The sequence below is a fragment of the Mycobacterium sp. SMC-14 genome (assembly GCF_046250075.1).
Taxonomy (GTDB): domain Bacteria; phylum Actinomycetota; class Actinomycetes; order Mycobacteriales; family Mycobacteriaceae; genus Mycobacterium.
This window is the reverse complement of record NZ_CP176429.1, coordinates 454,330-509,570: the sequence shown is the minus strand read 5'-3', so window position 1 is coordinate 509,570 and position 55,241 is coordinate 454,330. Positions and strand designations below refer to the sequence as shown.

54 protein-coding genes and 2 pseudogenes (2 of these 56 only partly in view) are annotated in these 55,241 nt (G+C 68.5%); 28 read left to right on the top strand and 28 right to left on the bottom strand.

Features of this window, described 5'->3' with window-relative positions:
- The 3 genes in view from ACKY0W_RS02435 to ACKY0W_RS02425 are tightly spaced (at most 54 nt apart) and all read left to right on the top strand, a layout consistent with a single transcriptional unit that may run on beyond the window.
- A protein-coding gene (locus tag ACKY0W_RS02435) for a carboxymuconolactone decarboxylase family protein (protein WP_409436247.1) crosses the window boundary here: on the top strand, positions 1 to 252 show its final stretch. Its footprint begins 288 nt before the window's first position; the window shows 252 of its 540 coding nt (coding positions 289–540); its start codon lies off the left edge, out of view; it ends in the stop codon at positions 250 to 252.
- Positions 253 to 258: 6 nt separating this feature from the next.
- A complete protein-coding gene (locus tag ACKY0W_RS02430) occupies positions 259 to 1,713 on the top strand; it encodes a DUF92 domain-containing protein (RefSeq protein WP_409436246.1) in 1,455 nt (484 codons plus the stop codon).
- A 54-nt stretch (positions 1,714 to 1,767) separates the two neighbouring features.
- On the top strand, positions 1,768 to 2,151 hold the full coding sequence (locus ACKY0W_RS02425; protein ID WP_409436245.1) for a VOC family protein: 384 nt from the start codon (positions 1,768 to 1,770) through the stop codon (positions 2,149 to 2,151).
- 20 nt (positions 2,152 to 2,171) lie between these two features.
- On the opposite strand, the gene lpdA is transcribed toward ACKY0W_RS02425, so the two are convergent.
- Positions 2,172 to 3,572 (bottom strand): dihydrolipoyl dehydrogenase, encoded by a 1,401-nt coding sequence (gene lpdA, locus ACKY0W_RS02420; protein WP_409436244.1) that lies wholly within the window; start codon positions 3,570 to 3,572, stop codon positions 2,172 to 2,174.
- Between the two features lie 185 nt (positions 3,573 to 3,757).
- Between lpdA and ACKY0W_RS02415 the strand changes: the two genes are divergently transcribed.
- Positions 3,758 to 4,933, top strand: coding sequence for an NAD(P)/FAD-dependent oxidoreductase (locus tag ACKY0W_RS02415; RefSeq protein WP_409436243.1), 1,176 nt, complete (start codon positions 3,758 to 3,760; stop codon positions 4,931 to 4,933).
- A 6-nt stretch (positions 4,934 to 4,939) separates the two neighbouring features.
- Here ACKY0W_RS02415 and ACKY0W_RS02410 read toward each other — a convergent pair whose 3' ends face one another.
- The 4 genes and pseudogenes from ACKY0W_RS02410 to ACKY0W_RS02395 form a co-directional block, all read right to left on the bottom strand.
- A complete protein-coding gene (locus ACKY0W_RS02410; RefSeq protein WP_409436242.1) occupies positions 4,940 to 5,488 on the bottom strand; it encodes a hypothetical protein in 549 nt (182 codons plus the stop codon).
- Positions 5,481 to 5,759: a putative holin gene (locus ACKY0W_RS02405; protein WP_409436241.1), complete on the bottom strand. Its 279-nt coding sequence runs from the start codon at positions 5,757 to 5,759 to the stop codon at positions 5,481 to 5,483. Before ACKY0W_RS02405 ends, ACKY0W_RS02410 begins: the two co-directional genes overlap by 8 nt.
- 41 nt (positions 5,760 to 5,800) lie before the next feature.
- Positions 5,801 to 6,193: pseudogene (locus tag ACKY0W_RS02400) on the bottom strand (DUF779 domain-containing protein); the annotation flags it as partial.
- A gap of 13 nt (positions 6,194 to 6,206) precedes the next feature.
- Positions 6,207 to 7,730, bottom strand: coding sequence for an aldehyde dehydrogenase family protein (locus tag ACKY0W_RS02395; protein ID WP_409436240.1), 1,524 nt, complete (start codon positions 7,728 to 7,730; stop codon positions 6,207 to 6,209).
- 65 nt (positions 7,731 to 7,795) lie between these two features.
- Between ACKY0W_RS02395 and ACKY0W_RS02390 the strand changes: the two genes are divergently transcribed.
- The gene (locus tag ACKY0W_RS02390) at positions 7,796 to 9,826 is read left to right on the top strand and encodes a prolyl oligopeptidase family serine peptidase (protein ID WP_409436239.1); all 2,031 of its coding nucleotides are present in this window, start codon (positions 7,796 to 7,798) and stop codon (positions 9,824 to 9,826) included.
- 34 nt (positions 9,827 to 9,860) lie between these two features.
- On the opposite strand, the gene ACKY0W_RS02385 is transcribed toward ACKY0W_RS02390, so the two are convergent.
- The 4 genes from ACKY0W_RS02385 to ACKY0W_RS02370 all read right to left on the bottom strand — a co-directional run bounded on the left by ACKY0W_RS02385 (position 9,861) and on the right by ACKY0W_RS02370 (position 13,191).
- Positions 9,861 to 10,691 (bottom strand): hypothetical protein, encoded by an 831-nt coding sequence (locus tag ACKY0W_RS02385; protein ID WP_406756481.1) that lies wholly within the window; start codon positions 10,689 to 10,691, stop codon positions 9,861 to 9,863.
- Positions 10,691 to 12,211 (bottom strand): aldehyde dehydrogenase family protein, encoded by a 1,521-nt coding sequence (locus ACKY0W_RS02380; protein ID WP_409436238.1) that lies wholly within the window; start codon positions 12,209 to 12,211, stop codon positions 10,691 to 10,693. The genes ACKY0W_RS02385 and ACKY0W_RS02380 overlap by 1 nt, the downstream gene beginning before the upstream one ends.
- A gap of 69 nt (positions 12,212 to 12,280) precedes the next feature.
- Positions 12,281 to 12,802, bottom strand: coding sequence for a mycothiol transferase (locus tag ACKY0W_RS02375; RefSeq protein ID WP_409436237.1), 522 nt, complete (start codon positions 12,800 to 12,802; stop codon positions 12,281 to 12,283).
- Between the two features lie 11 nt (positions 12,803 to 12,813).
- On the bottom strand, positions 12,814 to 13,191 hold the full coding sequence (locus ACKY0W_RS02370; RefSeq protein ID WP_409436236.1) for a VOC family protein: 378 nt from the start codon (positions 13,189 to 13,191) through the stop codon (positions 12,814 to 12,816).
- A gap of 46 nt (positions 13,192 to 13,237) precedes the next feature.
- Here ACKY0W_RS02370 and ACKY0W_RS02365 point away from each other — a divergent pair, with 46 nt between their 5' ends.
- Positions 13,238 to 14,971 (top strand): N-acyl-D-amino-acid deacylase family protein, encoded by a 1,734-nt coding sequence (locus tag ACKY0W_RS02365; RefSeq protein ID WP_409436235.1) that lies wholly within the window; start codon positions 13,238 to 13,240, stop codon positions 14,969 to 14,971.
- A 36-nt stretch (positions 14,972 to 15,007) separates the two neighbouring features.
- The gene (locus ACKY0W_RS02360) at positions 15,008 to 15,820 is read left to right on the top strand and encodes a class I SAM-dependent methyltransferase (RefSeq protein ID WP_409436234.1); all 813 of its coding nucleotides are present in this window, start codon (positions 15,008 to 15,010) and stop codon (positions 15,818 to 15,820) included.
- Between the two features lie 4 nt (positions 15,821 to 15,824).
- Here the strand turns inward: ACKY0W_RS02360 and ACKY0W_RS02355 are convergent, their stop codons facing one another.
- Positions 15,825 to 16,841 carry an aldo/keto reductase family protein gene (locus tag ACKY0W_RS02355; RefSeq protein ID WP_409436233.1) on the bottom strand — a complete coding sequence of 339 codons (1,017 nt, stop codon included), beginning with the start codon at positions 16,839 to 16,841 and terminating at the stop codon, positions 15,825 to 15,827.
- Between the two features lie 61 nt (positions 16,842 to 16,902).
- Here ACKY0W_RS02355 and ACKY0W_RS02350 point away from each other — a divergent pair, with 61 nt between their 5' ends.
- Together ACKY0W_RS02350 and ACKY0W_RS02345 are read left to right on the top strand one after the other, a co-directional pair.
- Positions 16,903 to 17,289 (top strand): hypothetical protein, encoded by a 387-nt coding sequence (locus ACKY0W_RS02350; protein WP_409436232.1) that lies wholly within the window; start codon positions 16,903 to 16,905, stop codon positions 17,287 to 17,289.
- A gap of 26 nt (positions 17,290 to 17,315) precedes the next feature.
- Positions 17,316 to 17,717, top strand: coding sequence for a pyridoxamine 5'-phosphate oxidase family protein (locus ACKY0W_RS02345; RefSeq protein ID WP_409436231.1), 402 nt, complete (start codon positions 17,316 to 17,318; stop codon positions 17,715 to 17,717).
- On the opposite strand, the gene ACKY0W_RS02340 is transcribed toward ACKY0W_RS02345, so the two are convergent.
- The 3 genes from ACKY0W_RS02340 to ACKY0W_RS02330 all read right to left on the bottom strand — a co-directional run bounded on the left by ACKY0W_RS02340 (position 17,698) and on the right by ACKY0W_RS02330 (position 21,547).
- A complete protein-coding gene (locus ACKY0W_RS02340) occupies positions 17,698 to 19,035 on the bottom strand; it encodes a bifunctional adenosylcobinamide kinase/adenosylcobinamide-phosphate guanylyltransferase (protein WP_409436230.1) in 1,338 nt (445 codons plus the stop codon). The two genes, ACKY0W_RS02345 and ACKY0W_RS02340, sit on opposite strands and share 20 nt — an antisense overlap.
- 132 nt (positions 19,036 to 19,167) lie before the next feature.
- The gene (groL, locus tag ACKY0W_RS02335) at positions 19,168 to 20,793 is read right to left on the bottom strand and encodes a chaperonin GroEL (protein ID WP_406756491.1); all 1,626 of its coding nucleotides are present in this window, start codon (positions 20,791 to 20,793) and stop codon (positions 19,168 to 19,170) included.
- A gap of 199 nt (positions 20,794 to 20,992) precedes the next feature.
- A complete protein-coding gene (locus ACKY0W_RS02330) occupies positions 20,993 to 21,547 on the bottom strand; it encodes a TetR/AcrR family transcriptional regulator (protein WP_409436229.1) in 555 nt (184 codons plus the stop codon).
- A 99-nt stretch (positions 21,548 to 21,646) separates the two neighbouring features.
- Between ACKY0W_RS02330 and ACKY0W_RS02325 the strand changes: the two genes are divergently transcribed.
- Positions 21,647 to 22,558 carry an SDR family NAD(P)-dependent oxidoreductase gene (locus ACKY0W_RS02325; protein ID WP_409436228.1) on the top strand — a complete coding sequence of 304 codons (912 nt, stop codon included), beginning with the start codon at positions 21,647 to 21,649 and terminating at the stop codon, positions 22,556 to 22,558.
- 7 nt (positions 22,559 to 22,565) lie between these two features.
- On the opposite strand, the gene ACKY0W_RS02320 is transcribed toward ACKY0W_RS02325, so the two are convergent.
- Positions 22,566 to 23,267, bottom strand: coding sequence for a M24 family metallopeptidase (locus ACKY0W_RS02320; protein ID WP_409436227.1), 702 nt, complete (start codon positions 23,265 to 23,267; stop codon positions 22,566 to 22,568).
- A 55-nt stretch (positions 23,268 to 23,322) separates the two neighbouring features.
- Between ACKY0W_RS02320 and ACKY0W_RS02315 the strand changes: the two genes are divergently transcribed.
- Entirely contained in the window at positions 23,323 to 25,026 is a 1,704-nt protein-coding gene (locus ACKY0W_RS02315; protein ID WP_409436226.1) for a DEAD/DEAH box helicase, read from the top strand.
- A gap of 179 nt (positions 25,027 to 25,205) precedes the next feature.
- On the opposite strand, the gene ACKY0W_RS02310 is transcribed toward ACKY0W_RS02315, so the two are convergent.
- The 3 genes from ACKY0W_RS02310 to ACKY0W_RS02300 all read right to left on the bottom strand — a co-directional run bounded on the left by ACKY0W_RS02310 (position 25,206) and on the right by ACKY0W_RS02300 (position 30,647).
- Complete coding sequence (locus tag ACKY0W_RS02310; protein ID WP_409436225.1) at positions 25,206 to 28,142, bottom strand: PGRS repeat-containing protein; 2,937 nt, start codon at positions 28,140 to 28,142, stop codon at positions 25,206 to 25,208.
- 387 nt (positions 28,143 to 28,529) lie between these two features.
- A complete protein-coding gene (locus tag ACKY0W_RS02305; protein WP_409436224.1) occupies positions 28,530 to 30,029 on the bottom strand; it encodes a PH domain-containing protein in 1,500 nt (499 codons plus the stop codon).
- A gap of 138 nt (positions 30,030 to 30,167) precedes the next feature.
- Complete coding sequence (locus tag ACKY0W_RS02300) at positions 30,168 to 30,647, bottom strand: MarR family winged helix-turn-helix transcriptional regulator (protein WP_409437620.1); 480 nt, start codon at positions 30,645 to 30,647, stop codon at positions 30,168 to 30,170.
- Between the two features lie 97 nt (positions 30,648 to 30,744).
- On the opposite strand from ACKY0W_RS02300, the gene ACKY0W_RS02295 reads away from it, so the two are divergent.
- Both ACKY0W_RS02295 and ACKY0W_RS02290 read left to right on the top strand, forming a co-directional pair.
- Complete coding sequence (locus tag ACKY0W_RS02295) at positions 30,745 to 31,368, top strand: NADPH-dependent F420 reductase (protein WP_409436223.1); 624 nt, start codon at positions 30,745 to 30,747, stop codon at positions 31,366 to 31,368.
- 85 nt (positions 31,369 to 31,453) lie between these two features.
- Complete coding sequence (locus ACKY0W_RS02290) at positions 31,454 to 32,353, top strand: TIGR03619 family F420-dependent LLM class oxidoreductase (protein WP_409436222.1); 900 nt, start codon at positions 31,454 to 31,456, stop codon at positions 32,351 to 32,353.
- Between the two features lie 35 nt (positions 32,354 to 32,388).
- On the opposite strand, the gene ACKY0W_RS02285 is transcribed toward ACKY0W_RS02290, so the two are convergent.
- Positions 32,389 to 32,901, bottom strand: a complete 513-nt coding sequence (locus tag ACKY0W_RS02285; protein WP_409436221.1) for a PH domain-containing protein — start codon at positions 32,899 to 32,901, stop codon at positions 32,389 to 32,391.
- Between the two features lie 102 nt (positions 32,902 to 33,003).
- Between ACKY0W_RS02285 and ACKY0W_RS02280 the strand changes: the two genes are divergently transcribed.
- Genes ACKY0W_RS02280 through pssA form a run of 4 tightly spaced genes read left to right on the top strand, consistent with a single transcriptional unit; the run spans position 33,004 to position 36,803 of the window.
- Complete coding sequence (locus tag ACKY0W_RS02280) at positions 33,004 to 33,927, top strand: SDR family NAD(P)-dependent oxidoreductase (protein WP_409436220.1); 924 nt, start codon at positions 33,004 to 33,006, stop codon at positions 33,925 to 33,927.
- A 14-nt stretch (positions 33,928 to 33,941) separates the two neighbouring features.
- Positions 33,942 to 35,171, top strand: coding sequence for a gephyrin-like molybdotransferase Glp (gene glp, locus ACKY0W_RS02275; RefSeq protein WP_409436219.1), 1,230 nt, complete (start codon positions 33,942 to 33,944; stop codon positions 35,169 to 35,171).
- A 25-nt stretch (positions 35,172 to 35,196) separates the two neighbouring features.
- Positions 35,197 to 35,904, top strand: a complete 708-nt coding sequence (locus ACKY0W_RS02270) for a phosphatidylserine decarboxylase (RefSeq protein ID WP_409436218.1) — start codon at positions 35,197 to 35,199, stop codon at positions 35,902 to 35,904.
- Positions 35,901 to 36,803 carry a CDP-diacylglycerol--serine O-phosphatidyltransferase gene (gene pssA, locus ACKY0W_RS02265; protein ID WP_406756504.1) on the top strand — a complete coding sequence of 301 codons (903 nt, stop codon included), beginning with the start codon at positions 35,901 to 35,903 and terminating at the stop codon, positions 36,801 to 36,803. Before ACKY0W_RS02270 ends, pssA begins: the two co-directional genes overlap by 4 nt.
- Before the next feature lie 8 nt (positions 36,804 to 36,811).
- On the opposite strand, the gene ACKY0W_RS02260 is transcribed toward pssA, so the two are convergent.
- Positions 36,812 to 37,372 carry a chorismate mutase gene (locus ACKY0W_RS02260; RefSeq protein ID WP_409436217.1) on the bottom strand — a complete coding sequence of 187 codons (561 nt, stop codon included), beginning with the start codon at positions 37,370 to 37,372 and terminating at the stop codon, positions 36,812 to 36,814.
- A gap of 74 nt (positions 37,373 to 37,446) precedes the next feature.
- Between ACKY0W_RS02260 and ACKY0W_RS02255 the strand changes: the two genes are divergently transcribed.
- Positions 37,447 to 39,639 (top strand): AAA family ATPase, encoded by a 2,193-nt coding sequence (locus ACKY0W_RS02255; RefSeq protein WP_409436216.1) that lies wholly within the window; start codon positions 37,447 to 37,449, stop codon positions 39,637 to 39,639.
- A 17-nt stretch (positions 39,640 to 39,656) separates the two neighbouring features.
- Here ACKY0W_RS02255 and ACKY0W_RS02250 read toward each other — a convergent pair whose 3' ends face one another.
- The 3 genes and pseudogenes from ACKY0W_RS02250 to ACKY0W_RS02240 all read right to left on the bottom strand — a co-directional run bounded on the left by ACKY0W_RS02250 (position 39,657) and on the right by ACKY0W_RS02240 (position 41,053).
- Positions 39,657 to 40,100: an SRPBCC family protein gene (locus ACKY0W_RS02250; RefSeq protein ID WP_409437619.1), complete on the bottom strand. Its 444-nt coding sequence runs from the start codon at positions 40,098 to 40,100 to the stop codon at positions 39,657 to 39,659.
- Positions 40,101 to 40,448, bottom strand: a pseudogene (locus ACKY0W_RS02245) (bleomycin resistance protein); the annotation flags it as partial.
- 38 nt (positions 40,449 to 40,486) lie between these two features.
- Positions 40,487 to 41,053, bottom strand: coding sequence for a TetR family transcriptional regulator (locus ACKY0W_RS02240; protein ID WP_409436215.1), 567 nt, complete (start codon positions 41,051 to 41,053; stop codon positions 40,487 to 40,489).
- A gap of 45 nt (positions 41,054 to 41,098) precedes the next feature.
- Here ACKY0W_RS02240 and ACKY0W_RS02235 point away from each other — a divergent pair, with 45 nt between their 5' ends.
- The 3 genes from ACKY0W_RS02235 to ACKY0W_RS02225 are packed head-to-tail and all read left to right on the top strand — an operon-like array spanning position 41,099 to position 43,507.
- Positions 41,099 to 41,929, top strand: coding sequence for a mycofactocin-coupled SDR family oxidoreductase (locus ACKY0W_RS02235; protein WP_409436214.1), 831 nt, complete (start codon positions 41,099 to 41,101; stop codon positions 41,927 to 41,929).
- On the top strand, positions 41,926 to 42,729 hold the full coding sequence (locus tag ACKY0W_RS02230) for a mycofactocin-coupled SDR family oxidoreductase (protein ID WP_409436213.1): 804 nt from the start codon (positions 41,926 to 41,928) through the stop codon (positions 42,727 to 42,729). Before ACKY0W_RS02235 ends, ACKY0W_RS02230 begins: the two co-directional genes overlap by 4 nt.
- Positions 42,707 to 43,507, top strand: coding sequence for a carboxymuconolactone decarboxylase family protein (locus ACKY0W_RS02225; RefSeq protein ID WP_409436212.1), 801 nt, complete (start codon positions 42,707 to 42,709; stop codon positions 43,505 to 43,507). The genes ACKY0W_RS02230 and ACKY0W_RS02225 overlap by 23 nt, the downstream gene beginning before the upstream one ends.
- Here ACKY0W_RS02225 and ACKY0W_RS02220 read toward each other — a convergent pair.
- Complete coding sequence (locus tag ACKY0W_RS02220; protein ID WP_409437618.1) at positions 43,504 to 44,784, bottom strand: cytochrome P450; 1,281 nt, start codon at positions 44,782 to 44,784, stop codon at positions 43,504 to 43,506. The two genes, ACKY0W_RS02225 and ACKY0W_RS02220, sit on opposite strands and share 4 nt — an antisense overlap.
- Positions 44,785 to 44,913: 129 nt before the next feature.
- On the opposite strand from ACKY0W_RS02220, the gene ACKY0W_RS02215 reads away from it, so the two are divergent.
- Positions 44,914 to 45,507, top strand: coding sequence for a TetR/AcrR family transcriptional regulator (locus ACKY0W_RS02215; protein WP_409436211.1), 594 nt, complete (start codon positions 44,914 to 44,916; stop codon positions 45,505 to 45,507).
- A 186-nt stretch (positions 45,508 to 45,693) separates the two neighbouring features.
- The gene (locus ACKY0W_RS02210; RefSeq protein WP_409436210.1) at positions 45,694 to 46,920 is read left to right on the top strand and encodes an MFS transporter; all 1,227 of its coding nucleotides are present in this window, start codon (positions 45,694 to 45,696) and stop codon (positions 46,918 to 46,920) included.
- A 51-nt stretch (positions 46,921 to 46,971) separates the two neighbouring features.
- Here the strand turns inward: ACKY0W_RS02210 and ACKY0W_RS02205 are convergent, their stop codons facing one another.
- From ACKY0W_RS02205 to ACKY0W_RS02185, 5 genes are all read right to left on the bottom strand, one after another.
- Entirely contained in the window at positions 46,972 to 47,610 is a 639-nt protein-coding gene (locus tag ACKY0W_RS02205; RefSeq protein WP_409436209.1) for an LON peptidase substrate-binding domain-containing protein, read from the bottom strand.
- Positions 47,610 to 48,776, bottom strand: a complete 1,167-nt coding sequence (locus ACKY0W_RS02200; protein WP_409437617.1) for a glutamate--cysteine ligase — start codon at positions 48,774 to 48,776, stop codon at positions 47,610 to 47,612. The genes ACKY0W_RS02205 and ACKY0W_RS02200 overlap by 1 nt, the downstream gene beginning before the upstream one ends.
- Positions 48,757 to 49,464, bottom strand: a complete 708-nt coding sequence (sodC, locus tag ACKY0W_RS02195; RefSeq protein ID WP_409436208.1) for a superoxide dismutase[Cu-Zn] — start codon at positions 49,462 to 49,464, stop codon at positions 48,757 to 48,759. The genes ACKY0W_RS02200 and sodC overlap by 20 nt, the downstream gene beginning before the upstream one ends.
- 9 nt (positions 49,465 to 49,473) lie before the next feature.
- Positions 49,474 to 49,944, bottom strand: coding sequence for a LytR C-terminal domain-containing protein (locus ACKY0W_RS02190; protein WP_409436207.1), 471 nt, complete (start codon positions 49,942 to 49,944; stop codon positions 49,474 to 49,476).
- Positions 49,945 to 50,009: 65 nt separating this feature from the next.
- Positions 50,010 to 50,318 carry a DUF3263 domain-containing protein gene (locus tag ACKY0W_RS02185; RefSeq protein ID WP_024440118.1) on the bottom strand — a complete coding sequence of 103 codons (309 nt, stop codon included), beginning with the start codon at positions 50,316 to 50,318 and terminating at the stop codon, positions 50,010 to 50,012.
- Positions 50,319 to 50,604: 286 nt separating this feature from the next.
- On the opposite strand from ACKY0W_RS02185, the gene ACKY0W_RS02180 reads away from it, so the two are divergent.
- The 5 genes from ACKY0W_RS02180 to ACKY0W_RS02160 all read left to right on the top strand — a co-directional run.
- Entirely contained in the window at positions 50,605 to 51,198 is a 594-nt protein-coding gene (locus ACKY0W_RS02180) for a peptide deformylase (protein WP_406756517.1), read from the top strand.
- Between the two features lie 11 nt (positions 51,199 to 51,209).
- On the top strand, positions 51,210 to 52,166 hold the full coding sequence (locus tag ACKY0W_RS02175; protein ID WP_409436206.1) for a GNAT family N-acetyltransferase: 957 nt from the start codon (positions 51,210 to 51,212) through the stop codon (positions 52,164 to 52,166).
- Positions 52,167 to 52,185: 19 nt separating this feature from the next.
- Positions 52,186 to 52,989 (top strand): exodeoxyribonuclease III, encoded by an 804-nt coding sequence (locus tag ACKY0W_RS02170; protein ID WP_409437616.1) that lies wholly within the window; start codon positions 52,186 to 52,188, stop codon positions 52,987 to 52,989.
- 106 nt (positions 52,990 to 53,095) lie between these two features.
- On the top strand, positions 53,096 to 53,584 hold the full coding sequence (locus tag ACKY0W_RS02165) for a hypothetical protein (protein WP_409436205.1): 489 nt from the start codon (positions 53,096 to 53,098) through the stop codon (positions 53,582 to 53,584).
- Positions 53,585 to 53,623: 39 nt separating this feature from the next.
- Positions 53,624 to 55,241: the beginning of an HAD-IC family P-type ATPase gene (locus tag ACKY0W_RS02160; protein ID WP_409437615.1), read on the top strand. The gene runs 2,840 nt beyond the window's last position; the window shows 1,618 of its 4,458 coding nt (coding positions 1–1,618); its start codon is at positions 53,624 to 53,626; its stop codon lies beyond the right edge, outside the window.

The following is a 55,241-nucleotide window of genomic DNA, read 5'->3' as shown; positions in this document are numbered from 1 at the left end:
CTCGACGACGCCACCCAGGCACGGATCTTCGAAGGACCCGGCGCGGACGGGCTCACCGACCGGCAGCGCGTATTGCTGACCGGGGTCGACGAACTGGTGGGAACCCGCACGCTCTCGGACGCCACCTGGACGCAGCTGGCTGCCCATCTGGATCGCCCCCGGCTGATCGAATTCGTCATGCTGACCAGCCAATACGACGCGCTGGCCGCCACCCTGAGCGCACTGCGGGTGCCGCTGGACTTCGATGAGTAGTCCTGCGTGACAGCTACCGTGAGCCACGACCTGGCCGTCGCCGGGGGCGGGGTCCTGCTGATCGCAGCGGTGCTGATCGTCGTCGGGCGCGCACTGGCACGGCGCGGCGCCGGGCCGCTGGTAATCCGCAAGATCCCCCACGCGCTGTGCGGGCTGTTCGCCGCGCTGGCGGCCTTCCAGCTCTCGCACGGCGTGGTGGTGGCGGGCGTGCTGGCCGCCGCGACGGTGGCCTTGACGGTCATCGTGGAGCGCGGTCTGGTCCCGGTGCCCGGCGTCTTCGACGGCACCCGGTCTCGCGACTACGGACTGGTGGGCTTCGCCGCCGGGGCATTGGTCGCGGTGCTGGCGTTCTGGCCGGACCGGGTCGCCATCGCGGCAGGCGTGGTGGTGCTGGGACTGGCCGACGCCGGTGCGGCGCTGATCGGGGACCGCTACGGCAGACATCGAGTCGAAGCCGGCGGCGGGGTGCGCTCCCTGGAGGGGTCGGCCGCCTTCGTGGCCATCGCCTTCGCCGTGTCGTGGGTGTTCTGCCGGGTCGGACTTGAACTGAATACGTTTATGGCGGTGTCGGTTTCACTGTTCGTCGCGATAACCACAGCAGCCGTGGAACTTCTGGTGCTGCCGGCGGCGGACAACCTGCTGATCACACCGTGGGTTGCGCTACTGCTGCACGTGGCACGGGAACTGTCGACCGACGACGCGCTGCGGTGGCTGGCCGCGGTGGTATTCGGCTGCGCCATCGTGCCGTTCATGCTGCGGATGCGATGGCTGGACCTGCCGGGCGCACTGGCCGGCGGCCTGATCGCCGGGGTGGCCGTCGGCCTCGGTGGCTGGGCGTGGATCATCCCGGCCGCGTTGTTCTTCTCACTGACCAGCCTGCTCACCGCGTATCGACGGCCCACACGAAGTGGGGGCATGCGCACCCTGAGCCAGGTCGCGGTGAACGCGGGCCTCCCGGTGCTGGTTCCGGTGATCGGCTACGCATTCACCCGTGACCCGCTCTGGTACGCCGTGTCGATCGGCGGGATCGCAGCCGGCATCGCCGACTCCTGGGCCTCGGAGATAGGACGCTTCTCCGTTCGGGAGCCGTTGTCGCTGCGCACCTGGGGTCGGGTGCCCAAGGGCACCTCCGGGGCGGTCTCCCCGCTGGGTTCGGGCGCAACGGTGCTGGGGGCGCTGGCCGTCGGCGCCTTCGGCGCCCTGTTCGGCGGGCCCGCGATGGTGGCGGTGGGCCTGGCGGCAGGAGTCGTCGGCTCGCTGGTCGACACCCTGATCGGCGCCAGCGTGCAGGCCCGCTTCGCCTGCGCGACGTGCGGTGCCACGGTGGAGGACGCCCTGCACTGCGGCGCACCGACAACGCCGTCCACCGGCTGGCGGTGGGTGGGCAACGACGTGGTCAACGCCTGCGCGAACACAGCCGGCATGGTCACCGGGCTGGTCGTTTTCGCGCTGATGACCTAGCCAGGGCTGTTCCCGGGGAGCAGTCACCATAAGCGGTCAGAAACGAGAGGGCTCATGAAGAAGACCCGCTTGGACTCCGTCGTCCCGATCCTGTTCGTTCGAGACGTCACAGCCAGTGCCGGCTATTTTCAAGCCAAGCTCGGGTTTGAGATCGACTTCCTCCATGGATCGCCGCCCTTCTACGGAGCGGTGTCGCGCGACGAGGTCTGCCTGCATCTTCGCTTCGTTGCCCAGCCGAATTTCGCCCAGCTGGCCGCCTCTGAACCTTCTCTGATTCTGGCCACGATCGAAGTGTCAGACGTCGAGTCGCTGTTCGATGAAATCACCGAACGCGGTGCCACCATCATCCAGGAACCGACTCAAAAGCCCTGGGGCGGCACCGACTTTCATGTCGGCGACCCCGACGGCAACGTCATCTCTTTCGTCAGCTACGAGTAGGCCACCGGCCCGCCGCAACGTCAGAAGTTGATCATGTGGCCGGTCAGGCCGTGGAAGCACTCCTGCAGCGCCTCGGACATGGTCGGGTGGGTGTGCACGTTGCGGGCCAGCTCGCCCGCGGTCAGGTCCCACTTCTGCGCCAAGGTGAGCTCCGGCAGCAACTCGGACACGTCATGGCCGACCAGGTGCCCGCCGATCAGCTCGCCGTAGCGGGCGTCGGCGATCAATTTCACGAACCCGCTCGGGTCACCCACGCCGTGCGCCTTGCCGTTGGCGGTGAACGGGAACTTCACCACCTTGACGTCGTAACCCTCGGCCTTGGCCTGTTCCTCGGTGAGCCCGAAGCTGGCCACCTGCGGCTGGCAGAACGTGGCGCGCGGCATCATCCGGTAGTCGCCCAGCGACATGGTTTCGGCCCCGCCGATGGTCTCGGCGGCCACCACGCCCTGCGCCTCGGCGACGTGCGCCAGCTGCAGCAGCCCGGTGACGTCGCCGATGGCGTAGATGTGCGGCACCGAGGTCTGCAGGTACTCGCCGACACCGATGGCGCGGCGCTCGGTCAGCGCGACACCCGCCGCCTCCAGCCCGTAGCCGTCGACGTTGGGGGCAAATCCGATGGCCTGCAACACCTTGTCGGCCTTGAGTTCCTCGGTCTGACCGTCCTTACTGACCGTGACGGTCACCGGGCCGTCGCCCCCGCTGTCCACGATGGACTCGACCTTGGTTCCGGTGCGGATCTTGACGCCCAGCTTCTTGAACTGCTTCTCGATCTCCTTGGACACATCGGCGTCCTCGTTGGGCAGCGCCCGCGGCAGGAACTCCACCACGGTGACGTCCACGCCGTAGTTGGCCAGCACGTAGGAGAACTCCATGCCGATGGCCCCGGCGCCGGCGATGATGATTGAGCTCGGCAGCTCGCGGCTCAGGATCAGCTGCTCGTAGGTGACGACGTTGTCCGACAGCGAGGTGCCCGGCACCAGCCGGGTGCTCGACCCGGTGGCGATGATCGCGTTGGTGAACGTAACCGTCTCGGTACCACCGTCATTGAGGGCTACCGAGATCGTGTTCGGGTCGGTGAACGTGCCGTAGCCGTGGATCTCGGTGATCTTGTTCTTCTTCATCAGGAAGTGCACGCCGGCCACCCGGCCCTCGGCGACCTTGCGGCTGCGGTCGAACGCGGCACCGTAGTCGAAGGTGGCGGTGCCGCTGATCCCGAACGTGGCTGCCTCGCGCGAGAAGATGTGTGCCAACTCAGCGTTGCGCAGCAGCGCCTTCGAGGGAATGCAGCCGACGTTGAGGCAGACCCCGCCCCAGTACTTCGGTTCGATGATGGCGGTGTTCAAGCCCAGCTGGGCGGCGCGAATGGCCGCTACATATCCGCCGGGGCCGGCTCCGAGGACGACGACGTCAAAGTGGGTCACCAGCCCACCCTAACGGGTCAGGCCGCTGGCGCCAGGCGCAACCGGGGCCACCTCGGACTTCCCCCAAGCGGGTTCATTAGGAAGAAGAAGCTGTGGTCTGTTCCAAGTGGCCGGTACCGCCACGCAACGGTTGCCATGCTGGCAGGACAGACGCCATACCGACAGTTCAGTGGGGGCGGTGCCCTATGACGCAGCGATACGACGTGGCGGTGTGCGGCGGCGGTCCAGCGGGCTCCGCGGCGGCTTGGCAAGCCGCGCGGAGCGGTGCCCGGGTGGTGGTGCTGGACAAGGCCGAGTTTCCACGCGATAAGCCCTGCGGCGACGGCTTGACGCCCCGGGCCGTCAGCTACCTGCAGAAGATGGGCCTGGCCGGTGAGATCGCCGGCTTTCACCGGCTGAACCGGGCCACCGTATTCAGCCCGCGCGAATGGGAGGTGTCGTTTCCGCGGCGGCCCGGGATGCCGGACCACGGGCACAGCGTCAGCCGGCGAGAGTTGGATACCTTGCTGCTCAAGAATGCGGAGTCTGCGGGAGCCGAAGTACGCCAGTCGACAGAGGTCCTCGGCCCCATCGTCGACGACGGCGGGCGCGTCACCGGAGTGCGGCTCAAGACCGGGGAGCAGTTGCTCGCGGGAGCGGTGATCGCCGCCGACGGCGCCTACTCGCCGGTCAAGCGGGGCCTGCAGCTCAACTCGCGGCATAACGGCTACTCGGCGATCGCGATCCGTGCGGAGATGCAGACCAACCGCCCCGAATCTGATTCGCTCGACATCCATGTGAAACTGCTGTTCCACGGTGATCAGCTGCCTGGCTACGGCTGGGTGTTCCCTCTCGGTGGCGGCCGGGTGAATATCGGGCTGGGCTACGTCAACAGCTACAAGCACTGGCACCAGATCAATGCCACCGGGCTTCTCGCCGATTTTCTTGCCGGGCTTCCCGCGGACTGGGAGCTGCCGCCGATCGGCGAGTTGCAGCGGTCGAAGGCCGTGCAGGGCTGGCGCCTGCCGATGGGCTTCACCGCTTGGCCGCCCTGGCGCCCCGGGGTACTGTTCGCCGGCGACGCGCTGGGTGCAGCGAGGCCGGTGTCGGGGGCCGGCATATCCAAAGCTCTACAGTCCGGGCTGGCTGCCGGCGAGTGTGCGGTCGCGGCGTTGGTCAACGGCGGCCCTGGCGACTTCACCAACTACCAGGAGCGCCTGACGTCGTTCTGGGGGCGCGAGTACCGCCGCGGCCGCTACTTCCACCGGCTCGTGGGAATCCCAGCGCTGGCGAAGGCGGGGGTCAAGATGCTCGACACCGTGAACCATCCCTGGCTGCGTGCGCACCTGCTGCTGTGGGAAAGTACGTTGTCGGGCAGCTGAATTGCGTCAGTACGGGATGATTCCGGCGACGCAGCGACTCACATGCTGGCAGTAGTAGTGCCCATATAGCGGCGCCGCGGCGACCGCGGCGGCGAACACCGCCGACATCAGCGCGATCGCCACCGCCGACACCAACGGTTTCTCCCCCACCATCGCCACGATCAGCCCGGCGACCATACACACCACCGCATAGACCAGCACGACGAAGACGGCCGGCGTCTTGTCGGCCAGCGAATACCACCAGGAGAACAGTCCCAGGCCGATCCCGGCCGCCGGAATCCACACCGCCAACAGCACCAGGACCAGCTGCCACCACTTCAGGAATTGGTATTGGCCGGTGAGGACCACCGGTTTGGGCGGTTTGACCGGCGACGATGCGGACGCCGCCGCAGATCCTTCCGGTTCAGGCCAGGCGATCGGCTCGTCACCGGTGACCGGCTCGTCCAGCGCCTCCGCCGGTCCGGGCAGCGGTACCGGGTGCGGCCCGGTGTCGAAGATCGGAGCCATGTGCGGCTCGGTCATGGGCAGTGACCCGGTATCGGTGGTCTCAGACACCCGACACCACCTGAATCGTGGCCAGTGCGCCGAACCATCCGACCGCCATCGCGAGCAGAAACGCACCCAGAGCGGTTACCCACCGACGTGAGGAGACGAACACCAGCACCAGCCCCGCGATGCTGGGCGCTCCCAGCACCAGCGTGATCGCGACGTCCGGGCGCAGCGGCGCGGTGATGACCAGGCTCAAGCCGATCCCGGTCAAGATGCCGACCGCCGCCCCGACCAGCATGGCGCTGCTCAACAACCAAGGGCGTGGCAGCGGAATCACACCACCAGATTTTACGGCGACCACACCGATCAGCGCGGTAGCGACCCGGTGATCACCGGGACTGATTCCAGCAGGGTGTTCTCGGCGTTGGTGAAAGCCCGACCGCGGGTCAGGAACCGCAGGCCTTCGGGTGCCTCCAGGCTGAACCCGGCCCCGCGGCCCGGCACCACGTCGATGATCAACTGGGTGTGCTTCCAGGCCGCGAACTGCGGACCGGAGATCCAGACCGGCACGTCGATCCCGGCCGCATCCAACACACCGAGCCGCACGTCGTGGTCACCGATGAGGAAATCGCCGTCGGGATAGCACATCGGTGCCGACCCGTCGCAGCAGCCGCCGGACTGGTGGAACATCACCGGACCGTGGCGCGCCACCAGTCGCGCCACCAGGTCGGCGGCCGCGTCGGTGATCAGCACCCGGTCTGGTGCGTCCATCAGAACAGGCCCATCAAAAAAGACCCTGTGCCGACTGGGAGTAGGACACCAGCAGGTTCTTGGTCTGCTGGTAGTGGTCGAGCACCATCTTGTGGTTCTCCCGGCCGATGCCGGACTGCTTGTAGCCGCCAAAAGCCGCGTGCGCGGGATAGGCGTGGTAGCAGTTAACCCAGACTCGCCCGGCCTGGATGTCGCGTCCGGCCCGATAGGCGGTGTTCCCGTCGCGGCTCCACACTCCGGCGGCCAGCCCGTAGATGGTGTCGTTGGCGATCGAGATCGCGTCGTCGTAGTCGGTGAACGACGTCACCGAGACCACCGGACCGAAGATCTCCTCCTGGAAGACGCGCATCTTGTTGTGGCCGGCGAAGATCGTCGGCTGCACGTAATAGCCGCCCGAGAGCTCACCGCCCAGCTCGGCGCGTTCACCGCCGGTGACGGTGGTGGCGCCCTCCTCCTTGCCGATCGCGATGTAGGACAGGATCTTTTCCAGCTGGTCGTTGGAGGCCTGCGCCCCGATCATCGTGGTGATGTCGAGTGGATCGCCCTGGCGGATCGCTTTGGTGCGGATAGCGGCCAGCTCCAGGAACTCGTCGTAGATGGGGGCCTGGACCAACGACCGGGACGGGCAGGTGCACACCTCGCCCTGGTTGAGGGCGAAGCCCGCGAATCCCTCCAAGGCCTTGTCCTGGAAGTCGTCATTGGCCGCCAGTACGTCGGAGAAGAAGATGTTGGGACTCTTGCCGCCCAGCTCCAGGGTGACCGGGATGATGTTCTGGCTGACGTACTGCATGATCAGCCGCCCGGTGGTGGTCTCGCCGGTGAAGCCGATCTTGGCGATCCGGTTGCTGGTCGCCAGCGGCTTGCCGGCCTCGACACCGAATCCGTTGACCACGTTGACGACTCCCGGCGGCAACAGGTCGCCGATCAGGCTCATCAGGAACAGGATCGAGGCGGGGGTCTGCTCGGCCGGCTTGAGTACCACCGCGTTGCCGGCGGCCAGGGCGGGCGCCAGCTTCCAGGCGGCCATCAACAGCGGGAAGTTCCACGGAATGATCTGACCGACCACGCCCAGCGGCTCATGGAAGTGGTAGGCGACGGTGTCGTTGTCGAGCTGGCTCAGCGCACCCTCCTGGGTGCGGATCGCCGCGGCGAAGTAGCGGAAGTGATCCGCGGCCAGCGGGATGTCGGCGGCCAGCGTCTCCCGGACCGGCTTGCCGTTGTCCCACACCTCGGCGACCGCCAGCTCCTCGCGGTGTTGGTCGATCCGGTCGGCGATCTTGGCCAGGACATCCGCCCGCTCGGCCGGGGACGCCTTTCCCCACGCCGGGGCGGCGGCGTGCGCGGCGTCGAGCGCCAGGTCGATGTCGGCCGCTGTGGAGCGGGGAATCTCGCAGAACGGCTGGCCGGTGACCGGCGTGGTGTTCTCGAAGTACTCACCGCCGACGGGTGCCACCCACTGGCCCCCGATGAAGTTCCCGTAGCGGGACTCGTAGCTCATCAGCGCGCCGGCAGAACCCGGACGTGCGAAAACGGTCATCGATGCTGCTCCTTAGCCGTGGGTGTTACTCAACTCACATTACCGTCGCGGTCACAATGACTGCTATGTCTACCCAGCCTGCTAAGGACTTTGACGACCCGTACCTGTGGCTGGAGGACGTTACCGGCGAGCAGCCACTGGACTGGGTGCGCGCTCACAACGACGGAACCGTCGAGGAGTTCGCCGGCGACGACTTCGAGGCGATGCGCGCCACCGCGCGCGAGGTGCTCGACACCGACGCCCGTATCCCCTACGTACGACGCCGGGGCGAGTACCTCTACAACTTCTGGCGTGACGCCACCAACCCGCGCGGGTTGTGGCGACGCACCACCTTGGACAGCTACCGCACCGACAGTCCGGTGTGGGATGTCGTCATCGACCTCGATGAGCTGGCCCGCGCCGACGACGAGAACTGGGTCTGGGGCGGAGCCAACGTGATCGAACCCCACCACACTCGGGCTCTGATATCGCTGTCGCGCGGCGGGTCGGACGCCGTGGTGGTGCGTGAATTCGACATGGCAACACGGGAATTCGTCGGACCCGACGGCCAGGGCTTCGAGCTTCCCGAGGCCAAGACCCGGATCGGCTGGGAGGACGACGACACCGTGCTGGTGGGCACCGACTTCGGTGCCGACTCACTGACCGAGTCCGGCTACCCGCGGATGGTGAAGAGGTGGCGCCGCGGCCAGGAGTTGGCGCAGGCGGAGACGGTGTTCACTGGGTCGGCCACCGATGTGGTGGTCGCTGCGGGCCGAGACCGCACCCCGGGATTCGAACGAACCATGGTGTCGCGGGCGATCGACTTCTTCAACGACGAAGTCTACGAATTGCGCGAGGGCGAGCTGATCCGCATCGACGCGCCTACCGATGCCTCGGTGTCGGTACACCGGCAATGGATCCTGATCGATCTGCGCACCGACTGGGACACGCCCGCCGCGTCATATCGGGCCGGCTCGCTGTTGGCCGCTGACTACGACGAATTTCTCGCCGGCACAGCGCAGTGCAGCGTCATCTTCGAACCCGATGCCCACACCGCACTGCATCACTACGCGTGGACCCGCGACCGCCTGGTCCTGGTCACGCTGCACGACGTGGCCAGCCGGGTGGAGGTAGTCAGGCCCGGCGACTGGCAGCGGCGTCCCATTGCCGAAGTACCGGCCAACACCAACACCGTCATTGCGGCCGCCGACGACACCGGCGACGAGATCTTCTTGGACTCAAGCGGATTCGACCGTCCGTCACGACTGCTGCACGGCGCAGTGGACGGGAAGCTGACCGAGATCAAATCCGCTCCGGCGTTTTTCGACGCCGACGGACTCGACGTCAGCCAGTACTTCGCCACCTCCAAAGACGGTACCGCGATCCCGTACTTCGTGGTGCGCCCGGCGGGCGCCACCGGCGCGACACTGCTGGGCGGCTACGGCGGGTTCGAGGTGGCGCGCACACCCGGCTACGACGGCGTGCTGGGCCGGTTGTGGCTGGAACGCGGCGGCACCTACGTGCTGGCCAATATTCGTGGCGGCGGCGAATACGGGCCAGGCTGGCACACCCAGGCGATGCGTGCCGGCCGGCACCTGGTGGCCGAGGATTTCGCCGCAGTGGCAACCGATCTGGTGGACCGCGGCATCACCAGAGTCGAGCAGCTCGGGGCGGTGGGCGGCAGCAACGGTGGGTTGCTGATGGGCATCATGCTCACCGCCTACCCGCAGCTGTTCGGCGCACTGGTGTGCCAGGTGCCGCTGCTGGACATGCGCCGCTACCACTTGCTGCTCGCCGGTGCGTCCTGGGTGGCCGAATACGGCGACCCCGACGACCCCGATGAGTGGGAGTTCATCCGCGAGTACTCGCCGTACCAGAACATTTCCGCCGATGCGGCGTACCCACCGGTGCTGATCACCACCTCCACCCGAGACGATCGGGTGCATCCGGGGCATGCCCGCAAGATGACCGCGGCACTGCAGGACAGTGGCCACCGGGTCTGGTACTACGAGAACATCGAGGGCGGGCACGGCGGCGCGGCCGACAACGCCCAGGCGGCGTTCAAGTCAGCGCTGAGCTTTTCGTTCCTGTGGCGGATGCTGGGCCAGCAGGGCTGACAACGCCGTTCGCCAGGGCGGCGATGTTGGCGAGTCAGGACTTGCGCAGGCCGCCCGCCAGCGCGATTCCCACCCCGACCAGCACCAAGACCGCACCGGCCGCCAGGGTCAGATTGAGCCAGAGGTGCAGACTCCCCTCGGCCACATCGGCGAGGGCATCGGTGATCCGGCGGATATCGCCGGTCGCCTGGCTGAGCACCTGGTCGAGGAGGCGCCGCGCCACTTCGACTCCCGACCAGCCGACGGCGCCCACCAGCAGCGCCGAAACACCCAGGCTCGCCAACGCCCTGCCGCGGCGCCGTGCCGCGACCAGCGTCAGGATCGCGCACAATCCGCCCATTGCGCCCAGTACGACGGTGAGCAATGGCCCCCACACCGCGAGCCGATGCAACCCACCGGGACGCATCACCTCGGTGGACGTCGAGGTCAGCGGCACCGTCAACGACGCGGGCAGCGTAATCGGGTAGTCGGACAACAGTTGCGCGAACGCGTCGTCACGCAGCATCGGTATCACGTCGATCTCCCAGGGGCCGGGATCGCCGACGTTGAGCAGCCACGCGTGCCCGTCCCGGTTGACCCGAACGAACTGCGCCGGAAACGACGGCCCGGCGGTGTACTGGCGGGCGGCCTGCCGGACCTCCGACGGGTCGATGCCGAAGCCGCTCCCCCGGATCAGCTGGACCGTCTGGGCGCTGAGTTCAGCCGCCACCGCGTCCTGCAGGGCCGGTTGAGCCGCGGCCCGGGCCGCCAACCGCGCGTAGCCGTCGGCGTCGATCAGGTTGTACTGCGCCCACGCCGTCGGCAGTGCCACCGCAAGCGTTGCGGTGGCCAGCAGCCAGAACAGTGTCGCGGTGAAGACGCGCACTATTTCGCGGTGCGGCGCGGTCGCGCCAGCGCCAGCTTGGTGATCAGCCGGTTGCTTCGGGCCAGCGTCTTCAGCGAATTGTGGTAGAAGTTCCCGCCCGCACCGACGTTGGTGCGCGGCGCGACGACGGTCTCCTGCCGACAGAACTTGCGGATGCCGTCCGCACCACCGAAGCGCGCACCGATGCCCGAGGTCTTCCAGCCACCCATCGGCGCCGTCGTGCACATCAGGTTGGAGATCACGTCGTTGACGTTCACCGCCCCGCAATCCAACTGCAAGGCAATGTCTTTGGCCCGCGCAACGTCACGGGAGAACACCGAGGCGCTCAATCCGTAGGCGCTGTCGTTGGCCAGTCGGATCGCCTCGTCGACGCTGGCGACCTTCATGATCGGCAGGGTCGGGCCGAAGGTCTCCTCGGTCATGCAGGCCATCGAGTGGTCGACGTCGACCAGCACGGTGGGCGGGTAGAAGCTGCCCGGACCGCCGGCGCGTTCACCGCCGGTCAGTGCACGCGCGCCCGCGGCCACCGCTTCCTTCACGTGCCGCTCGGTGATGGCCAGTTGCTGGTCGCTGATCAGGGCCCCGAAGTGCTTGCCCTCGCCGGTGCCCATCTGCAGCCCCTCGACGTCGCGGACCACGGCGGCGACGAACTTGTCGTAGACGGGTTCCAGCACGTACACCCGCTCGACCGATACGCAGGTCTGCCCGGCGTTGAACATCGCGCCCCAGACCGCGGCGTGCGCGGCCAGGTCGATGTCGGCGTCCTCGCACACGATCATCGGGTCTTTGCCCCCGAGCTCGAGGCTGACCGGCACCAGCCGGCTCGCGGCCCGCTCGGCGACCTTGCGCCCGGTGGCGGTGGAGCCGGTGAACTGCACGTAGTCGGAGTTGTCGATCACCGCTTCGGCGACCTCGCGCGCACCCTGCACCACCGCGAACACGTCCGGTGCGCCGGAGGCCAGCCAGCCTTCGCGAAGAAGTTCCGCGGTGAGCGGGGTCTGCTCGGACGGCTTGAGCAGCACCGCGCAGCCGGCCGCCAAAGCGCCGATGGCATCCATCAGCGCGTTGGCCACCGGGTAGTTCCACGGCGCAATCACGCCGACCACCGGCCGGGGCCGGTAGTGGATGGCGATCTTCTTGATGCTCATCACCGGCAGCGACGCGGGCCGAGTCTCCGGGGCCACCGCCTTGTCCATCACCTTGATCACGTACGACAGGATCATGATCAGCAGCGGCACCTCTTGCGCGGCGTCGGTACTGGACTTGCCGGTCTCGGCGATCAGCAGCTTCTCGATCTCGTCCCGGTTGTCACCGAGCCACAAGGCGAAACGGGCCAGGGCCTTGGCCCGGCCCTTGGCGCCGCGGTGCTCCCACTCCCGCTGGGCGGTGCGCAGCCCGGCAGCGATTTTTTCGACGTCAGAAGGGTCGGTCCACCGCACCTCGCCGGCAGCTTCCCCGGTAGCGGGGCTGAACACGGTTCCGGTGCCGGTGAAGGCGGCGACTGAGTTGGTGGCGGTCATGGCGCCATGCTAGTCCGGGCTGTGACCCGGATCGCACCGGGCCTCGACAGGTGTCAAGTCCGGAGGAGCCTAGCTTTTCAGGCCCCGCAGGTACGCGGCCTGTCCCAGATGCTGGGCGCAGTCGTCGATGACGCTGACCAGCCGGACCCCGGCCGTCACCGGCGGATCCCAATGGGTGTCGACGACCCGGGACAGCTCGTCGGCGGTGACACCGTCGAGATAGCCCAGGGTCAACTCGTGCACGCCGCGGTAGTAGCCCGCAAGCAGTGCTGCCGGTGCCCGAACCTTGGCGACATCGGCGGGGCTATGGCCGTAGCCACTGTCATCACGCGGCAGGTCCAGACCGAATCGATCCACCCAGCCGTCGCGAGTCCACGCCTGCTCGACGCCGGCGACCTGGGCCACCTGAATGTCCTGCACTCGGGCGCTGTGCCAGAGCAGCCACGCGATGCTGTTGGCCTGCGCGGTCGGGCGATAGTCGGCCACCTCGTCGGTGAGCCCGTCAGTGAGTTCGTCGGCGTGCTCGATCAACCGAGTGAACGCGTCGCGGAGCAGGGCCCGCAGGGCGGCGGTTGTGTCGTTCTCCGTCATACCGCCCGACGCTACGCCTGGTGGCAGACCGCCTCGACGTTGTTGCCGTCCGGATCCCGGACGAAGGCGCCGAAGTAGCCGGGGTGGTACTCGGGCCACAGCCTCGGCGCGTGTAGGGACTCGGCACCCAGTCGCACGGCGGTGTCGTAGAACGCCTGCACCTGATCGGGGTCAGCGGCGCTGAACGCGACGTGGATCTCGCGGTTGGGCCCGGAGGCGTCACCCGCGCCGGCGTCGGCGATCCAGAACGTCGGCTTGCCGTCTCGCCCGTAACCGAGCGCCACGCCGACATCCAGCTGCCGCGTGTAGCCCAGGACGCCTAGCACCGCGTCGTAAAATTGCTGCGATTTCGCGTAGTCGCTGCAGTTGATGCCCACGTGGTCGATCACGGAATACATCCTGGCATGCCGAACCGCAGGGTCGTAGATTAACTAGATGAGCCTCGACGTCGTGGTCCGCAACGGCACGATTGTCGACGGACTGGGCGGGCAACCCTACGTCGGCGATCTCGCGGTCCGCGGTGGCGTCATCACCGAGATCGGCGAGGTATCCGGCAGGGATGGCGGGGCGCACCGCGTCATCGATGCGACCGGGCTGCTGGTCACACCGGGTTTCGTCGACCTGCACACGCACTACGACGGACAGTCGATCTGGTCGGATCGGCTCAATCCTTCCTCGGCGCATGGCGTGACGACCGCGCTGATGGGCAACTGCGGGGTGGGGTTCGCGCCGTGCCGGATCGACGATCACGACGTGCTGGTGGATCTGATGGCCGGCGTTGAGGACATTCCCGGTGTGGTGATGACGGACGGTCTGCCATGGACCTGGGAGACCTTCCCGCAGTTCATGGACGCCGTCGACAAGCGTCAGCGCGATATCGATGTCGCGGCGTTCCTGCCGCATTCACCGCTGCGCGTCTACGTGATGGGCCAGCGCGGTGTGGACCGCGAACCGGCCACGCCCGAGGATCTGGCACAGATGCGCCGACTGGCCCAAGAGGCCGCCGAGGCTGGCGCACTGGGGTTCTCGTCCTCACGGCTGATGACGCACCGCACCAAGACCGGCACCCAGATCCCCAGCTACGACGCCTCCTACGCCGAGATCCTCGCGATCAGCCGCGGCCTGGCCGACGGCGGGGGCGGGCTGATCCAGTTCGTCCCGGATCTTCCCGAAGGCACCTACCAGCCTGTGCTGCAACAGGTTTTCGACGCGGCTACCGAAGCAGGACTGCCCGTCACGTTCAGCTTGCTTATCGGCAACGCCGGTGCGCGGCTTTGGCGCGACGCCATCGACATGGTCGAGAAGGCCAACGGATCCGGAGCAGCGATCACCGCGCAGATATTTCCCCGCCCGATCGGACTGATGGTCGGACTGGACCTGAGCATTCATCCATTCGTGCTGTACCCGAGCTACCAAAAGATCGCTCGCCTGCCGCTGGCAGAGCGGGTCGCCCAGATGCGTAAACCGGAGGTGCGGCAACAGATTCTGTCCGACCGCCCGACGATCGTCCCGACCAACCCGCTCGCCTACCTGGCCCAGTCCTGGGAGTGGACTTTCCCGCTCGGCGATGATCCCGACTATGAACCGGACCCGTCGAAAAGTATTGCGGCACGGGCCAGAGCACGTGGGGTATCCCCGGTCGAGGAGGCATACGACCGGCTGCTCGACGACGGCGGGCATGCGATCCTGCTCGATGCCCTGGCCAATTTCGAGAACAACTCACTGGACACCGTCAGCGCCCTGATGCGTCGCGACGACGTCGTGCTGGGCTTGGGAGACGGTGGTGCGCACTACGGAATGATCTGCGACTCCAGCTTTCCCACCTATGTGCTGACCCATTGGGCCCGTGACCGCGCGTCGGGACGACTCAGCGTCGAAGCGGCGATCCGCGAACTGACGTCCACGCCGGCCCGGGTTGCCGGCCTGGCCGACCGCGGTCGCATCGCGGTCGGATACAAGGCCGATCTCAACGTCATCGACCACCAGAACCTGCGGCTGCACAAGCCGGTGGTCACCTATGACCTGCCGGCCGGTGGGCGCCGGTTGGATCAGACCGCCGACGGCTACGTCGCGACGATCGTCTCCGGCGAGATCATCGCCGAGAACGGCAAGCCCACCGCGGCCCGGCCCGGCAGGCTGGTGCGCGGCCGTCAACCCGCGCCGGCCTGACCGCCCACCGAATCCACCGGCGTACCGTTTCGGAGTGTGACTGAGCCATCAGAGCCCAAATACACCCACGGCCATCACGAATCGGTGTTGCGCGCCCACCGCTCCCGCACCGCGGAGAACTCCGCGCCCTATCTGTTGGGATCGCTGAGGCCGGGCTTGCAGTTGCTCGATGTCGGCTGCGGGCCGGGAACCATCACGGTGGATCTGGCCGCCCTCGTCGCGCCGGGCCGAGTGACCGCCATCGAGCCGGTCCCCGAGGCACTGGATCTGGCCCGCGCCTGCGCAGGTGAGCGGGGGCAGCACAACATCGACTTTGTGGTTGCCGATGTGCACGTATTGCAGTTCGGTGACAACAGTTTTGACGTGGTGCATGCCCATCAGGTGCTACAGCACGTCGCCGACCCGGTGACCGCCCTGACCGAGATGCGCCGAGTATGCAAGCCCGGCGGGTTGGTGGCCGTGCGCGACAGCGACTATGCGGCGTTCACCTGGTATCCGGCGTCGGCAGAGTTGGACGACTGGCTGCGGCTCTACCGTGACGCGGCGCGGGCCAACGGCGGCGAGCCCGACGCGGGCCGGCATCTGCTGGCCTGGGCGCACGCGGCCGGGTTCACCGACATCACCCCTACGACGAGCGCGACCTGTTACGCCACCCCCGCCGACCGAGAGCACTGGGGCGGCATGTGGGCCGACCGGATCCTGCAATCGGCCATCGCCCAGCAACTGCTCGACAGTGGTGCCGCCGATCAGGCCAAGCTGCAGGCGATTTCACAGGCCTGGCGAAACTGGGCCGACGATCCAGACGGCTATTTGATGATCCCGCACAGCCAGCTCCTGTGCCGGGCATGACGTCTTAGATCAACCGTTTGGGCGGGGTCGAGCGTGCCACCAGTTCGGCGTCGCTGGTCACCGCGTCACCCAGAACCTGATCGATGCGCGCCAGCAGCTCAGCAGGAATCCGCACGCCGGAGGCTTTGACGTTCTCGGCGACCTGCTCCGGGCGGGACGCCCCGACCAAAGCGGCAGCGACGTTGTCGTTCTGCAGCACCCAGGCGATCGCCAACTGTGCCGTGGTCAGCTCCAGCTCCGCGGCGATCGGCGCCAACTGCTGGACCCGGGTCAACACGTCATCGGTCATGAACCGTTTGATGAAGTTCGCGCCGCCCTTCTCGTCGGTGGCACGCGAGCCGGCCGGCGGCGGCTGACCGGGCAGGTACTTGCCGGACAGCACGCCCTGGGCCATCGGTGACCAGACGATCTGACTCAAGCCCAGCTCTTGGCAGGTCGGGACCACCTCCGGCTCGATCACCCGCCACAGCATCGAATACTGCGGCTGGCTGGAGATCAGCGATACGCCGAGCTGGCGGGCCAACCCGTGGGCTTGGCGGATCTGTTCGGGGGTCCATTCGCTGACGCCGATGTAGAGCGCCTTGCCCGCTCGGACGATGTCGGCGAAGGCCTGCATGGTCTCCTCGAGCGGGGTGAAGATGTCGTAGCGGTGCGCCTGGTACAGGTCGACGTAGTCGGTGCCCAGCCGGCGTAGCGATCCGTCGATGGCCTCCATCATGTGTTTGCGGGACAGGCCGGTGTCGTTGCGGCCCAACGGGGCCGGCCCGATCGGCCAGTACACCTTGGTGAAGATCTCCAGCGACTCACGCCGCCGGCCCGCCAATGCGGCGCCCAGCACCTCCTCGGCCCGCCCGTTCGCGTAGACGTCGGCGGTGTCGAAGGTGGTGATGCCGGCATCGAGCGCTGCGTGCACGCAGGCGGTGGCGACGTCGTTCTCGACCTGCGAGCCGTGGGTGAGCCAGTTGCCGTAGGTGATTTCCGAGATCTGCAGGCCGGAGTTGCCCAGGTAGCGAAATTCCATAGGCCCATCATGGCGCACGACTCTGGGACGTGTCTCGTGCCGGATTACTATCCTGGACACCATGGCCCGCTCCGTCGACCTCGCACGCCTGGCCGAGCTGCTGCGCGATTACCGGTACGCCTTCCTGGTCACTGTCGGCGACGACTACCGCGTCCGCACCACCGCGATCACCCCGAGCTTCGACGGTGCCCGGCTGGACATCGGACCGGTGGGATCGCACGGCCGGGAGAACCTGTCGACCCGCAACGCCGTCACCCTGGTCTGGCCCGGCCGCGACGTCGGCGAATACTCGTTGCTCGTCGATGGCCTGGCCGAGCTTCCCGAGGATCCGGCCGGCCCGGTACTGGTCACGCCGGCCAAGGCCCTGCTGCACCGGCCGGTGTTCGAGCCCGGGACCCAGCAGGCGGTCGGCACCGTCCATGACTGCGTGCAGCTCAAGGCAGATTGACAGCCTGCAGGTTTAGGCTCGAATTCATGAGTTCTAGCGTGGATTTCGATCGACTCGCAGAGAAGCTGGTGGGCCATGACTACGCCTACCTGATCACCGTCGATGCCGAGAGTCGTCCGCATCCGGTGCCGGTGATGCCGGTGCTGCGGGGCGACACGGTGCACATCGGTGCGCTGGGCGGTCGGCGCAGCCGGGCGAATCTGGCGCGCACAGCGGATGTGACGGTGATGTGGCCACCACCGGTTCCGGGCGGCTACACCGTCATCGTCGACGGCACGGCCCAGGTGTCCGATGCCGGTGAGTTGGCCAGTGTGGCGATCTCCCCGACCCGTGCCGTTTTGATCCGGGTCGCCACGCCCGAATCACCGGGCGAGACACCCTGTTACAGCGATTGCGTCGACCTCAAAGTCAGTCCGCGGGGAGCCTGAGCGGCCGCCCGGCCACCATCAGCACGACCTCGTCGGAGGCCGCGGAGACCCGCGCGTTGAGCACTCCCAGCAGGTCACGGAACAGCCGCCCCGAAGCGGTGGGCGGGACTACCCCGCTGCCCACCTCGTTGCTCACCGCCACCACCGGCGCCGGGCAGGCCCGCCAGGCCGCCACCAGCTCGTCGATGTCGGCCGATACGGCGTTCAGTCCGTCACCGCCGTCCCACACGTGGTGCAGGTCCATCCGCGCGGTGAGCCAGGTGCCGAGGCAGTCCAGCAGCAGCGCGTTGGGGGCCGACCGCAGTTCCTCGGCAACATCGACGGTCTCGACCGTGCGCCACGATTCGGGGCGGCGTGCCCGGTGCAGCCGCACCCGCTCGACCCATTCCGGATCGCCCTCGCGCACTCCGCCGGTGGCCAGGTAGGTCACTGCCGGCTCGGCGGCCAGCAGCGCCTCGGCGTGCGCGGACTTACCCGATCGCGCGCCGCCCAACACCAGGGTCCGGGTGGCGTGACCGTCGGCTGCACCCACTCGCACCACCTCACCGTCACGCCCCGGCCGGGCGCCTGAATCCGACAGTACGGCAGTCAATTCCGACTCGGAAGGATTGTGGTGGCTCAGGTGTACCGCGACAATATCGGTGGTGTCGGTGACGGCGCCACTGGCACGCAGCCGCGCCACCGTTGTCGCGAATGCCGGCAGGTCGTGGTGTTCGGTGCCGTGTTCGGTATAGGTCCCGAACGTCTCCTCCAAAAACACCGCGTCGTAGCCGGCGCCGGCCAGCTCGGCGTGAGTCGCCTCGGATAGCGGGCCGGTGTCGGTCGCCCAGAAGATGCGGCCGCCAACGGATGCCAGGTCGTAGAGCACCGCGTCACCGCCGATGTCGGCACCGTGGGCGGCGGCCAGCACCCGCACGTCGTAGTCCCCGAGCCGGATACGGTCACCGGCTTGCACCGTCACGAATCGGACCGGATCGTCGGGCCCCACCCAGTGCCGGCACTGATCGAGCGCACCGGCCGGGCCGACCACATCGAGCGGTTCGACCGTCCCGGTCCAGTGCCGCATCAGCAGCGCGGCGGGGCCGACGTGATCGGGGTGGCCGTGGGTGAACAGGATGTGCCGGACGTCGGCCAGCGTTCGCCCGTGGCGCATCGCGGCGCGCGGTGCCTCCGGCCCGCAGTCCAGCAGCAGCACATCGTCGACCAGCGCGGCGGTCTGGGCGCGAACCTGCGTTGCCGCCGACCGGCAGGAGGCGCACCGGCAGAACGGATTCGGCCAGCCGTCGGCGCTGCCGGTGCCCAGCAGCACGACTTCCATGGCGCCTCCCACCGTTGACTCTGCGTCCAGGGCGGGCCCCACTCGCACTTTCCCGCCCTCCGCGCAGAGTCAACGTAAACGACGAAGGCCCGGCCTGCCGAAGGCAGGCCGGGCCTTGTCGTGCAACCAGACTTAGAAGTCCATGCCGCCCATGCCACCGGTCGGGTCGCCCGCGGGTGCGGCCGCCTTCTCCGGCTTGTCGGCGACAACGGCCTCGGTGGTCAGGAACAGTGCCGCGATGGACGCCGCGTTCTGCAGCGCCGAGCGGGTCACCTTCACCGGGTCGGCAACGCCGGCCTTGAGCAGGTCCTCGTACTCGCCGGAGGCGGCGTTGAGGCCGGTGCCCGAGGCGGAGTTGGTGACCTTCTCGGCGACAACGCCGGGCTCCAGGCCCGCGTTGAAGGCGATCTGCTTCAGCGGAGCCGACAGCGCGACACGCACGATGTTGGCACCGGTCGCCTCGTCACCGTCGAGCTTGAGCTCGTCGAGCGACGGAGCGGCCTGCAGCAGGGCCACGCCACCACCGGCGACGATGCCCTCCTCCACGGCGGCCTTGGCGTTGCGCACTGCGTCCTCGATGCGGTGCTTGCGCTCCTTGAGCTCCACCTCGGTGGCAGCCCCGGCCTTGATCACCGCAACACCGCCGGCCAGCTTGGCCAGGCGCTCCTGCAGCTTCTCGCGGTCGTAGTCGGAGTCGCTGTTCTCGATCTCGGCGCGGATCTGAGCCACCCGACCGGCGATGGCGTCGGAGTCGCCCGAGCCCTCGACGATGGTGGTCTCGTCCTTGGTGATGACGACCTTGCGGGCGGTGCCCAGCAGGGCGACGTCGGCGCTCTCCAGCGACAGGCCGACCTCTTCGCTGATGACCTGGCCACCGGTGAGGATCGCCATGTCCTGCAGCATCGCCTTGCGACGGTCACCGAAGCCCGGAGCCTTGACGGCAACGGACTTGAAGGTGCCGCGGATCTTGTTCACGACCAGGGTCGACAGGGCCTCGCCCTCGACGTCCTCGGCGATGATCAGCAACGGCTTGCCGGACTGGATGACCTTCTCCAGCAAGGGCAGCAGGTCCTTGACGGTCGAGATCTTCGAGCTGACCAGCAGGATGTAGGGGTCCTCCAGGACGGCTTCCTGACGCTCGGCGTCGGTGACGAAGTAGCCCGAGATGTAGCCCTTGTCGAAGCGCATGCCCTCGGTGAGCTCCAGCTGCAGGCCGAAGGTGTTCGACTCCTCGACGGTGATGACGCCCTCGTTGCCGACCTTGTCCATGGCCTCGGCGATCAGGTCACCGATGGTCTGGTCGCCCGCGGAGATACCGGCGGTCGCCGCGATCTGCTCCTTGGTCTCGACCTCTTTAGCCGAAGCCAGCAGGGTCGAGGTGACCTTTTCCACGGCCTTCTCGATGCCGCGCTTCAGACCCAGCGGGTTGGCGCCGGCGGCCACGTTGCGCAGGCCTTCCTTGACCAGGGCCTGGGCCAGCACGGTGGCGGTGGTGGTGCCGTCACCCGCGACGTCGTCGGTCTTCTTGGCGACCTCTTTGACCAGCTCGGCGCCGATCTTCTCGTAGGGGTCCTCCAGCTCGATCTCCTTGGCGATGGACACACCATCGTTGGTGATCGTGGGGGCGCCCCACTTCTTCTCCAGGACGACGTTGCGGCCCTTGGGGCCCAGCGTCACCTTGACCGCGTCGGCGAGGGCGTTCAGGCCCCGCTCGAGGCCGCGACGGGCCTCTTCGTCATACGCAATTTGCTTAGCCATTGCGAAGTGATTCCTCCGGTTAGGGGGTGCACGTCTTGTCGGTCGGGTGCAGTGCCCGCGACGGACGGCTGTGGGTGTGCTCCGCAGGTGCGGCCCCGTGCCTCACCGTCCCGACCTAGCACTCACTGGTCGCGAGTGCCAACGTCATTTTTAGCACTCGCCTATGCCGAGTGCAAGGTCGCGGCGACGATGCGGGCTGCTACTGGGAGGCCCGCAGACCGTCGATGACGACGTCGGTCACCCGTTCAGCAGACTCCGGGTTGTACGACTCCATCGCCTGACATCCGACCAGGAGCGACTTCACGTCGCGCGTGCCGATATCGCGGCGCGCCGTGCCGGCATTCTGGGCAGATCGCAGCAGTTCCCCGAGCAGGGTGAGAAACGCCTCCTCGGCCTCCTGCCCGACGTCGATGCCGAGTCCGGCAAGCGCCTCGACCACACCGCGGTCTTTCGCTCCCCACCTCACCATCGAACGCAGAAAGCCAAAGAGCGCTTCGGCGGGACCATCGGACTCCAGCAGGGCGTAGCCCCCCTCGATGAGGCGCCGGATGTGGTCCTGGACCACCGCCCGAAACAGTTCCTCCTTGGTCGGAAAGTGGCGGTAGATGGTCCCGGCCCCGACTCCGGCTCGCCGGGCGATCTCATCGATCGGCACCGACAGCCCTTCGGCCGCGAAGGTCTCGTAGGCGACTTCCAGCACACGCGCACGGTTGCGCGCCGCGTCGGCGCGTAACGGACGTGCCTGCTCAGCCACGTGACAGCCCCAATCGGTTGACAAAACGGGGCGCGCGTTCCGTATAGTCGAATCAACCGGAGCGTCCGCCCCGTTTACCCTACCGCTCAGGAGCCTCCCATGGCCAAATGGACAACCGCCGATATCCCCGACCAGACCGGTCGGGTCGCCGTGATCACCGGAGCCAACACCGGCCTCGGCTATGAAACCGCCTTGGCGCTCGCCGCGCGGGGCGCCCACGTGGTGCTGGCCGTGCGCAATCTCGACAAGGGCAAGGACGCCGCGACCCTGATCGGCAAGCGCAGCCCCGGAGCCAGCGTGGCGCTGCAGGAACTCGACCTGACGTCACTGGACTCCGTCCGCACCGCCGCCGCACAGTTGCGCGCCGACCACGACCGCATCGACCTGCTGATCAACAACGCCGGGGTGATGTGGACGCCGAAGGCGACCACCGAGGACGGCTTCGAGCTCCAGTTCGGAACCAACCACCTGGGCCACTTCGCCTTCACCGGGCTGCTGCTGGATCGGCTGCTGCCGGTCCCCGGCTCCCGGGTCGTGACGGTCAGCAGCATCGGTCATCGCATCCGCGCCGACATCCACTTCGACGACCTGCAGTGGGAGCGGAGCTACAGCCGGGTGGCAGCGTACGGGCAGGCCAAGCTCGCCAATCTGCTGTTCACCTACGAACTGCAGCGGCGCCTGGCCCCGCACGCCACGACTATCGCGACAGCTGCGCACCCCGGAGGCTCCCGCACCGAGCTGACCCGCAACCTGCCCCCACTGCTCGCGCGGATCACGCCGCTGATCGAGCCCCTGTTCCAGGGAGCCGACATGGGCGCTCTGCCGACGCTGCGTGCCGCAACCGATCCCGGTGTGCGTGGCGGGCAGTACTACGGCCCTGACGGCTGGGGTCAGCAGCGCGGCTACCCCAAGGTGGTCGAGTCGAGCAGCAAGTCACACGATGTCGACGTTCAACAACGCCTCTGGACCGTCTCCGAGGAGCTGACCGGGGTGGTCTACCCCATCGGCTGATCGGGGCTCACGCCACGTCGAGCAACTGCTCGTAGAAGCCGCCGAATCCGCGGGCCCGGTTCACCAGGTGCACCTCCAGGATCCAGTGACAGACCCGGCCGGTGGGATCGGTCCGGCGCATCGGCTCGTCGGATCCGGGCGCAACATAGAACCGGGCGTCGTCACCGGAGATCTTCTTGTGCGGAAACTCCCCGAGCAGGTGCCCGGCGATGGGAGCGCCGAACTCGAAGCCCGCATCCTGGGCCAGGCCGACGACGTGTTCGAACAGCTGCGCGCCGGTGATGTCGGGATGCGCCTCGAAGAAGGCGCGACCCGCGCCCCACACTCCAGGCAGCGCGTCGCGCAGCGCCAGTTTGTCCGGGTCATCGCCGAGCACGAAGGTGCGGCCGAAATCGGCCTCCCACTCCTCGAAGATCGGCCCCAGGTCGAGGTAGGCGATGTCGTCGTCGGCCATGACACGGTCGGGCGGGTCGGCGTGAAACGGCAGCAGGCTGTTCTCCCCGGCCCGCACCACCCGCCGATGCCAGTGCCGCGTCACCCCGAACATGTCGGCGGCCAGGTCCCGGATCTCATCGGAAAGCTGCCGCTCGCCGACTCCGGGGCGGACCATGCCGCATCGTTCGATCTCGTCGAACAGTGCGACGGCCTTGGCCTGTGCGTCGCGGAGCCGCTCGACACGAATGGATTCCGGCTCACGCGGGGTGGACACGCCAACGATCCTATCGGCTTGCCCTAGACTGCATCTCGATCAGATAGGAGACCGGGTGCGGGCTGAAGCAGCGCCCAGCACCCGGGCTTTGCGGGGCTGGCAACGCCGGGCTCTGGTGCGCTATCTGACCGCCAAGCCGCGAGATTTCCTGATGGTGGCCACCCCCGGCGCCGGTAAGACGACGTTCGCGCTGCGGATCGTGGCCGAGCTGCTCGCCGACCGCACCGTCGAGCGGATCACCATCGTGGTGCCCACCGAACACCTCAAGGTGCAGTGGGCCTCAGCCGCCGCCTCCCACGGCATCGCGCTCGATCCGCGGTTCTCCAACTCCGACTCGCAGACCAGCTCGGAGTACCACGGCGTGGTCGTCACCTACGCGCAGGTGGCCAGCCACCCCACCCGGCACCGGGTGCGTACCGAGGCCGCGAAAACCCTGGTGATCTTCGACGAGATCCACCACGGCGGCGACGCCAAGAGTTGGGGCGACGGCATCCGTGAGGCGTTCGACGATGCCACCCGCCGGCTGGCGCTGACCGGAACTCCGTTCCGCAGCGACGACAGCCCCATCCCCTTCGTCAACTACGAGCCCGACGGCGCCGGCCATCTGCGCTCGGTGGCCGACGACAGCTACGGCTACACCGATGCGCTGGCCGACGGCGTGGTGCGCCCGGTGGTGTTCATGGCCTACTCGGGCGAGGCCCGCTGGCGCGACAGCGCCGGCGAGGAGCACGCGGCCCGACTCGGCGAACCGCTGACCGCCGAGCACACCGCCCGAGCGTGGCGCACCGCGCTGGACCCGACCGGGGAATGGATGCCGGCGGTGATCTCCGCCGCGGACACCCGGCTGCGCCAGTTGCGCGACGGCGGCATGGCCGATGCCGGCGGCATGATCATCGCCACCGACCAGAAGGCGGCCCGCGCCTATGCGGTGCTGCTGAAACGGCACACCGGCGAGGAACCCACCGTGGTGCTCTCCGACGACCCCAGCGCGTCGGACAAGATCGCTCAGTTTTCCGCGGCCACCAGCCCTTGGCTGGTGGCGGTGCGGATGGTCTCCGAAGGTGTCGACGTGCCCCGACTGGCGGTCGGGGTCTACGCCACCAGTGCCTCCACCCCGTTGTTCTTCGCGCAGGCGATCGGCCGGTTCGTGCGGTCACGGCGGCCGGGCGAGACCGCCAGCATCTTCTTGCCGTCGGTGCCGTCACTGCTGGGCCTGGCCAGCGAGCTGGAACAGCAGCGCAACCACGTGTTGGGCAAGCCACACCGGGAATCCGAACGCGACGAGTTCGCCGAGGCCGAGCGCCGGCGCGACGAGCCGTCGGAGATGGAGAACAAGTTCGAGTCGTTGGGGGCCGACGCCGAACTGGACCAGGTGATCTTCGACGGCGCCTCGTTCGGCACCGCTACCCCGGCGGGCAGCGACGAAGAGGCCGACTACCTGGGTATCCCCGGGTTGCTGGATGCCAACCAGATGCGCGACCTGCTGCGTCAGCGCCAGGAAGAGCAGCTGGATCGGCGGTCCAAGGCAGTCAACGACGGCGGGGTTCCGGTGCCGGTGACCACGCACGGACAGCTGCGCGAGCTGCGCCACGAACTCAACGCGCTGGTGTCGGCGGCCCATCATCGGCTCGGCAAACCGCACGGCTGGATTCACAACGAGCTGCGTCGGCGTTGTGGCGGCCCCCCGGTGGCGGCGGCGACGTCGGATCAGCTGCGGGCGCGGATCGTGGCCATCCGGCAGCTCAATCGCGAGTCGTAGCCCTCGACTGACGCCGCCCCGCCCGCCGAGTGTGCGGTTTCGTTGCTGATTCGCTGATCTTGCCCACCAATCCACACAGTCGATGAGGCCGACGTGCGCCCAGGAGACGCAAGAGTCCCCCAGATCGGGTGATCTGGGGGACCTTTGCCTCGGCTAGCCGAAGTCAGGCGACCCGCGGGTCAGGGCTGACCGCCGGGCTGGCCCGCCGTTCCGGCGGTGCCGTCGGTGCCGTGACCGCCGGCGGTGCCGTCATTGCCGGCCGTGCCGTCGATGATGGTGGTGCCGCCTGGGCTGGCCGCGGTGCCGCCGGCCCCACCCGTACCAGCGTCGCCGCCGGCCGCGCCGGTACCAGCCGTTCCCGCGGCCCCACCAGCACCCGCGGCGCCCGCGCCGTCGGCGCCGGTACCGGCGGTCCCGCCGGTACCGCCATTGCCGCCGTTCCCGCCGTTCCCGCCGTCGCCGCCGTTACCGCCGTCGCCGCCGTTACCGCCGGTGGACACTTCCCCGTTGCTGGCCACGCCACCGGTGCCGCCGTTACCGCCGGCACCACCGACATCGCCGTCCGCGCCGCTACCGCCGGCACCACCGACGCCACCGTCACCGCCGACACCACTCACAGTGCCGCCGGCCCCGCCGGCGCCGCCGGCCCCACCGCTGCTGCCGCTGGTCCCGCTGGCGCCGGTACCACCGTCACCGCCGTTACCGCCGCCACCGCCGGTGGCGTCGGTGCCGCTGACAGCACCATCGGTATCCCCGTAACCACCGTTGCCACCGTTGCCACCCGCGGCCCCGGTGCCGCCATGGCCACCGTTGCCGCCGTTTCCACCGGTGCCGTTGCCGCCGACGTCGCCGTTACCGCCGACGCCGCCGTTACCGCCCGCACCGCCGGCCCCGCCGTCACCGCCGTCCCCCCCGGTACCGCCGTTGCCGTCGATGCCGTCTCCGCCACCGAATACCGTGCCGCCGCCTCCGCCGTCACCGCCGACTGCGCCTAGGCCACCGGACCCGCCGGACCCGCCGTTGCCGCCGGTGGCGTTGCTTTCGGGCTGGAAGATCGTGCCGCCGCTCCCACCGGTACCGCCGGCCTGCCCGGCCGTGGTTCCATCGCTGGCGTCGCCACCGTTGGCGGCTTGCCCGCCGCCGCCGGTGCTGTCCGGCACGTCGGTACCACCACCGGCCGCCGGCGGAGTGTTCTGGGCCGGCGGATTGCCGCCGGTGCCGTCCACGCCGGCGCCGCCGGCGCCACCCCTACCGCCGTTGCCGACCGCACCTGCAGCCCCGCCGGCGCCGCCACTACCGCCGTCCTGGGCGATGTCGCCGCCGCCGGTGGTGACCACTTGGCCGTTCGCACCCGCACCACCGTTGCCGCCGTTGCCGACTCCGGTGGCCGCCGCACCGGCGGTGCCGTTGGCGGCCGTGGAGCTGCCGTCACCACTGCTCCCGCCCGTGCCGGCGCCGCCCGCGGTACCCGCGTCTCCGGCGTTGCCGCCGTTACCGCCGCTGCCCGCAGTGGTCCCGGTTCCGCCGGCCGCGCCGGCTCCGCCGTCACCGCCGTCACCGGCGTTGCCTGCCGCTCCGCCGTTACCGCCGACGCCACCGGCACCGGCGGCACCGTCGCTGTAGCCGTCGGCCTGCGCCACACCACCGGCACCGCCCGCACCGCCGTTGGCACCGGACCCACCGTTGCCGCCGCTGCCGCCGTCGGTGCCGTTACCGCCGTCGGCGCCACTACCGGCCTCGGCGTCGGCGCCATCGGTGCCCTCAACACCGGCACCGCCGTTACCGCCGTTACCACCGGCGCCGCCGGCACCACCGGCACCGGCGTTACCGGCGTTGGTTCCGCCGGCGCCACCACTACCGCCGTTGCCGCCGATACCACCACCGGAACCGTTGCCGCCGTTGATGTTGGTGGCGGTGCCCGCCGTACCCACGGCGCCATTCGCGCCGTTGCCACCGGCACCGCCGTTGCCACCGTTGCCGTACGCCCCGCCGTCGCCGGCGGCGCCACCGTTGCCTCCGACCGCACCGGCCAGCGCATTGGCATCGGCGGCCGCGTCATAGCCGTTACCGCCGTCACCACCGTTACCGCCACCGCCGCGGGCACCGTCGTTGCCGCTGCCACCCAAGAAGCTGGCTCCCGTGCCGCCCTTGCCGCCGGTGCCCGGGGCCGCACCGTTGCCGCCCGCGCCACCGTTGATGTTGGCGGCGGTGCCGGTGGCCCCCGCGCCGCCGTTACCGGCCGCACCGCCGGTACCGCCATTGCCGCCGATGCCCAGGATCGACGAACCGGCCCCACCGTTACCGCCGTTGCCGCCGTTGGTGCCGTTGCCGCCGTTGCCGGCACCACCGTTGGCGAACGACCCAGCCGCACCGGTGTAGCCCGCGCCGCCGACACCGCCGTTGCCGCCGTTACCCAGCGCTCCCATGCCGAAGAAGTCCTGAGCCTGACCCGACGCCCCACCGTTGCCGCCGTTACCTGCGGTCAGCGTCGCCGTTGCGTTACCGCCGGCCCCGCCGTCGCCGCCGTTACCCCACATCTCACCGCCGTGGCCGCCCTGGCCGCCGTCGGCACCCAGGCCACCGGCGCCGCCATCGCCGCCGTTGCCGATCCCACCGGCGTGCCCACCGTTGCCGCCGGCTACCTCGTCGAGGGTCGAGGACCAGCCGTCGCCGCCGTCGCCGAACCAGAGGCCACCGTTGCCGCCGTCGGGGTCGGCCTCGGTGCCGTCGACGCCGTTACAGATCATCCCGCAGAAGCCCTCGGTGAAGGGCGCGAACATCTGGTTGATCACGCCGTTTACCTGCGACCCGAAGTCAGAGTCGATCCAGGCCTGCAAACTGTCGTGCAGCGGCGCATAGAAGTAGGTGTCCCACATTTGGGCCAGCTCCGCCCCGGACGCGTCAGCCGCACCAAGGCCCCAGTCCGAACCGGTGAACAGACTGTCGAAATCGCCCGACAGGTTGCCCCACGCGCTGGGATCAAACAGATCGGTGAACAGATCCTCAAAGTCCGCGTTGGCCGCCGGAGCCGACGCCAACGGCCCCAACCCCAATGCCAAGAAAGCCCCGACAGACGCGGCGGCACCCACCGCACGCTCGCGTCGACGTGTCCCCACCCGACCATTCCTCACACCACGTTGGCGAACACCCATTTCTCCACCCCTTTTCGCTAAGTACAACTCAGCTTTCCCTTAGTTTCGGAGCATAAGCGAAGTTAGGCGTGATGAATGTCATTTCTGAAAAATCGGTAGAAAATCCTGCTGGCGATCAGCCAGTCACCGTCAAACAGGGGCACTTATCGCACCATATCCCCACGTAAGAACGGTATTTGACCCCTAAAAGGTTGCGCTCCGCCGCTCGCCGGCGGCAACGAAACGTATATACAACCCATTCGCGGCCTAGTCCAGAGAAATTGCCATGGACGACTATTTACTAGTCAGCTCTAAGATTCCACTATTGCAGCATCCGGGTCCGAGTAATTGCGGCGCCGGCCGCCACAAGACTCAGCGCTGTCGCGTCCAGCGACTGTTTGCCACCCACGGGGACGCCTGCGCGGCCACCGACCACGCCCACTCCTGCGGCACATCGATCACCCGGTAGGCCTTGACGCCGGCGGCGGTGGCGGCGATCAGGGTGGCCACCCCGGCGCGGCGCTGAAACCAGCTCTGGCGCACCGTCCATCCCACGATGCCCGCGGTGGCGATGCAGTAGCGGCGCTGTTCCCAGCTGCCGGTGCGGGCCGAGAGCCAGCGCGCGTCGACGCGATGCCCCAGGGCACGCACCCGGTCGACGGCCATCAGGGCGGCGCCCAGCGTCATCGCCGCCCAGGCCGGCCAGCACCACTGCGGTAGCTCAACGAACGCCGCGGCGATCGCCAGCCCGGCCCCGGCGGCCACCGGCAGCAGCAGCGCCCGAGTCCAGCGCCGGCGAGTCGCCGCCGGGCCGTGCTTGCGCAGCGGGCCGGTGACCACCACGGGGTCGGCGACCAGCCCGGTCAAGACTCCCTCGGCGGTGGCCCGCGGGCAGGGCGGCAGCAGGATCGACGACTCACCTTCCCCGTTAACCCCGGTCATTGCCGCGTCCAGCCGCGCGCCGCCGAATAACCGCACCAACAACGGCCGGCGCAGCGTTCCGCCGCGCAACCGGCGCATGTCGTAGTTGTGCTCGCGCACCCGCAGCAGGCCGTAGCTCAACGCCAGGACGTCACCGCCCGCACCGGAACTGCGGGACAGCACCAGGTTTCCGTAGGTCACCAAAGACCGCAGCACCGCCAACAGCATGGAGACCACCACCAGCAGGGCGGCGATCAGCGTCAGGCTCTGCTGGACGCCGAACTGTTCGGCGGCCTGAAGCCAGGACCGGCTCACCGGCGAATCCTCCAGCGCCGCCCAGACTCCGCTCTGGTACAGCGCACCCACCGCGGCCCCGACCATCACCAGCCCGGACAGACTCAGCGGGCTGTAGCGCAGCCACGATGGCCGCCACCGTGCCAGTACCGTCGCCGGGGCGGGCGCCGATCCGGTCGCAGCGCGCGCGTTCTGCCCGGTGTGGGCCAGCAGCGTCGCGCGCAGCCGGGGGACCTCGCCGCTCTCGACCGCGTTCAGCTCGAAGGCGCCGTCCGCGGCGGCGTGCTGACCCGTGCTGACCCGTAACACCGTCAGGCCCAGCAGCCGGTGCAACAGCCGGGCGTCTGTCTCCACCGAGCGAATCCGGTTGCGGGGCACCGAAAGCAACTTGCGGCGCAACAGACCTGAGCGCAGCTCGATCCGGCCGACCTCGGGGTCGGGCTCGATGCGGTAGGTGGTGGTGAACCAGCGCGTCACACCCACCACGGCGATCACCGACACCACCGCCAGCACCCAGGGCCGGTTGTCGGTCGCCGAGCCGAACACCACCACCGCGATCAGCAGCGGCAGTTCACGCAGCACTTCGTGCAGCGGATGCACCAGCAGCATCCGCGGGCTCAAGCGCTGCCACTGGTCAGCGCGCTGTGTGCTGTTCATCTGCCTTCTCCGTGCCTCGGCACCATGCGCCTGTGGGTCGGCATCTCGCCGTGTCCTGCTTGGAACCGTATCCGCATGGGTTGCCCAGTGACCGCCAGGCGGGAATGCGGGGGGCGAATCGCGCACGGCTGATGCGGGCTATGAGGACTCGTCTTCGCCGGCGGAATCGTCTGTGGCCAGGTGGTGCAGGACTCGTTGATTGAGGACGGCGAGCATGTCGAGCTCAGCCTCGGTGAACAGGTCGATGAAGTTCCGGCGCACATCCTCCACGTGCCCCGGCGCCGCCTCCTCGATGGCCTCCCGGCCGGCCGGCAGCAGGCAGACCATGGTGCTGCGGGCGTCCTCGGGGTTGGGCTCCCGGCTGATCAGCCCGTCCTTCTGCATGCGCCGCACCTGATGGGACAGGCGGCTCTTCTCCCAGCTCAGTGCTTTGCACAGGGCGTGGGCGGGCATGCGGTCTTCGTCGAGAGCCGAAAGCACCGCCAGGACCTCGTAGTCGGCCCCGGACAGGCCTGATTTCTGCAGGCGTCGGTTGAGGTGGGCCTCGATCTGTTGATGCGCGTAGACGAAGGCCCGCCAGGCGCGGTCTTCACGCGGGTTCAGCCAGTTCGGTTCCATCAGCCTCCACACCTTCTCGATTTGTTGACACGTCACCAAATCGATCCTAAGGTTGAAGAGTCAACCTATTCGAGCCTCAGTATAGACGGGACACCTCATGAGCAGCATCAGCATCATCGGCACCGGGCACATGGCCCGCGCCATCGGCGCGCTGGCGGTAGCGGGCGGCAACACCGTCGAGATCATCGGCCGCGACCCGGCCAAAGCCGCCAACCTGGCCAAGACTCTCGGCGACGGCGCCACGACCGGAGAGTTCGGCGCCGTTCCGGTCGGGGACATCGTCATCGTGGCTCTGTTGTACGCCCACGTCGTGCCGGTAGTCGCCCAGTACGGAGACGCCCTCGCAGGCAAGGTCATCGTCGACATCAGCAATCCCTTCAACCCCGCGGCTGACGGGCTGGCCATCCCCGAGGGCACCTCGGTCGCACAGGATGTGGCCAAGGCCGCCCCGGCCAGCGCCAGCGTGGTGAAGGCCTTCAACACCATCTTCGGTGTTGTCCTGGCCCAGGGCCGTCCGCTTGACGTCTTCATCGCGGGCGATGACGCGCGCGCCAAGGCGGCCGTGGCGGAATTCATCGAAAGCCTCAGGTTGCGCCCGCTGGACGTCGGCGGCTTGAACATGGCGCACTGGCTGGAAGGAACGGGCCTGGTCATGATGGGCCTCGCCCGTCACGGCGTGGGGAACTACGACTTCGCCCTCGGCGCCGCCCCGGCCGCCTGAGCCCAGCGCGGTCGGTCCAAGCCAGGGAATACCCAGGGGCAGCCACGCCCAGCAAATTGTTGATGAATCACCGAAAGGATTCGCGATGAAACTCGGTTTCGCACTTCCGATAGTCGGCCCCGCTGTCAGCAGCGCCGACGGTCTGAGTGCGTTCTGCCGCGGACTCGAGGACCTTGGCTACGACACGCTGTGGGTCGGTGATCGCCTGGTCACCCCGGTCGATATGCAGAGCACCTATCCGGGCAAAGAGCAGCCGTACCCGCCGCAGATGACCCGCTACCTGGATCCGGTGCTGCTGTGGACGGTCGCCGCCACGGCGACCCGTCGGATTCGGCTGAACGCCAGCACGCTCAGCACGTTCTACTACGAGCCGGTGCACCTGGCCCGGATGCTGACCACACTCGACGTGCTCAGCGACGGCCGCCTTGACGTGGGCGTGGGAATCGGGTGGATGAAGGACGAACACGACATCGCCCGCAGCGCGAACTGGCGCCGCCGCGGGCAGATGCTCGATGACCTGCTGGCGTTCCTGCACGAGTGGTGGACGACCACTCCCGTGTCCTGGGACAGCGAGTTCTTCTCGCTGCCGCCGGTCCACGCCGACCTGCGCCCGGTGCAGGGCGGCGGTCCGCCCATCTGGATCGGCGGTGCCAGCGAGGCCGCGATGCGCCGGGTGGGCCGCAGCGGCACCGGCTGGCTCGGGGTCGAGGGACTGCAGGACGAGGTCACCGACCACCTGTGGTCGGTTGCGCGCCGTGCGGCGAAGGAAGCCGGCCGCGATCCGGACGCGCTGAAGACGGCCATGCGGATCAACCTCGAGCCGGGCACGTCGGTCGAGACTGTTGCCGGCAAGCTCGAGCGCCTCGCCGGGACCGGTGCCGATGAGGCGATCGTGGATGCCTTCGCCATGTTCTCCACCCTTGACCAGATGCTCGACTTCGCCGGCCAGGTGATCGCCCGATGGAGTGCCGGTCGGAACGCTTGATCGTGGTGGCTAGTCGCCGGATTCGTACCTGGCCCTCACGTGGCGTCCTCGGCACCCAGCGCGGCAATGTCGGTCAGTTGCGCCACGATCCGGTCGGCGACGGCGGCATCCAGCGCCACGATGTGCACCGCGCCCGCCGACGACGCGGTGGTGACCCGCACATTGGCCAACCCCAGCAGTCGATCCAGCGGACCCCGATAGGTGTCGACGGTCTGCACCCGCGAGATCGGTGCGATCCGTCGCTCCTGCACCAACCAGCCGGTGCGGGTGAACACGGCCTGGTCACTGACATCCCACCGGTGCACCCGGTAGCGCCACAGCGGGGCGATCACCGCCGACACCACCAGCCCCAGTGCGGTGACCGCCAGAGCCGCGATGTGCAGCCAGGCCAGCCGCTCGTCGGCGACCGCCCAACCCAGCTGCAGCAGGGCCAGAAACAGCCAGGGCACCGCACCGACCAGCGCCCAGGCCAAGGGCGCGCGGGAGCTGGGCGGATTGGTGGGGTCGACCAGGCTGATCGCCGGGGACCCGTCTGCGTGCTGCGCCATGTAGGAGAGGATGTCAGGGCTCAGGCCGCGCCGCACCGTCGACCGCGGGTCCGGCGAAAAACCATCCGGCGCACGATGCGTCACCTGAGTATCGTTTGTCACATGAGTAGCCGGGACAGATGGGCTGCGGAAGACGTGCCGGATCAAACCGGCCGCGTCGCGGTGATCACCGGCTCCAACACCGGAATCGGTTATCACACCGCGGAGATACTCGCCGGGCACGGCGCACTGGTGGTGCTGGCGGTGCGCGATCTCGAGAAGGGCAACGCGGCGGCGAAACGAATCAACAGCGCCAGCCCGCAGGCACGCGTCGAGGTACGGGAACTCGATCTCAGTTCGTTGGCGTCGGTCCGCGAAGCCGCCGAGGCCCTGGGCGCCGCCCACCCCCGCATCGATCTGCTGATCAACAACGCCGGCGTCATGTACACCCCCAAACAGCACACCGTCGACGGCTTCGAGCTGCAGTTCGGGGTCAACCATCTGGGGCATTTCGCTTTGACCGGCCTGCTGCTGCCACGGATGCTGCGGGTCAAGCGGTCTCGCGTGGTGACCGTCACCAGCATGGCGCACCGGATCATGGCCGCGATCCACTTCGACGACCTGCAGTGGGAACACGGCTACAACCGGATCGCCGCCTACGGGCAGTCCAAACTGGCCAATCTGATGTTCACCTACGAGCTGCAGCGCCGGCTGGCCGCCAAACGCCGCTCGACCATCGCCGTCGCCGCGCATCCGGGCACCGCCAACACCGAACTGACCCGGCACCTGCCGCCCTTACTGCGTCCCGCAGACCGGCTGCTGACGCCCCTGGTCGTGCAGAGTGCGGCGATGGGTGCATTGCCCACGCTGCGCGCCGCCACCGACCCAGAGGTGACCGGCGGGCAGTACTACGGTCCCAGCGGCATCGGCGAGCAGCGCGGATATCCCAAGCTGGTGGACGCCAGCAAGCAGGCACACGAAGTCGAGTTGCAGCAGCGATTGTGGGCGGTCTCGCAGGAGCTGACAGGAATCACCTTCCCGGTCTGAGTCAGACTGTCGTGATGCGATCCGTCGAAGAGCACCAGCGGGCCGTCACCGATCTGATCCGGGCCCGGCCGCCGGTCACGGTCGCACTGGCCGATGCCGAGGGACTGGTACTGGCCGCGGACGTGATCGCACCGATCTCACTGCCGGTCTTCGACAATTCCGGGATGGACGGCTACGCCGTGCTCGCCGACGACATTGCCATGGCGACACCCGATACGCCGGTCAGATTGCCTGTCACCGAAGATATTCCGGCCGGACGCACCGATATTCCCACGCTGACATCAGGAACCGCGCATCGCATCATGACCGGCGCACCGATCCCCTACGGCGCCGACGGCGTGATTCCCGTCGAGGCCACCGACGGCGGCACCGACGTGGTCCAGATCAGCGCGGCCACCGACCGGGGCCGCCACATCCGCCGGGCCGGCGGCGACGTCGCCGAGGGCGCCACGGTGCTCTGGGCCGGGCAACTCGTCAGCGCGCCGGCGGCCGGCCTGGCCTCGGCACTGGGCCTGGCGCAGCTCACGGTGCGGCCCCGACAGCGAGTGCTGGTGATCTCCACCGGTTCCGAACTGGTCAAACCCGGTACACCGCTGGCACCCGGTCAGATCTATGAATCCAACGGGGTGATGTTGTCCGCCGCGGTGCGTGATGCCGGCGCCGAGGTGGTGGCCACCGTGACGGTCGCCGACGACACCGCCGCATTCACCGAAGTCCTCGACCGCTATGGCGTGCGCGACGGGGCGGTAGACCTGGTGATCACCAGCGGTGGGGTCAGCGCGGGAGCCTACGAAGTGGTCAAGGATGTGTTCGGCCGTGACGGCGACCAGGGGGTGCACTTCGTCAAGGTGGCGATGCAGCCCGGGATGCCGCAGGGCATCGGGCGGGTGGGCTCGCCTGGGTCCGGAGCGGCCATCATCACCCTGCCCGGCAATCCGGTCAGCGCCCAGGTCTCCTTCGAGGTCTTCGTTCGCCCCGCGCTGCGTCGTGCGATGGACCTGCCCAAGCCGAATCGGCCGCGCCGTACCGCCGTCTTGAGCGAAAAGCTGGTGTCGCCGGCCGGTAAGCGGCAGTTCCGGCGCGGGCTGCTCGACTATGAAACCGGGACCGTCACCAACTACGGGCCGCCGGCCTCGCACCATCTGCGCTATCTGGCGTCGGCGAACTGCCTCCTGGATATCGCCGACGAGGTGACCGAGCTGCCGGTGGGCACCCAGGTAGAGGTCTGGGACCTCACCGGGTGAGCCGCCCAGCTTCTAAGATGGCCCAATGGCCAGACGCCCCCGCGCAGCAGATGATCCCGGCGGTCTTCGGCACCTGATCGAGCTGGTGCGCTCGACGGTGCCGCCGATGCACAGCGCCGGGCTGCCGTTCGTCGGCAGTGCGCTGGGCGTGGCGCTGGTGGGCCGCAAGCAGCGATGGCTGCGCGGAGCCGGGTTGCTGGCCGCGGGTGCCTGCGCCGGGTTCTTCCGGCATCCGCATCGGGTGCCACCGACTCGCCCCGGTGTGGTGGTGGCCCCCGCCGATGGCGTGGTCTGCCTGGTCGACTCGGCGCCCCCGCCGCCGGAGCTGGACCTGCCCGATACCCCGTTGCCGCGGGTCTGCATCTTCATGTCGGTCTTCGACGCCCACGTACAACGGGCTCCGGTCGGCGGTGAGGTGATCGCAGTGCTGCACCGGGCCGGCCGATTCGGCTCCGCGGATCGCGCCGAAGCCAGCGAGGACAACGAGCGCAACAGCGTGCGGATCCGCACCGCCGACGGCGCCGAGGTGATCGCCGTGCAGGTTGCCGGGCTGGTGGCGCGCCGCATCCTCTGCGAAACCCGCCCCGGTGATCATCTGGCGATCGGTGACACCTACGGGCTGATCCGATTCGGTTCACGCCTCGACGTCTACCTGCCGGTCGGAACGCAGCCGCTGGTCGGCGTCGGCCAGCGCATGGTCGCCGGCGAGACCGTCCTGGCCGACCTGTCATGACGAGTCCCGCCCAGCAGGCCCGCAGCCGGGGCCCGGTGGGTCTGCACATCCTGCCCAGCTCCATGACGGTGTTGGCGATCTGCGCCGGCCTGACCTCGATCAAGTACGCGCTGGATGGGCAGCCGCATCTCGCGATGGCGCTGATCGCCGCGGCCGCCATTCTCGACGGCCTCGACGGCCGGGTGGCACGCATCCTGGACGCCGAGTCGAGGATGGGCGCCGAGATCGATTCCCTGGCCGACGCCGTCGACTTCGGGGTGGCTCCCGCGGTGGTGATCTACGTGACGCTGCTGTCGACACAGCCGGCGGGCTGGATCGTGGTGCTGCTGTACGCGGTGTGCGTGGTACTGCGGCTGGCCCGGTTCAACACCCTGCTCGACGACGCCACGCTGCCGGCCTACACCCGGGAGTTCTTCGTCGGCATGCCCGCCCCGGCCGGTGCGATCACACTGATGGGCCTGCTGGCCGCCAAGCTGGAGTTCGGCGACGGATGGTGGACTTCGCAATGGTTCACCTGCATCTGGGTGGTGGGCACCTCGATGCTGCTGGTCAGCCGGATCCCGATGCGCAAGATGCACGCCGTGTCGGTGCCGCCGCACCTGGCGGCGGTGCTGCTGGCGGTGCTGGCTCTGGTGGCCGCGGCGGCATTCCTGTTCCCCTATGTGCTGGTGCTGGTGCTGATCGGGGCGTACCTGTGCACCATTCCGTTCTCGGTCCGCAGTCAGCGCTGGGTTGCCGCACACCCGGAGGCGTGGGAAGACGCCCCCCGGGAGCGCCGCGCCGCGCGGCGGGCGATCCGCCGGGCGCAGCCGAGCCGCCGTCCCGGTGTGCGGCGGGGCATCCGTCGGCCCAGTGGGCAGTCGATGGCCCGGCTGCGGCTGCGCAAGCCGGGTCGGTAGCGGCGCGGTTACCGGGCGCAGTAGTCCTGCGTCGCGGACGACAGCGCCCGCCGGTAGAACTCGTCGAGCTGGCGTGCGTCGCTGACGGTTCGGGTTGCCGCGCCGAGTTGTCCGGCGCAATCCGGTGAGTGCAGCAGCTCCCATCGCTGGCCGATCTGGGCCAGCATGACCTGGTTGAAGCCGTCGATACGCGCCCGCGAGGCCGCCAGTTCGGGGGCGGCGGACGGGACGGCCGTCGGGTCCAGTTTCCATTGGGCGAACCGGTAGTGCTCGGCGGCTTCGGTCGCGGCGATCTGATCGGCGAAGATCCGCCGCACGTAGTCGGGGTCGAGGTGTTTCCCGGCGGCGTCGGCGGCCAGCTTCGCCAGTTGCTGCCCGACCCGGGCCGGGTCCTCGATGGCGCCGCCGGTCTGCCATTTGATCGCCGCCACGTCGTCGGCGACCTGGAGCCGCTGGGCGGCCGCGTCCACCAGGTCGGACAACGCGGATGCCTCGTCGGCCCCGGCCGGGGCCGGGGTGGTCAGCAGAGTGACCGCACAGATCGCCGAAATCAGCACGCCGGGCCGCATCGCTCTATCAAACCTGCCCGGTCGATCCGCCTGTTACCGGGGAGGCCGCCCGGTGCTATGCCGATAATGGCCGGGTGGGTTCCACGCAAGAGCGCGAAGAAGAACGCCGGGTCGATACCTCCCGGCACCTGACGCTGATCGCCCGGCTCAACACCTCCGCCGTCGACGCCCGCCGCGGGGTGGTCCGGCTGCACCCCGAAGCCGTTGCCGCCCTGGGCATCCGGGAGTGGGATGCGGTTTCGCTGACCGGTTCTCGCACGACGTCGGCGGTGGCGGGGCTGACGGGGCCAGACGCCCCGGCCGGTGTGGCGCTACTTGACGATGTGACGCTGTCCAACGCCGGCCTGCGAGATGGCACGCAAGTCGTCGTGGCCGCTGTGACCGTTTACGGGGCCCGGTCGGTGACGCTGAGCGGATCAACCCTGGCCTCCCAGACGTTGTCGCCCACCACGCTGCGCCAGGCTTTGCTGGGCAAGGTGATGACCGTCGGCGACGCGGTCTCCCTGCTGCCGCGTGACCTGGGCCCCGGCACGTCCACGTCGGCGGCCACCTCCGCGTTGGCGTCGGCGGTGGGGATCAGCTGGACCTCGGAGTTGTTGACGGTCACCGGTGTGGACCCGGCCGGGCCGGTCAGCGTGCAGCCCAACTCGCTGGTCACCTTTGGCAACGCCCCCACCGCCCCGGTGGCGACCGTTGCCAAGCCGGCGGCCCCGGCCCGGATCGCCATCGACGAACTCAAGGGGTGCGAGGCGCAGGCCGCCAAGCTCGCCGAATGGCTCAAGCTTGCGCTCGACGAACCGCAGCTGCTGAAAACCCTGCGTGCGGGCACGAATCTCGGTGTGCTGGTGTCGGGTCCGGCCGGGGTGGGCAAGACGACCCTGGTCCGGGCTGTGTGTGAGGGCCGGCGGCTGATCGAGCTGGACGGACCCGAGATCGGGGCGCTGGCCGCCGATGAACGGCTGACCGCGGTGCGTTCCGCGGCGGCACAGGTCTGCGACGGCGGCGGGGTGCTGCTGATCGCCGATGTCGACACGTTGTTGCCCGAACCTTCGGAGCCGGTGGCGACGCTGATCCTCGCCGAGCTGCGCAACGTGGTGGCCACCGAAGGGGTGGCGTTCATCGCGACCTCGGCGCTGCCGGACCATGTCGATCCCCGACTGCGGGCTCCGGAACTGTGCGATCGCGAGATCCGGCTGAGCCTGCCCGACGGCGCGACCCGGGCGGCGCTACTGGCCACCCTGCTCATCTCGGTGCCTACCGCCGACCTAACGTTGGGTGAGATCGCCGAACGCACACCGGGTTTCGTCGCCGCAGACCTTGCCGCACTGGTACGGGAGGCTGCCCTGCGGGCAGCGTCGCGGGCCAGCGACAACGATGAGGAACCCAAACTCACCCAGGAGGACCTGGTCGGTGCGCTCAGCGTGATCCGGCCGTTGTCGCGCTCGGCGGCCGCAGAGGTGTCCGTCGGCTCGGTCACCCTCGACGACGTCGGTGACATGGTGGCCACCAAGCAGGCACTGACCGAAGCGGTGCTGTGGCCTCTGCAGCACCCGGACACCTTCACCCGCCTGGGCGTCGATCCACCGCACGGCGTGCTGCTCTACGGCCCGCCCGGTTGCGGCAAGACCTTCGTGGTGCGCGCCCTGGCGGGGTCCGGTCGAGTCAGCGTGCATTCCGTCAAAGGCGCGGAGCTGATGGACAAGTGGGTGGGCAGCAGTGAGCGGGCGGTGCGGGATCTGTTCCAGCGCGCCCGTGATTCGGCGCCGTCACTGGTGTTCCTCGACGAAATCGACGCCCTGGCACCGCGGCGCGGCCAAAGCTTCGACTCCGGGGTGACCGATCGGGTGGTGGCCGCGCTGCTCACCGAGCTCGACGGCGTCAACCCGCTGCGCGACGTGGTGGTGGTCGGCGCCACCAACCGTCCCGAGCTGATCGACCCGGCCCTGACCCGGCCGGGCCGACTGGAGAAGCTGGTGTTCGTCGAACCGCCCGATGCCGATGCCCGCCGCCAGATCCTGCGGGTGTCCGGGAAATCCGTTCCGCTGCACGTCGACGTCGACCTCGACGCGCTGGCCGCGGACCTGGACGGCTACAGCGCCGCGGACTGCGTGGCACTGTTGCGCGAAGCCGCCCTGACGGCGATGCGGCGCAGCATCGACGCCGCCGACGTCACCGTGGCAGACATCGCAGCAGCCCGCGAAAACGTCCGTCCCTCATTGGATCCCGCTCAGGTCGACGCGCTGCGCTCGTTCGCCGACAACCGCTGAACTCCGAGTACGCGAGTTCAGGAGACTTCGACCAGCGCGGCAAGCCGGGACAACGAGGCCGCAAGCATGTCCGCCGTAGTGGCCCGAGCGCGGGCGAGACGATTCGGGTCGGTTAGCTCCGACCAGTCGTAGGTGTGGGTTACTCGAGTGCGCGCCGGCCCGAGCGGCTCGAGCTCCCACCGCCACAGGTGACCCGGCGGCGCACACCCGGGGGCCGCTGGGCGCCAGGCGATACGGCGTCCCTCCTCGAACTCCACCACGTGGTTCTCCCGCACCGTTCCCATGGTCAGCGCCATGGTGAAAACGTCCCCGACGGCATGAACCCGTTGACCGGATGCGGCTTCGGCCAGATTCGCGTTGCCGTCCCAGCGCGGCTGGCGGGCCGGGTCGGCGATGAAGTCGAAGATCAGCTTCGCCGGCGCCGCGATCACCCTGCTGGCGCTGACGACTTTTGCCGGCAGTGGCGAGCCGACGCGGTGCAAGGTGCCTTCGGGGTCGACGTAGGCGAATTCCCTGAGCTGGTAGTCGGTGTCGACCGGTTCGACAAAGCGCCCCGGCACGCCCGATGCCGACCATTGCGCATAGAGCGCGTCGGCGTCGTCGACATAGAAATACACGCTGGCGGCCGTGCGCAGCGGATCGTGTTCGGCCCACTCGGAAAGGTGCAGCGAAACCGAGCCGCGGTCGGCGAATCCGTACCGGGCCGGGCCGCCGTAATGGTTGACGGTGAACCCGAGCCGGCGGTAGCGGTCCAGCGCGGCGTCGAGGTCTCGCACGGGAATGATCGGTGCGACCGAGGTGAACTCGATGTCGGCCATAGCGTCAGCGTACGTCGCGGCACCAACGGCTAGTGGCCGCGCTGCTGCTCATACCCGCTGGTGAGCCAGTACACAGCCCGATCAAGGCCGGGCAGCATCTCGGTGATGGCGATCTCGCCGGCGGCGAACCGCGCGGACAACCCGTGCACCAGGTTGGAGATGATGACGTCCAGGTCGGCGATGAAGCCTTCGTCGACGTCGGACATGGCCGCCAGCATCGCGGGCCCCACCGCATCCAGACCGCGCCGAACCAGGGCGTCACCACCGGGCGCCGACCTCGCCCGGACGTAGGCGGTCAGCATCGCTGGGTGCCGCTCCCAGGGCTCGAAGATGGTGCGGTACAAGCTCATCAACGCCGCATACAGGGATTCGCCGGGCTCGCGGGCGTGCGGGGCGATACCCGAGTAACGATTCTGCTGCATCCAGGCGTCCAGCGCCGCCAGGATCAGCTCGTCGCGGGTGGCGTAGCGCTTGTAGATGGTCGCCAGCGACATCCGGGCGCGCCGGGCGACCTCCCTGAGCTGGACCGCGTCATAGCCCTCGGTCTCGAGAATCTCGACCACGATGGCCAAGATCCGGTCTTGCGCACTGTCCATCGATCACCCCTTGCCGCCGACGAGTAACCAGGTTACCGTAGCCGCATGGGTTCCCTGAATGGGCAGGTCGCTTTCATCACCGGCGCGGCGCGCGGGCAGGGCCGCAGTCATGCGGTGCGACTGGCCGCCGAGGGCGCGGACATCATCGGGGTCGACATCTGTGCCGACATCTCCTCCACCGGATATCCGATGGGCTCCCGTGACGAGCTCGACGAGACCGTGGCCATGGTGGAAGCCCAGGGCGGCAAGATGATCGCCTCGGTTGCCGATGTCCGCGACTTTGTGGCGCTGAAGGCGGCACTGAAGGCCGGCGTGGAGCACTTCGGCCGCCTCGACATCGTCTGCGTCAACGCGGGTATCGCCACGATGGCGTTTCGCGAGCTGACCGACGACGAAGATCTGCAGTTGTGGACCGACGTGCTCGACGTCAATCTGGTCGGCGCGTTTCACACCGCCAAGGCCGCGATTCCGCACCTGATCGCCGGAAATCGGGGCGGTTCGATCGTGTTCACCAGCTCGACCGCCGGGCTGATCGGATTCGGCGGCATGCAAGGCGGTGGCCTGGGCTACTCCGCTTCCAAGCACGGCATCGTGGGGCTGATGCGCACGCTGGCCAATGCCCTGGCGCCGCACAGCATTCGGGTCAATAGCGTGCACCCGACCGGGGTCAACACCATGATGGCGGCCAACCCGGCGATGACCGAATTCCTGGAGAACTATCCCGGCGGTGGGCCACATCTGCAGAATCCGCTGCCGGTGCAGATGCTCGAACCCGAGGACATCAGCGCCGCTATCGCCTACCTGGTGTCGGATGCCGGAAAGTACGTCACCGGGGTCACGCTGCCCGTCGACGCAGGGTTCTGCAACAAGCTATGAGCGGGCGGGTAACCGGCAAACGGGTGTTGGTCACCGGAGCCGCGCGCGGCATGGGGCGCAGCCACGCGGTACGCCTGGCCGAAGAGGGCGCCGACCTGATCCTGGTCGACGTCTGCGCATCGCTATCCGAGGTCGACTATCCACTGGCCACCACCGAAGATCTCGACGAGACCGCTGAATTGGTGCGACAGCACGGCCGCCGGGCCATCACCCACGTCGTGGACGTGCGCGAAGCCGCCGCCCTGACCGCCGCGGTCGCCGAGGGTGTGGCCCAGTTGGGTGGCCTGGACGCCTCGATCGCCAATGCCGGCGTGATCACCGCCGGGACGTGGGATACCACCACCTCGGCGCAGTGGCGCACCGTTGTCGATGTGAACCTGATCGGCACCTGGAATACCTGTGCGGCGGCACTGCCGCACCTGGTTTCCCGCGGCGGCAGCCTGGTCAACATCAGCTCGGTGGCCGGGCTGAAGGGCAGCCCACTGCACACGCCCTATACGGCGTCCAAGCACGGCGTCGTCGGCATGAGCCGCGCGCTGGCCAATGAACTTGCCGCGGTGAATGTTCGGGTCAACACCGTGCACCCCACCGGAGTGGAGACCGGGATGCGCCCGGACGCGCTGCACGGGCTGCTTGCCGAAACCCGCTCGGATCTGGCCCCGATCTTCAGCAACGCCTTGCCGATCGTGATGACCGAGGCGCGCGACGTCAGCAACGCAGTGCTGTTCCTGGTCTCCGACGAGTCCCGGCACGTGACCGGACTGGAATTCAAAGTCGATGCCGGCGTCACCCTGCGGTGAGGCGGGGCCCGGCGCCCACGCCTTCGCCGAGCTGATGAGCCTGCCGGTTCCCGCCAACGCCACGCCCGCGGCGGCAACTCTGCTGGATTTCGTCTTCGCGCAGATCTGGCAACGGCCGGGCCTGAGCCGCCGAGATCGATGGTTCGTCGCGCTGCCGTGCGTCGCCGCCGCCGACACCGAGCAGCCGCTGCGCGACCATATCTACGCCGCCCTGTTCCACGGCGACGTGACAATCGAGGAGATGCGCGAAGCCGTCCTGCATTTCGCGGTGTATTCGGGCTGGCCCAAGGCGTCACTGTTCAACATGGTCGTCGACGAGCAGTGGGCACGCATCCATGCCGAACGAGGCCAGCCGGTGCCGCCCGCGGCGCCGCTGTTGCCGCTGACCACGCCCAGCGACCCCGAAGCGCGACTACGGGCCGGAGAGCAGACCTTCCGTGACGTCAACTGCCTGCCCTTCGCTCCGGTCCGAGACGACCCGTATTCGGGTGCGGGCATTCTGAACTTCGTCTTCGGTGAGATGTGGCTGCGGCCCGGGCTGGGCATGAAACAGCGGCGCCTGGTGACCGTGGCGTGCGTGGCGTTCCAGGATGCGCCGTACCCGATCTTCAGCCACGTCTATGCCGCACTGAAGAGCGGAGACGTCTCGTTCGACGAAATAGACGAAGTCGCTTTGCATTTCGGTGCCTACTATGGCTGGGCGAAAGCTTCGCGACTGATGCAGGTGATCGAGGAGCAGAAGCAGCGCGTTACGCAGGAGTGGGCCGCAGAAGGCTAGCCCACCGGGTCGAATTCGATGTGCAACTCTGTGAGCCCGCGCAGCAGGAACGTGGGCTCGTAGGAGAAGCGTCGCTGTCCGGCGGGCCCGTGGTGAGACTCGCTGATCCTGATGTCCCGCATCCGGTCCAGCATGCGGTGAACCGTGATGCGTCCCTCGACCCGGGCCAGCGGAGCCCCGGCGCAGGTGTGGATGCCGCGACCGAAGGCGATGTGCTCCCGCACGTTCTTGCGGTCCAGCCGGAACTCGTCGGGGCCATCGAACTTGCGCGGATCACGGTTCGCCGCACCCAGGCAGAGCATCAGGACGGTGCCGGCCTTGATCGGCACCCCGCCCAGCGTGGTGGTCTTGCGGGCAAGACGAAAGTCGATCTTGGTGGGGCTCTGAATTCGCAGGGACTCTTCGATGAATGCGGGGATCAGTGCGGGGTTCTCGCGCAGCATCTGCTGTAACTCAGGTCGCTCCCCCAGGGTTTGCACCGCCGCCCCCAGCAACTTGGTGACGGTCTCTTGACCGGCGCCGAACAGGAAGGTGGCCGGGTGAACCACCTCAAGCAGTTCCGGCGTGGAACCGTCGGGGTAGGTTGCGGCGGCCAGGGTGCTGAGAACGTCGCCACGAGGCTCCCGCCGCCGCTCGGTGAGGTACCCGCTGAACTTCTCATCGAGGTACCGCAGGGGATTGAGTCCCACCGGTGTCCCGTCGAGGGATCCGACATGTTGCCCGTCGCGATGCCCGGCACCCAGCGCACTGCGGAATTCGGCGCGATCCTCCTCGGGAACCCCGAGCAGATCGGTGATGGCCAGGGTTGCATACGGTTTGGCGTAGTCGAACAGGAACTCGCAGCGTCCCGTGCCGATGAATTCGTCGAGCTGGGTATCGGTCAGCTGCCAGATGAACTCCTCGTTCTCCTTCAGCCGCTTGGGGGTCAGCAGCCCGCTGAGCAGCGAGCGGGCCCGGGTATGCGCCGGCGGATCCATCACCACGACGTGTTCGAAGATCGGGAACTCGTGCCGGTGCGCCTCGATCTGCTCGGTGATGTCGTCGCCCTCGGGCTCGAACGGCAGCGGGGGAAAAGGTCCACCGATGGCATTCACCGCCGAGAACGAGTCGTGGTCTTTGAAGGCGGCGAGTACCTCGTCGTAGCCGGTGACGGCCACGACGCCGTGATGCGGCTCGGCGAACACCGGCCCGCATCCGCGCAGGTATTCGTAGTAGGCGTAGGGATCCTGGGTGACGGTTTCGTCGGAGAAGTAGTCCACCGCCGCGAGATCCACCATCACCCGATACGCCCTTCGCTCGCGCCGCGACCTCGTAGCGCTGATCGATCGATCAAATTGCTAGAATGCGTCATGCCTACCACGCGCGGCGCCGGACGGTCAAGCAATCGCAAGCCCGGGCTGACCTGAATGGCGGCTCCGCGCAAGGCCAAATCGACCGACAATGCCACCCGGCGCCGCCTGATCGAGGCGACGGCGCGGCTGATGCGCGACGAGGGTTATGCCGCGGCCACGTCGCGGCGGGTCGCCGCCGAGGCCGGTGTGCGCCAAGCCCTGGTCTACTACTACTTCCCCACCATGGACGACCTGTTCGTCGAGGTGCTGCGGGTCGGCGCCGACGTCGCGTTGGACCGGATGCGCACCGCCCTGACCGATGACGATCCGCTGCGCGCATTGTGGGCGATCAACAGCGATACGCGCCTGACCAGTCTGAACACCGAGTTCATGGCGTTGGCTAACCATCGCAAGGCGATCCGGACCGAACTCAAGGCCTATGCCGAGCGAGTACGGGACATCGAGACCGCGGCGGTCACGGTGGCACTGCGCGCCAACGGCGTGGATCTGGCGGAATACCCCCCGATCGCGATCTCGATCCTGATCGCCCAAACGGCCCGCAATCTGTGCAATGAGAGCGCCGTCGGCGTCACCCAAGGGCACGATGAACTGCGCGCACTGATCGATCGCGAGCTGGGCCGGCTGGCACCGCCGCCTGCCACTTCCTAGCCCGCGCCGCCTCAGAAGCGGTTGCCAACACGACCCCGACGGCACAGACGCTGATCGATCGACCAGTCTATTAGAACTAGCCGGCCAGCGCGGGTGCGCGGCCGATTCGGCCGGCAGCGCCGAAAATTGGATGCACCGCCCGCGGTCGCCGCGGTACCTTCGTCTGCCCGGAGGACGAAAGAGACCATGCTCACCGAAACGATGCCCGAAGAGCTGCTGGGCGCCCGCCGGTCGTTCATTCTCGCGACCACCGTCGCCATGGCCAGCGCCGGGCTGTGGGTGCCGCTGATCTTCTTGTTCTTCACCCTTGGGCGCGGGCTGCCACTGACCGGGACCGGCGTGGCCGCCACCCTCGGCAACACCGGCGCACTCATCTTGGGGGTGCTGGTCTCCGGGCGCACGGTTGACCGGTTCGGTCCGTTTCGGACCATGGCGCTGGCCGGCGTCGGGGCCTCCGGCGCCTTCCTGGGCTTCCTGTACACCCACACCCTGGCCGAGGTCGCGATCTTCTCCTTCGCCGCGGCACTGAGTGCGAACCTGTTCTTCACCGCCGATCCCGAAGCCGTCCGGCGGCTGACCCGCGACCACGACGACCGCACCCAGATGTTCGCGCTGCTCACCTCGGTTCGGGTACTCGGGTTCGGTCTCGGCGCATTGGCCGCGACCGTGGGCCTGGCCATCGACCGGAACGGCGAATGGTTCTGGACCACATTGGTGGCGACCATCGCGGCGGGTGAACTCACCACCGGCCTGCTGTTCTGGCGGCTGCGCTGGATCGACCGCGCCGTCGCCGACGACGAGTCGCCAGAGTGCGAGCCGCCGCGCTACCGCGATGTGTTGCGCCAGGGCGCCTTCATGGCCTTCCTCGCCGGTGTGTTCGTCATCGCGCTGACCACCATAGGGATGGATACGGCACTGCCGCTGTTCATGCTGTCGGTCAGCCTGCCCGCCTGGTCGACGACGGTGGCCTATCTATTCATCTGCGTCATGGTCGCGATAGCGGCGCGCTGGGTCGCCCGAATCGGCTCGCGGGTCCCGCACCTTCGGATCCTGGCGTGGTCGGCCGCACTGTGCTCGATCAGTTTCCTGGTGATCGATCTCCTCGCCGGCATCCAAAACGCCGTACCGGCAATTCTTTTCGCCGTCTTGGCTGTCGGGCTGACACTGTTCAGCGTGTCCGACGCGGCCGGCAACGCGCTCAGCGCAAACATCATGCTGACGTTCGCGCCCGACGAGTCCTCTGGACGACACGCCTCGCTGCTGCAGACGGCGTGGGCAGCCGCGACCGCCGTTGCGCCCGGCATGTACGCCGCCCTGTTCTCCACGGCGCGCATCCTGCCCTGGCTGGCCAGTTCGGCGCTGCTGGCCGCAGCAGCGGCGGTATTCGGTGCGGTGTACCTAAGAACCCGTTGACTCTGCGTCCAGGGCGGTAGCTACTCGCACTTTGCCGCCCTGGACGCAGAGTCAACGAGGGATATCGAATTCGACTCGGGCCGAGACGGTCTCAATCGCCTCGTACACCGCCGCCAAACGGTCGGACAGCGACGGCGCGGCCAGCACCGCGTACCGGTCGGCCTCCCCCATCGGGACCCGGCAGGCCAGTGAGTACAGCCGCTGCACCGGGTCCAGCGAGCGCAGTCGCCGGCCACCCAGCAGGCTGTTGCGCCCCGGCATCACCCAGCGTCGCTGCGCCTGGGCCATCCGCTTGTGCAGCACGACAATGCGGTCTTCGAGCGCACGGAACTGCTCGTCACTCACCGGTTCTGATGGCTCGTCGGGCCACACCTCGGCGATCGCCCGCGGGTAGGGATCGTCGGTGAGCCATTCGCGCACCCGGATCCGCTCCCCGGTCAGGCAGCGTAAGCCGTACCGGCCTGCCCCGAGTTCGCTGCACTGGGTGATGCTGGCCATCGCGCCGACGTCGTTGCGCTGCTCGCCGCCGCCCACCTCACGGCCGCGGGCGATCAGCACCACCCCGAAGCGGGGATCGCCGCTGCGCATCAGGTCGCCGACCAACACGGTGTAACGCAACTCGAAGATCCGCAGCGACAGTTCCTCGCCGGGCAGCAACACCCATTCCAGCGGGAACATCGGCAGTTCCATCACGAGATATCGAGCTCGCCCACCAGTGCATCGACCACGGCACGCAGATCGCCGTCATGTTCCTCGGCGACCCGGCGCTGGCGCTGGTACGACGCGCCCGTCCGGTAAATATCGGCGACGGCCGCCAGCTCGTCGGCGCAGTGCAGTCGTGCGGCGACCGGTTCGAGCCGGTTGAGCAGCTCGTCGAGGTCCTCGGTGACCAGCCGCTCGTTGCTGTCGGCATCCAGGATGATCTCGGCGTCCAGCCCATAGCGGGCGGCGCGCCACTTGTTCTCCTGCACGTGCCAGGGCGGCATGGTGGGCAGGGATTCATCGTTCTCAAGCCGCCGGTCCAGGTCGACGATCAGGCAGTGCGTCAACGCCACCAGAGCACCCAGCTCGCGCAGATTGGACACCCCGTCGCAGACCCGCACCTCGATGGTGCCCAGATGCGGTGATGGCCGGATATCCCAACGGATCTCGTTGGTGTGATCGATGATCCCGGTCTTCTTCTGGTCGTAGACGAAGCCCTCGAACTCTCCCCAGGTCTGGAACTGAAACGGCAGGCCCGCAGTGGGCAACTGCTGGAACATCATCGCGCGGTTACTGGCGTAACCGGTGTCGTGACCGTCCCACCAGGGCGAGGATCCCGACAGCGCCAGCAGGTGCGGATAGTGCTGCAGCAGTGAGGAGATGATCGGCATCACCTTGTAGGACGAGGAGATACCGACATGGACGTGCACTCCCCAGATCAACATCTGCCGACCCCACCACTGGGTGCGTTTGATCAGCTCGGCGTAGCGCGGCGCGTCGGTCAGCTTCTGCGCTGACCACTGTGCGAACGGGTGGGTGCCGGCGCCGAAGAGCTCCATGCCCCGGCTGTGCACGATCGGCCGGGTGGTGGCCAGCGTCTGGCGCAGGTCCTCGATGGCCTCGCCGGTGTTGTCGCAGATGCCCGTGACGAGCTCGACGGTGTTGCGCAGCAATTCCTTGTGCACACGCGGGTTCTCGCCGAGCTCGGACAACACCGCGCTGGCTTCGTTGCTCAGATCGCGCGTCTGGGCATCGACAAGAGCCAGCTCCCATTCCACGCCGATGGTGGGACGGGCGCTGCGGGCGAACTCGATTCGGGCTTCGGACCTCGAGGAAGCCCAGTTGTTGGTCGGGCTATCCGGCGCCGATAACACCACACGCAATCCGCTTTCCGGCGTCTCCGGTGGTCAGCGTGGTCTGGTCCGGGCCGGGCGTGCCGTTGACCTGGGTGTAGCGATCCGCCGGAATGTTGGCGAAGTTGTCGTCATCGGCGTGGATGATGATCGAGGTCCCCTCGCCACCGAGCAGTTCGGCCTTGGTGAAGGCGTCGGTGGTGGTCACCAGCAGCCCGCTGCCGTCGGAGCGCACCTGCAGTGACGTCAGGTCCCCACTCTGCGGGTGCTCGCTGTGGCCGGGCGCCTGGAAGTGTCCGCCGGCCGACAGGAAGCCGCCGGGAGCCCCGCCGGTGGGGGCCACGGAGTCGGCTTCGCACTTACCGATGGCGTGGATGTGCAGGCCGTGGAAACCGGGCGACAGCACCCCGGTGCTGGTGGTCCGCACGGTCACGGTGGCGAACTCCTTGCCGCCGGCCTTGCTGAACTCGAACGTCGCGGTGGCGACCTGGCCGCCATCGGGGGTCGTCAGGTGCGCGACGAGATTGTCCGAACCGCTCGGACCACCGGACTCGGACTCCGGGGCGGACGGCGCCGCCGACCCGGTCCAGATGGCCGGCGTGGTGCCGGGCGCGTCGGAAGGCAGCTGGTTGGGACTGCACGCCGCCAACAGGATGGCCGGGGTGGCGAAGACGACGGCGGTAAGAGCTCTGCGGTGACCTGTGACCATGCGAGGAGCTTAACCCGCGACCACCACGATGACGCCCGGTGGTTGCTCAGCCACGTCGGGGATCCGCGGCTCGACGGCGGCGCCGAGCACCTGGGCCACCGAATGCGCCGCGTCCTGCTCTCCCTCGGCGTCACTGAAGTAGACAGTGGTCTGGGTGACCTCAGGCAGTTCGAGGTTCCCGATCTCGGTCACGTTCCAGCCGGCCTCGCGCAGCCGGTCGGCGGTGTGGCCGGCCAGCCCTGCCTGTTCGGAGATGTTGAAGACCCGCACGTCGGACTTGCGGGCCGGGTGTTCGGGTTTGGCCGGCGCCGAGGCGGTGGTGACGGGTTGGGCGGTCGGCGAGTGGTCGGCGTCGTCGCTGCTACCCGACGATCCGAGGGCTTGAAAGCCGACCAGCAGGAAGACGATGCCCAAAAACAGCAGCACCATCACCATCGCCCGAAGCGGGAGTCGGGAGGAGTCAGGAACGTGGTCGTTCATTGCGCCCACTGTATCCAGGAGCGGGCCAGGACCGATAAACGCCCAGCAATCAAGGGGTCAGGCAATCAGGTGATGTCGAACCCGAGCCGGCGCGCGGCACGCGCCTTCTGACGACTGGACCGCAGCCTCCGCAGCCGTTTGACCAGCATCGGGTCGGCGGCCAGCGCCTCGGGCCGGTCGACGAGCGCGTTGAGGACCTGGTAGTAGCGGGTCGCCGACAGCGCAAAACGCTCCTTGATGGCCTCTTCCTTGGCGCCGGCGTACTTCCACCAGTCCCGTTCGAAGGACAGGATGTCGTGTTCGCGACGGCTCAAACCGTCGGTGGGTTCCGAATCGTCCCCTGAGCGATTCGCCTGCGCCATGGCGCCGTCCATATCGTTTCCTGGACCCTTCCGGAAAGTTCTCTCGCTGCAAACGTTCGCTAGTTTTCGGCGGCGTGTTCTGAGCGAATATTGAATCACGCCAGGCTGTGTTGAACCGGGAGCCTGGCCCGCGCGTCGCCATGGCCGCTGCACTGAGGCGGTGGCAGCAGCCAATCCGGCGGTTCCAGCTTCGCCTCTCCTCCGTCGAGCCTCGCTAAACCGCCCACCAACCCGGCGGTTCCAGCTTCGCCTCTCCTCCGTCGAGCCTCGCTAAACCGCCCACCTAAGATTTGCGGTCATGGCCGTCCTACCCATCCGCATTGTGGGCGATCCCGTCCTGCACACACCGACCAGCCCGGTGCCCGTCGCCGATGACGGCTCCTTGCCGGCTGACCTCGGTGAGCTGATCACCTCGATGTACGAAACCATGGACGCCGCCAACGGCGTCGGCTTGGCCGCCAACCAGATTGGCGTGGGGCTGCGGGTCTTCGTCTACGACTGCGCCGACGACCGCCGCTCCACCACCCGGCGCCGCGGCGTCGTGGTCAACCCGGTGCTGGAGACCTCCGAGCGGCCCGAAACCATGCCCGACCCGGATGACGACGACGAAGGCTGTCTGTCGGTGCCCGGAGAGTCGTTTCCGACCGGTCGGGCGCAGTGGGCGCGGGTCACCGGATTGGACGCCGACGGCAACCCGGTGACGTTGGAGGGCACCGGGCTGTTCGCCCGGATGCTGCAGCACGAGACCGGGCACCTCGACGGCTTGCTCTACCTGGACATGTTGGTGGGCCGGAACGCGCGCGCCGCGAAACGGACGGTGAAGTCCAACGGCTGGGGTGTGCCCGGCCTGTCCTGGATGCCAGGCGACGTGCCCGATCCGTTCGGTCACTGACGAGCCCTTTCATGTCCCAACCACCCGAACTCCCTGAGATCGGCGTCCGGGTGAGTCTGCGCTACCTGCGTCCCCCGGGTTCCGAACCGCCGATGGGCGATGTGATCGGTCAGCTGGTGGCGACTGGACCGCTGGTGCGGATTCGCTCGGCCGACGGGGTTATCCACGAATGCCGGCATGCCGATGTGCTGTACGTGCGCTGGCTGACCGATCGGCCGGTGAAGAACTCGACGATCCGCTCTGTTGAGCATGCCGCCGCGCTGGCCTGGCCGGGCAGCGAACACCAATGGCTCGACGGCTGGATCCTGCGGGCCGGTCCCGGTGCCGACCTCGCGGCTAATTCCGCTGTGCCCCTGGACAGGTTTGCCCACACGAATACCATTCCGGCGATCATCGACTGGTATGCGCAGCGCGGTCTGCCCCCATACCTGGCGGTCCCGGAGCGCCTGCTGCGGTTGCCGGAGGACATCGCGACCCGGCACGAGACCCGCACCCTGGTGTGCGACATCGTCGCTGCCGGCGCGGCCCCTGGTGACGTGGCGACGGCCGCCGGGCCCGACGCCGACTGGCTGGCGGTATACCGCGGTGGGGCGGCTCCGGTGGAGGTGTTGACCGCGGTGGTCGACGGCGAGGCGATCTTCGCCTCGATCCCCGGGGTGGCGGCCGGCCGGGGCACCGTCACCGAGGGACCGGACGGCACTCGCTGGCTGGGGTTGACAGAGGTGCGGGTGGCCGACGACCACCGGCGGCAAGGCCACGGTCGCCGGATCTGCGCTGCGTTGCAGTCCTGGGGGGCCGATCGCGGTGCCACCCGCGGCTACGCCCAGGTGCCCACCGGCGGTTCAGCGAGCCCCGGCACCGGCGCGTTCGAGTTCTTCGAAGCGATCGGATTCGCCGGCCAGCACCGCACCCGCTACATCGATGCCCGGCTGCTGGCCCGCGGCTCATCGCCGTCGAACGCGCTTTAGGGTGGCTTGCGTGACTGCGCTGCGACTGGCCACCTGGAACGTCAACTCCATCCGCACCCGGGTGGACCGGGTGACCGACTGGCTGGCCCGAGCCGACGTCGACGTGCTGGCCATGCAGGAGACCAAGTGCACCGACGCCCAGTTTCCGGCGCTGCCGTTTCACGAGTTGGGCTATGAGGTCGCCCACGTCGGGCTGAACCAGTGGAACGGCGTGGCGATCGCGTCGCGGGTCGGCCTCGACGACGTCGAGGTCGGGTTTCCCGGCCAGCCGGCCTGGGCCAAGGCAGAAGCCGATCCCACCGTGGAGGCGCGCGCGCTCGGTGCCACCTGCGGCGGGGTGCGAGTGTGGAGTCTGTACGTGCCCAACGGACGCGCCCTGAATGACCCGCACTACACCTACAAGCTCGATTGGCTTGCGGCCCTGCGCGATACCGCCGAAGGCTGGTTGCGCGACGATCCGTCGGCCCCGATCGCTCTGGTCGGCGACTGGAACATCGCTCCGCAGGACGACGACGTATGGAGCATGGAGTTCTTCGAGGGCGCCACGCACGTCTCGCAACCGGAGCGCACGGCATTCCAGGCAATGGCCGACGCCCAATTCCTCGACGTGGTGCGCCCCTTCACACCAGGGCCTGGCGTCTACACCTACTGGGACTACACCCAGCTGCGGTTCCCGAAGAAGCAGGGCATGCGCATCGACTTCATCCTGGGCTCCCCCGCGCTGGCGACACGGGTCGCGCATGCCGAGATCGTCCGCGAGGAACGCAAGGGCAAGTCGCCCAGTGACCACGCTCCGGTGCTGGTCGAGATTCGCCGGGACTGATTACCCGCAGTTCTATGAATTCGGTGTGGATTCCGGACCGATCGCGAAATCGCGCATAGGATAGGCGGATTATCCAATTTGCTCATTTGAAGGGCAGGGAATTCCCATGAACGCCGTCGCAGGGACGGTAAGGAAGGTGGCCGGGGCGGCGAACCGCGCGGTCACTATGACCACTGAGGCAGCCGGAGCGATCGGCGGGGCCGCAGTCAACGGGGTAATCGGCGGTGTGAAGGGGGCGGCCAGCGGCGTACAGCGCGGGTTGCGCACCGGCAGCCACTCGACGCCCGCGGCTGCACTGACCCTGGGCGCTCTCGGCGTGACCGGACTGGTCGAGTGGCCGGTGCTGGTGGCCGTTGGCGGCACCGCGCTGGCACTCAAGCAATTGACCAACCGATCCGATGACAGCAAGGCGGCCCAGACGCCAGCTGCCCCGGTGCGGCCCCTCAAGGCGGCGCCGTCGGCGAAGGCGACGAAGCCGGTGAAGTCGGCCAGCTCATCGACCTCGGCGCGGCGCAGCCCACAGCCGAAGAAGACGGCGGCACGGCAATCACGCAGCGGCGCCAGCAGCAGCACCCGCACGCGCACGCGCCACTAGTCGGTGCGAGTGAATTTAGGTCGTGCCGTAAGGCACTCTCTGCCGCTGCGCGCAGCGAATTTCGGTGTCCAACTGACCTCAGCACTGCTAGATGCCTCGGTTCAGACCGCTGCCGGGGTAGCCGGTGCTGTCCTGCCGAACGGCGACGGGGGCCCGGTGCTGTCCCGGCGATGCTTCCGCGGCGAGGGGCGAGCCTGGGTCGAGATCCGTGGCCTCGACGGCCCGGCCGGCGACGAGCTGGCGACCGCGGTACTGGGGGCGGCCCGCGCACTGCCCGGGGTGGTCTCGGTCCGGTTGAACCACCCGTTGTCGCGCCTGGTGGTCGGGCTCGACCCGGCCGCCGGCGGTGACGTCGTCTCGGTACGCGAACTGTGCCAGGCGGTGTCGGACATCGAGCGCCAATACCGCTCGAGAACCCCCGGCGGGCATGCGCCGGTGAGCCTGCCCGGCGATGAGATGACCCAAGCGCTGCGGGTTTTGACTGTCGGCGCCAACATCGCCGGCCTGGGTGCGGCGACGGTGGGCCGGCTGCTGCGGCTGCCGGGCCTGCCGCTGGGCCTGGAGGCCGGTGTGGTCGTCGTCGACTACCAGCCTCGACTGCGCCGGCTGCTGGAGGACAGCATCGGCAAGCAGACGACCGATGCGCTGTTGGCGCTGGCCAGCGCCGGCGTGCACGCCCTCAACCAGGCGCCGACCTCGCTGGCGGTGGACCTGTCGGTAGAGGCGATGCGCGCCGGGGAGGAACGCGCCGAGGCGCGGGCCTGGCGCCGCCTCGAACCAGGGCTCGCCGACCACGCCGAGCATCCGCCGGTCGCCGTCCCGCAACGACCGGCGCCGCGGCCGCCCGGTCCGGTGGAACGGCACCTGACCCGCAGCGCCTGGGCGCAAGTCGCCGGCGCCGGGGTGATCGGCGCCGTGACCCGCAATCCCGATCTGGCCGGGACGGCCGCTGCGGTGACCGCTCCGAAGGCCACCCGCACCGCACGCGAGTGTTTTGCCGCCACCCTTGGCCGCGGCCTGGCCGATCAGCACGGCACCGTCGTGTTGCGGCCCGGCAGCCTGCGTGAGCTCGACCGCGTCGACACCGTGGTCATCGATCCCCGAGTGCTGTGCGGTGACACCCTGCGGGTGATGCAGGTGCGCGGCGCCGACGACGACGAACTGCGTGCGGTGTGGGCGCAGGCCCAGGCTCGGCTGACCGACACCGACCTCACCCCCGGATGGCATCGAATCGGAGCGCGCTCCGGTGTGCAGGCATCGTTCCAGCCCGCGCTGTTGCCGCTGGCCGCCGCCGTGGTGACCGAGGCCCGCCGCGCCGACGTCGAGGTGGTCTCGGTAGAAGCCGACGCCCTCGGGGAGCTGCGGCCGATCTTCGATGAGATCCGCCCGCTGGACGGGGCATCGGTGGATGAGGCGCTGGCCGCCGCGGTAGCCGCCCATCAGGCCGATGGCCATGATGTCGCGGTGCTGTCCTCGGTGGCCGTCCAGGCCCTGGCGGCAGCCGACGTGGCGCTGGGCGTGCTGCCCGGACAGGGCGTCCCGCCCTGGTGCGCCGACGTATTGCTGACCGACCTGACCGCGGTGTGGCGGGTACTGCATGCACTTCCCGCGGCTCGCTCCGCCAGCCACCGTGGTGTCGAGATCTCCATCGGCGCTA

Bases quoted from the DNA above. Each gene is read 5' to 3' on its own strand.
- ACKY0W_RS02425 (WP_409436245.1), top strand. From the start codon at position 1,768: ATGAAGAAGACCCGCTTGGACTCCGTCGTCCCGATCCTGTTCGTTCGA.
- ACKY0W_RS02415 (WP_409436243.1), top strand. From the start codon at position 3,758: ATGACGCAGCGATACGACGTGGCGGTGTGCGGCGGCGGTCCAGCGGGC.
- ACKY0W_RS02395 (WP_409436240.1), bottom strand. From the start codon at position 7,730: ATGACCGTTTTCGCACGTCCGGGTTCTGCCGGCGCGCTGATGAGCTAC.
- ACKY0W_RS02390 (WP_409436239.1), top strand. From the start codon at position 7,796: ATGTCTACCCAGCCTGCTAAGGACTTTGACGACCCGTACCTGTGGCTG.
- ACKY0W_RS02380 (WP_409436238.1), bottom strand. From the start codon at position 12,211: ATGACCGCCACCAACTCAGTCGCCGCCTTCACCGGCACCGGAACCGTG.
- ACKY0W_RS02375 (WP_409436237.1), bottom strand. From the start codon at position 12,802: ATGACGGAGAACGACACAACCGCCGCCCTGCGGGCCCTGCTCCGCGAC.
- ACKY0W_RS02365 (WP_409436235.1), top strand. From the start codon at position 13,238: ATGAGCCTCGACGTCGTGGTCCGCAACGGCACGATTGTCGACGGACTG.
- ACKY0W_RS02355 (WP_409436233.1), bottom strand. From the start codon at position 16,841: ATGGAATTTCGCTACCTGGGCAACTCCGGCCTGCAGATCTCGGAAATC.
- ACKY0W_RS02350 (WP_409436232.1), top strand. From the start codon at position 16,903: ATGGCCCGCTCCGTCGACCTCGCACGCCTGGCCGAGCTGCTGCGCGAT.
- ACKY0W_RS02345 (WP_409436231.1), top strand. From the start codon at position 17,316: ATGAGTTCTAGCGTGGATTTCGATCGACTCGCAGAGAAGCTGGTGGGC.
- ACKY0W_RS02340 (WP_409436230.1), bottom strand. From the start codon at position 19,035: ATGGAAGTCGTGCTGCTGGGCACCGGCAGCGCCGACGGCTGGCCGAAT.
- groL (WP_406756491.1), bottom strand. From the start codon at position 20,793: ATGGCTAAGCAAATTGCGTATGACGAAGAGGCCCGTCGCGGCCTCGAG.
- ACKY0W_RS02325 (WP_409436228.1), top strand. From the start codon at position 21,647: ATGGCCAAATGGACAACCGCCGATATCCCCGACCAGACCGGTCGGGTC.
- ACKY0W_RS02305 (WP_409436224.1), bottom strand. From the start codon at position 30,029: ATGAACAGCACACAGCGCGCTGACCAGTGGCAGCGCTTGAGCCCGCGG.
- ACKY0W_RS02300 (WP_409437620.1), bottom strand. From the start codon at position 30,647: ATGGAACCGAACTGGCTGAACCCGCGTGAAGACCGCGCCTGGCGGGCC.
- ACKY0W_RS02295 (WP_409436223.1), top strand. From the start codon at position 30,745: ATGAGCAGCATCAGCATCATCGGCACCGGGCACATGGCCCGCGCCATC.
- ACKY0W_RS02290 (WP_409436222.1), top strand. From the start codon at position 31,454: ATGAAACTCGGTTTCGCACTTCCGATAGTCGGCCCCGCTGTCAGCAGC.
- ACKY0W_RS02285 (WP_409436221.1), bottom strand. From the start codon at position 32,901: ATGGCGCAGCACGCAGACGGGTCCCCGGCGATCAGCCTGGTCGACCCC.
- ACKY0W_RS02280 (WP_409436220.1), top strand. From the start codon at position 33,004: ATGAGTAGCCGGGACAGATGGGCTGCGGAAGACGTGCCGGATCAAACC.
- glp (WP_409436219.1), top strand. From the start codon at position 33,942: ATGCGATCCGTCGAAGAGCACCAGCGGGCCGTCACCGATCTGATCCGG.
- ACKY0W_RS02270 (WP_409436218.1), top strand. From the start codon at position 35,197: ATGGCCAGACGCCCCCGCGCAGCAGATGATCCCGGCGGTCTTCGGCAC.
- pssA (WP_406756504.1), top strand. From the start codon at position 35,901: ATGACGAGTCCCGCCCAGCAGGCCCGCAGCCGGGGCCCGGTGGGTCTG.
- ACKY0W_RS02260 (WP_409436217.1), bottom strand. From the start codon at position 37,372: ATGCGGCCCGGCGTGCTGATTTCGGCGATCTGTGCGGTCACTCTGCTG.
- ACKY0W_RS02240 (WP_409436215.1), bottom strand. From the start codon at position 41,053: ATGGACAGTGCGCAAGACCGGATCTTGGCCATCGTGGTCGAGATTCTC.
- ACKY0W_RS02235 (WP_409436214.1), top strand. From the start codon at position 41,099: ATGGGTTCCCTGAATGGGCAGGTCGCTTTCATCACCGGCGCGGCGCGC.
- ACKY0W_RS02230 (WP_409436213.1), top strand. From the start codon at position 41,926: ATGAGCGGGCGGGTAACCGGCAAACGGGTGTTGGTCACCGGAGCCGCG.
- ACKY0W_RS02225 (WP_409436212.1), top strand. From the start codon at position 42,707: ATGCCGGCGTCACCCTGCGGTGAGGCGGGGCCCGGCGCCCACGCCTTC.
- ACKY0W_RS02220 (WP_409437618.1), bottom strand. From the start codon at position 44,784: ATGGTGGATCTCGCGGCGGTGGACTACTTCTCCGACGAAACCGTCACC.
- ACKY0W_RS02215 (WP_409436211.1), top strand. From the start codon at position 44,914: ATGGCGGCTCCGCGCAAGGCCAAATCGACCGACAATGCCACCCGGCGC.
- ACKY0W_RS02210 (WP_409436210.1), top strand. From the start codon at position 45,694: ATGCTCACCGAAACGATGCCCGAAGAGCTGCTGGGCGCCCGCCGGTCG.
- ACKY0W_RS02205 (WP_409436209.1), bottom strand. From the start codon at position 47,610: ATGGAACTGCCGATGTTCCCGCTGGAATGGGTGTTGCTGCCCGGCGAG.
- sodC (WP_409436208.1), bottom strand. From the start codon at position 49,464: ATGGTCACAGGTCACCGCAGAGCTCTTACCGCCGTCGTCTTCGCCACC.
- ACKY0W_RS02190 (WP_409436207.1), bottom strand. From the start codon at position 49,944: ATGAACGACCACGTTCCTGACTCCTCCCGACTCCCGCTTCGGGCGATG.
- ACKY0W_RS02185 (WP_024440118.1), bottom strand. From the start codon at position 50,318: ATGGACGGCGCCATGGCGCAGGCGAATCGCTCAGGGGACGATTCGGAA.
- ACKY0W_RS02180 (WP_406756517.1), top strand. From the start codon at position 50,605: ATGGCCGTCCTACCCATCCGCATTGTGGGCGATCCCGTCCTGCACACA.
- ACKY0W_RS02175 (WP_409436206.1), top strand. From the start codon at position 51,210: ATGTCCCAACCACCCGAACTCCCTGAGATCGGCGTCCGGGTGAGTCTG.
- ACKY0W_RS02165 (WP_409436205.1), top strand. From the start codon at position 53,096: ATGAACGCCGTCGCAGGGACGGTAAGGAAGGTGGCCGGGGCGGCGAAC.